This window comes from Nocardioides cremeus, from assembly GCF_030518195.1.
Taxonomy (GTDB): Bacteria; Actinomycetota; Actinomycetes; order Propionibacteriales; family Nocardioidaceae; genus Nocardioides; species Nocardioides cremeus.
In genome coordinates this window covers 56732-112794 of sequence record NZ_JAULSC010000008.1, presented here as the reverse complement: position 1 = coordinate 112794, position 56063 = coordinate 56732, and the positions used below count along the sequence as shown (strand labels likewise).

General features: G+C 72.6%; 56 protein-coding genes (1 of these 56 cut by a window edge). 18 read left to right on the top strand and 38 right to left on the bottom strand.

The window, feature by feature from the left end; genetic code table 11:
* Positions 1-660: the final stretch of a cytochrome bc1 complex cytochrome b subunit gene (qcrB, locus tag QWJ41_RS10410; protein ID WP_302707962.1), read on the top strand. Its footprint begins 1083 nt before the window's first position; only the last 660 of its 1743 coding nucleotides appear in the window; its start codon lies beyond the left edge, outside the window; it ends in the stop codon at positions 658-660.
* A 77-nt stretch (positions 661-737) separates the two neighbouring features.
* On the opposite strand, the gene QWJ41_RS10405 is transcribed toward qcrB, so the two are convergent.
* The 4 genes from QWJ41_RS10405 to ctaC form a co-directional block, all read right to left on the bottom strand.
* Positions 738-1712 carry a L,D-transpeptidase gene (locus tag QWJ41_RS10405; protein ID WP_302707960.1) on the bottom strand — a complete coding sequence of 325 codons (975 nt, stop codon included), beginning with the start codon at positions 1710-1712 and terminating at the stop codon, positions 738-740.
* A 292-nt stretch (positions 1713-2004) separates the two neighbouring features.
* Positions 2005-2421 carry a cytochrome c oxidase subunit 4 gene (locus tag QWJ41_RS10400; RefSeq protein ID WP_193670441.1) on the bottom strand — a complete coding sequence of 139 codons (417 nt, stop codon included), beginning with the start codon at positions 2419-2421 and terminating at the stop codon, positions 2005-2007.
* Positions 2421-4190, bottom strand: coding sequence for an aa3-type cytochrome oxidase subunit I (ctaD, locus tag QWJ41_RS10395; protein ID WP_439117316.1), 1770 nt, complete (start codon positions 4188-4190; stop codon positions 2421-2423). Before ctaD ends, QWJ41_RS10400 begins: the two co-directional genes overlap by 1 nt.
* Positions 4187-5134 (bottom strand): aa3-type cytochrome oxidase subunit II, encoded by a 948-nt coding sequence (ctaC, locus tag QWJ41_RS10390; protein ID WP_302707956.1) that lies wholly within the window; start codon positions 5132-5134, stop codon positions 4187-4189. The genes ctaD and ctaC overlap by 4 nt, the downstream gene beginning before the upstream one ends.
* 93 nt (positions 5135-5227) lie before the next feature.
* Here ctaC and QWJ41_RS10385 point away from each other — a divergent pair, with 93 nt between their 5' ends.
* Both QWJ41_RS10385 and QWJ41_RS10380 read left to right on the top strand, forming a co-directional pair.
* Positions 5228-6367, top strand: a complete 1140-nt coding sequence (locus tag QWJ41_RS10385) for a cysteine desulfurase family protein (RefSeq protein WP_193670442.1) — start codon at positions 5228-5230, stop codon at positions 6365-6367.
* On the top strand, positions 6364-6615 hold the full coding sequence (locus QWJ41_RS10380) for a sulfurtransferase TusA family protein (RefSeq protein WP_193670443.1): 252 nt from the start codon (positions 6364-6366) through the stop codon (positions 6613-6615). Before QWJ41_RS10385 ends, QWJ41_RS10380 begins: the two co-directional genes overlap by 4 nt.
* Here the strand turns inward: QWJ41_RS10380 and QWJ41_RS10375 are convergent.
* Positions 6612-7562, bottom strand: coding sequence for a carbohydrate kinase family protein (locus QWJ41_RS10375; RefSeq protein WP_302708051.1), 951 nt, complete (start codon positions 7560-7562; stop codon positions 6612-6614). The genes QWJ41_RS10380 and QWJ41_RS10375 overlap by 4 nt on opposite strands.
* A 174-nt stretch (positions 7563-7736) precedes the next feature.
* Here QWJ41_RS10375 and QWJ41_RS10370 point away from each other — a divergent pair, with 174 nt between their 5' ends.
* Positions 7737-8027: a hypothetical protein gene (locus QWJ41_RS10370; RefSeq protein ID WP_302707953.1), complete on the top strand. Its 291-nt coding sequence runs from the start codon at positions 7737-7739 to the stop codon at positions 8025-8027.
* 197 nt (positions 8028-8224) lie between these two features.
* Here the strand turns inward: QWJ41_RS10370 and erpA are convergent, their stop codons facing one another.
* Both erpA and QWJ41_RS10360 read right to left on the bottom strand, forming a co-directional pair.
* Entirely contained in the window at positions 8225-8587 is a 363-nt protein-coding gene (erpA, locus tag QWJ41_RS10365; RefSeq protein ID WP_302707951.1) for an iron-sulfur cluster insertion protein ErpA, read from the bottom strand.
* A 102-nt stretch (positions 8588-8689) separates the two neighbouring features.
* Positions 8690-9781, bottom strand: a complete 1092-nt coding sequence (locus tag QWJ41_RS10360; RefSeq protein WP_302707949.1) for a glycerate kinase family protein — start codon at positions 9779-9781, stop codon at positions 8690-8692.
* A 60-nt stretch (positions 9782-9841) separates the two neighbouring features.
* Between QWJ41_RS10360 and QWJ41_RS10355 the strand changes: the two genes are divergently transcribed.
* Positions 9842-10735, top strand: coding sequence for a GNAT family N-acetyltransferase (locus tag QWJ41_RS10355; RefSeq protein WP_302707947.1), 894 nt, complete (start codon positions 9842-9844; stop codon positions 10733-10735).
* A gap of 22 nt (positions 10736-10757) precedes the next feature.
* Entirely contained in the window at positions 10758-11942 is a 1185-nt protein-coding gene (gene nadA / locus QWJ41_RS10350; protein ID WP_302707945.1) for a quinolinate synthase NadA, read from the top strand.
* Between the two features lie 23 nt (positions 11943-11965).
* Here the strand turns inward: nadA and QWJ41_RS10345 are convergent, their stop codons facing one another.
* The 5 genes from QWJ41_RS10345 to QWJ41_RS10325 all read right to left on the bottom strand — a co-directional run bounded on the left by QWJ41_RS10345 (position 11966) and on the right by QWJ41_RS10325 (position 16017).
* Complete coding sequence (locus QWJ41_RS10345; protein WP_302707943.1) at positions 11966-13201, bottom strand: sensor histidine kinase; 1236 nt, start codon at positions 13199-13201, stop codon at positions 11966-11968.
* 153 nt (positions 13202-13354) lie between these two features.
* Positions 13355-13933, bottom strand: coding sequence for a PspA-associated protein PspAB (pspAB, locus tag QWJ41_RS10340; protein WP_302707941.1), 579 nt, complete (start codon positions 13931-13933; stop codon positions 13355-13357).
* An 11-nt stretch (positions 13934-13944) separates the two neighbouring features.
* On the bottom strand, positions 13945-14871 hold the full coding sequence (gene htpX / locus QWJ41_RS10335) for a zinc metalloprotease HtpX (protein WP_302707940.1): 927 nt from the start codon (positions 14869-14871) through the stop codon (positions 13945-13947).
* 88 nt (positions 14872-14959) lie between these two features.
* Positions 14960-15238, bottom strand: coding sequence for a PspA-associated protein PspAA (pspAA, locus tag QWJ41_RS10330; RefSeq protein WP_302707939.1), 279 nt, complete (start codon positions 15236-15238; stop codon positions 14960-14962).
* Positions 15235-16017 (bottom strand): PspA/IM30 family protein, encoded by a 783-nt coding sequence (locus QWJ41_RS10325; RefSeq protein WP_302707938.1) that lies wholly within the window; start codon positions 16015-16017, stop codon positions 15235-15237. Before QWJ41_RS10325 ends, pspAA begins: the two co-directional genes overlap by 4 nt.
* Before the next feature lie 173 nt (positions 16018-16190).
* On the opposite strand from QWJ41_RS10325, the gene QWJ41_RS10320 reads away from it, so the two are divergent.
* Both QWJ41_RS10320 and QWJ41_RS10315 read left to right on the top strand, forming a co-directional pair.
* On the top strand, positions 16191-16802 hold the full coding sequence (locus tag QWJ41_RS10320; RefSeq protein WP_302707936.1) for a DUF3043 domain-containing protein: 612 nt from the start codon (positions 16191-16193) through the stop codon (positions 16800-16802).
* A 7-nt stretch (positions 16803-16809) separates the two neighbouring features.
* Positions 16810-17673 (top strand): hypothetical protein, encoded by an 864-nt coding sequence (locus tag QWJ41_RS10315; RefSeq protein ID WP_302707934.1) that lies wholly within the window; start codon positions 16810-16812, stop codon positions 17671-17673.
* Here QWJ41_RS10315 and QWJ41_RS10310 read toward each other — a convergent pair.
* Positions 17647-18654, bottom strand: a complete 1008-nt coding sequence (locus QWJ41_RS10310; protein WP_302707932.1) for an aldo/keto reductase family protein — start codon at positions 18652-18654, stop codon at positions 17647-17649. The genes QWJ41_RS10315 and QWJ41_RS10310 overlap by 27 nt on opposite strands.
* A 61-nt stretch (positions 18655-18715) precedes the next feature.
* Here QWJ41_RS10310 and QWJ41_RS10305 point away from each other — a divergent pair, with 61 nt between their 5' ends.
* From QWJ41_RS10305 to QWJ41_RS10290, 4 genes are all read left to right on the top strand, one after another.
* Positions 18716-19270 carry a GNAT family N-acetyltransferase gene (locus tag QWJ41_RS10305; RefSeq protein WP_302707931.1) on the top strand — a complete coding sequence of 185 codons (555 nt, stop codon included), beginning with the start codon at positions 18716-18718 and terminating at the stop codon, positions 19268-19270.
* A 136-nt stretch (positions 19271-19406) separates the two neighbouring features.
* The gene (locus tag QWJ41_RS10300) at positions 19407-19646 is read left to right on the top strand and encodes a hypothetical protein (protein ID WP_302707929.1); all 240 of its coding nucleotides are present in this window, start codon (positions 19407-19409) and stop codon (positions 19644-19646) included.
* 44 nt (positions 19647-19690) lie between these two features.
* The gene (locus tag QWJ41_RS10295; protein ID WP_302707927.1) at positions 19691-20398 is read left to right on the top strand and encodes an AzlC family ABC transporter permease; all 708 of its coding nucleotides are present in this window, start codon (positions 19691-19693) and stop codon (positions 20396-20398) included.
* A complete protein-coding gene (locus QWJ41_RS10290) occupies positions 20395-20706 on the top strand; it encodes an AzlD domain-containing protein (RefSeq protein WP_302707925.1) in 312 nt (103 codons plus the stop codon). Before QWJ41_RS10295 ends, QWJ41_RS10290 begins: the two co-directional genes overlap by 4 nt.
* Before the next feature lie 86 nt (positions 20707-20792).
* Here QWJ41_RS10290 and QWJ41_RS10285 read toward each other — a convergent pair whose 3' ends face one another.
* Positions 20793-22457 (bottom strand): M4 family metallopeptidase, encoded by a 1665-nt coding sequence (locus tag QWJ41_RS10285; protein WP_302707923.1) that lies wholly within the window; start codon positions 22455-22457, stop codon positions 20793-20795.
* A gap of 166 nt (positions 22458-22623) precedes the next feature.
* A complete protein-coding gene (gene dapB, locus QWJ41_RS10280; protein WP_302707922.1) occupies positions 22624-23373 on the bottom strand; it encodes a 4-hydroxy-tetrahydrodipicolinate reductase in 750 nt (249 codons plus the stop codon).
* A 157-nt stretch (positions 23374-23530) separates the two neighbouring features.
* On the opposite strand from dapB, the gene QWJ41_RS10275 reads away from it, so the two are divergent.
* Positions 23531-24052 carry a class I SAM-dependent methyltransferase gene (locus QWJ41_RS10275; protein WP_336623287.1) on the top strand — a complete coding sequence of 174 codons (522 nt, stop codon included), beginning with the start codon at positions 23531-23533 and terminating at the stop codon, positions 24050-24052.
* 89 nt (positions 24053-24141) lie between these two features.
* Positions 24142-24867, top strand: a complete 726-nt coding sequence (locus QWJ41_RS10270; RefSeq protein WP_302707919.1) for an NADPH-dependent F420 reductase — start codon at positions 24142-24144, stop codon at positions 24865-24867.
* Positions 24868-24892: 25 nt separating this feature from the next.
* Here the strand turns inward: QWJ41_RS10270 and QWJ41_RS10265 are convergent, their stop codons facing one another.
* From QWJ41_RS10265 to rimP, 12 genes are all read right to left on the bottom strand, one after another.
* Complete coding sequence (locus QWJ41_RS10265) at positions 24893-26200, bottom strand: M16 family metallopeptidase (RefSeq protein WP_336623286.1); 1308 nt, start codon at positions 26198-26200, stop codon at positions 24893-24895.
* A gap of 84 nt (positions 26201-26284) precedes the next feature.
* Positions 26285-28531: a polyribonucleotide nucleotidyltransferase gene (locus QWJ41_RS10260; RefSeq protein ID WP_302707917.1), complete on the bottom strand. Its 2247-nt coding sequence runs from the start codon at positions 28529-28531 to the stop codon at positions 26285-26287.
* 289 nt (positions 28532-28820) lie between these two features.
* Positions 28821-29096 carry a 30S ribosomal protein S15 gene (gene rpsO / locus QWJ41_RS10255; RefSeq protein ID WP_193670462.1) on the bottom strand — a complete coding sequence of 92 codons (276 nt, stop codon included), beginning with the start codon at positions 29094-29096 and terminating at the stop codon, positions 28821-28823.
* A 201-nt stretch (positions 29097-29297) separates the two neighbouring features.
* A complete protein-coding gene (locus tag QWJ41_RS10250) occupies positions 29298-29537 on the bottom strand; it encodes a DUF6458 family protein (RefSeq protein WP_302707912.1) in 240 nt (79 codons plus the stop codon).
* 81 nt (positions 29538-29618) lie between these two features.
* Positions 29619-30692 carry a hypothetical protein gene (locus QWJ41_RS10245; RefSeq protein WP_302707910.1) on the bottom strand — a complete coding sequence of 358 codons (1074 nt, stop codon included), beginning with the start codon at positions 30690-30692 and terminating at the stop codon, positions 29619-29621.
* Between the two features lie 4 nt (positions 30693-30696).
* Positions 30697-31644: a bifunctional riboflavin kinase/FAD synthetase gene (locus QWJ41_RS10240; RefSeq protein WP_302707909.1), complete on the bottom strand. Its 948-nt coding sequence runs from the start codon at positions 31642-31644 to the stop codon at positions 30697-30699.
* 21 nt (positions 31645-31665) lie between these two features.
* The gene (gene truB / locus QWJ41_RS10235) at positions 31666-32562 is read right to left on the bottom strand and encodes a tRNA pseudouridine(55) synthase TruB (protein WP_302707907.1); all 897 of its coding nucleotides are present in this window, start codon (positions 32560-32562) and stop codon (positions 31666-31668) included.
* A complete protein-coding gene (rbfA, locus tag QWJ41_RS10230; protein ID WP_302707906.1) occupies positions 32559-33053 on the bottom strand; it encodes a 30S ribosome-binding factor RbfA in 495 nt (164 codons plus the stop codon). The genes truB and rbfA overlap by 4 nt, the downstream gene beginning before the upstream one ends.
* Before the next feature lie 113 nt (positions 33054-33166).
* Complete coding sequence (gene infB / locus QWJ41_RS10225) at positions 33167-36013, bottom strand: translation initiation factor IF-2 (RefSeq protein WP_302707904.1); 2847 nt, start codon at positions 36011-36013, stop codon at positions 33167-33169.
* A gap of 128 nt (positions 36014-36141) precedes the next feature.
* Positions 36142-36453, bottom strand: a complete 312-nt coding sequence (locus QWJ41_RS10220; protein ID WP_302708048.1) for a DUF448 domain-containing protein — start codon at positions 36451-36453, stop codon at positions 36142-36144.
* Positions 36454-36570: 117 nt separating this feature from the next.
* Positions 36571-37569: a transcription termination factor NusA gene (nusA, locus tag QWJ41_RS10215; protein ID WP_302707902.1), complete on the bottom strand. Its 999-nt coding sequence runs from the start codon at positions 37567-37569 to the stop codon at positions 36571-36573.
* A complete protein-coding gene (rimP, locus tag QWJ41_RS10210; protein WP_302707901.1) occupies positions 37569-38135 on the bottom strand; it encodes a ribosome maturation factor RimP in 567 nt (188 codons plus the stop codon). Before rimP ends, nusA begins: the two co-directional genes overlap by 1 nt.
* A 105-nt stretch (positions 38136-38240) precedes the next feature.
* Between rimP and QWJ41_RS10205 the strand changes: the two genes are divergently transcribed.
* Together QWJ41_RS10205 and QWJ41_RS10200 are read left to right on the top strand one after the other, a co-directional pair.
* The gene (locus tag QWJ41_RS10205; RefSeq protein WP_302707899.1) at positions 38241-38765 is read left to right on the top strand and encodes a hypothetical protein; all 525 of its coding nucleotides are present in this window, start codon (positions 38241-38243) and stop codon (positions 38763-38765) included.
* Positions 38765-39193 (top strand): ferritin-like domain-containing protein, encoded by a 429-nt coding sequence (locus tag QWJ41_RS10200; protein WP_302707897.1) that lies wholly within the window; start codon positions 38765-38767, stop codon positions 39191-39193. Before QWJ41_RS10205 ends, QWJ41_RS10200 begins: the two co-directional genes overlap by 1 nt.
* Before the next feature lie 198 nt (positions 39194-39391).
* On the opposite strand, the gene QWJ41_RS10195 is transcribed toward QWJ41_RS10200, so the two are convergent.
* The gene (locus QWJ41_RS10195; protein WP_302707895.1) at positions 39392-40150 is read right to left on the bottom strand and encodes an HAD family hydrolase; all 759 of its coding nucleotides are present in this window, start codon (positions 40148-40150) and stop codon (positions 39392-39394) included.
* Positions 40147-41946 carry a proline--tRNA ligase gene (locus QWJ41_RS10190; RefSeq protein ID WP_302707893.1) on the bottom strand — a complete coding sequence of 600 codons (1800 nt, stop codon included), beginning with the start codon at positions 41944-41946 and terminating at the stop codon, positions 40147-40149. The genes QWJ41_RS10195 and QWJ41_RS10190 overlap by 4 nt, the downstream gene beginning before the upstream one ends.
* 146 nt (positions 41947-42092) lie before the next feature.
* Here QWJ41_RS10190 and QWJ41_RS10185 point away from each other — a divergent pair, with 146 nt between their 5' ends.
* On the top strand, positions 42093-43079 hold the full coding sequence (locus tag QWJ41_RS10185) for a WD40 repeat domain-containing protein (protein WP_302707891.1): 987 nt from the start codon (positions 42093-42095) through the stop codon (positions 43077-43079).
* Between the two features lie 7 nt (positions 43080-43086).
* Here the strand turns inward: QWJ41_RS10185 and QWJ41_RS10180 are convergent, their stop codons facing one another.
* The 7 genes from QWJ41_RS10180 to gabT all read right to left on the bottom strand — a co-directional run bounded on the left by QWJ41_RS10180 (position 43087) and on the right by gabT (position 51472).
* Complete coding sequence (locus QWJ41_RS10180) at positions 43087-43932, bottom strand: GNAT family N-acetyltransferase (protein ID WP_302707889.1); 846 nt, start codon at positions 43930-43932, stop codon at positions 43087-43089.
* A 29-nt stretch (positions 43933-43961) separates the two neighbouring features.
* A complete protein-coding gene (gene ispG, locus QWJ41_RS10175; protein WP_302707888.1) occupies positions 43962-45113 on the bottom strand; it encodes a flavodoxin-dependent (E)-4-hydroxy-3-methylbut-2-enyl-diphosphate synthase in 1152 nt (383 codons plus the stop codon).
* Between the two features lie 112 nt (positions 45114-45225).
* The gene (locus QWJ41_RS10170; RefSeq protein WP_302707887.1) at positions 45226-46389 is read right to left on the bottom strand and encodes a helix-turn-helix domain-containing protein; all 1164 of its coding nucleotides are present in this window, start codon (positions 46387-46389) and stop codon (positions 45226-45228) included.
* A gap of 138 nt (positions 46390-46527) precedes the next feature.
* Positions 46528-47466, bottom strand: a complete 939-nt coding sequence (locus QWJ41_RS10165; RefSeq protein ID WP_302707886.1) for a DUF559 domain-containing protein — start codon at positions 47464-47466, stop codon at positions 46528-46530.
* Between the two features lie 177 nt (positions 47467-47643).
* Entirely contained in the window at positions 47644-49005 is a 1362-nt protein-coding gene (locus QWJ41_RS10160) for a M50 family metallopeptidase (protein WP_302707884.1), read from the bottom strand.
* Positions 49002-50105 carry a 1-deoxy-D-xylulose-5-phosphate reductoisomerase gene (gene dxr / locus QWJ41_RS10155; protein ID WP_302707882.1) on the bottom strand — a complete coding sequence of 368 codons (1104 nt, stop codon included), beginning with the start codon at positions 50103-50105 and terminating at the stop codon, positions 49002-49004. Before dxr ends, QWJ41_RS10160 begins: the two co-directional genes overlap by 4 nt.
* Before the next feature lie 20 nt (positions 50106-50125).
* Positions 50126-51472 (bottom strand): 4-aminobutyrate--2-oxoglutarate transaminase, encoded by a 1347-nt coding sequence (gene gabT, locus QWJ41_RS10150; RefSeq protein ID WP_302707880.1) that lies wholly within the window; start codon positions 51470-51472, stop codon positions 50126-50128.
* 63 nt (positions 51473-51535) lie between these two features.
* Here gabT and QWJ41_RS10145 point away from each other — a divergent pair, with 63 nt between their 5' ends.
* Positions 51536-53392 (top strand): N-acyl-D-amino-acid deacylase family protein, encoded by a 1857-nt coding sequence (locus tag QWJ41_RS10145; RefSeq protein ID WP_302707878.1) that lies wholly within the window; start codon positions 51536-51538, stop codon positions 53390-53392.
* Here the strand turns inward: QWJ41_RS10145 and QWJ41_RS10140 are convergent.
* On the bottom strand, positions 53379-54614 hold the full coding sequence (locus QWJ41_RS10140) for a saccharopine dehydrogenase family protein (RefSeq protein WP_302707876.1): 1236 nt from the start codon (positions 54612-54614) through the stop codon (positions 53379-53381). The genes QWJ41_RS10145 and QWJ41_RS10140 overlap by 14 nt on opposite strands.
* Entirely contained in the window at positions 54611-56053 is a 1443-nt protein-coding gene (locus QWJ41_RS10135; RefSeq protein ID WP_302707874.1) for a gamma-aminobutyraldehyde dehydrogenase, read from the bottom strand. The genes QWJ41_RS10140 and QWJ41_RS10135 overlap by 4 nt, the downstream gene beginning before the upstream one ends.
* Positions 56054-56063 lie beyond the last annotated feature (10 nt).

Sequence of the window (56063 nt, the reverse complement as noted above, 5' to 3'; positions counted from 1 at the left end):
CCGTTCATCGAGTCCTGGATCACCGGGGACAAGCGCGACCACCACCTGCTGGAGCGCCCGCGCAACGCCCCGACCCGGACCGCCATCATGGTCGCGCTGATGACGTTCTACGGCCTGATGTGGGCTGCGGGCGGCAACGACATCATCGCGATCAAGCTCAACCTGAGCATCAACCAGATCACCTACTTCCTGCGGGTAGCGGTCTTCCTGGGTCCGGTGATCGCCTTCATGATCACCAAGCGCTGGTGCATCTCGTTGCAGCGCCACGACCAGGAGAAGCTGCTGCACGGCTACGAGACGGGCGTGATCATGCGCTCCCCCGAGGGTGGCTACAGCGAGCGGCACCTGCCGATCGCCCCGGCCTCGGCCTACACCCTCACCGCGCGCGACCGCGACGAGATGTGGACGCCCGAGGCGGAGACCGACGAGAACGGCGTACGTCGTCCCGGCGGTCGACTCAGCGGCCTGCGGGCCAGGCTCAACAAGGCCTGGTACGCCGACAACGTGCAGAAGCCGACCGCGGCCGAGCTCGAGGAGGCGCACCACCACGCCGAGCACGAGCACGAGCTGCAGGCGCCCCTGGAGGGCCACTCGGCCGACGGCCACCAGTTCGACGGCCACCACGCCGTCGAGGGCGAGACGTTGCGCGGCAGCCACTGAGGCACCGGCACGACACGAAGGCCCCCACCCGATCCGTCGGGTGGGGGCCTTCGTCGTACTCGTCGTGCTGGGGCGGCTCAGCCCAGGGCGGAGCCGGCCCGGTACTCCGCCCAGCCGAGGTTCCAGTCGCCGAAGCCGTTGTCGAGGGTCATCGCCCGGTCGGTGCCGGTGTACTCCACGACGTCGCCGCGCCGGGTCATCGAGTAGAGCCAGGCGGCCTGCTCGGTGCTCAGACCGGTGCAGCCGTGCGAGACGTTGGCGCTGCCCTGGCTGCCGACCGACCAGGGCGCGGCGTGGATGAACTCCCCCGAGCTGGTCAGCCGCATCGCCCACTGCACGTCGGCGATGTCGTAGGCCTCGTCGCCGCCGATGCCGACGGTCTCGGAGTCCATCCGCTTCGACTCGTACTTCTCCATCACCACCTTGGTGCCGGAGCGGGTGGTGAACCCGGCCTTGCCGGTGGTGATCGGGATGGTGCGCAGCAACCGGCCCTCGGAGAAGACCTCCATGGTGTGGCGCTGCGCGTCGATGCGGTAGACGTGGGCCTCCCCCACGGTGAAGGCGACCTCGCGGCTCTCCTGGCCGTAGATCCCTCCCCCGGCGTCGACGCCATTGATGTCGAGGTCGACCACCACCTCGCTGCCGGCCTGCCAGTACTCCTTGGGGCGGTAGTGCGCCTCGGTGTCGCTGAGCCAGTGCCAGGAGCCGGCCTGGCGCGGCGTGGACTCGACGGCCATCTCGGGCTCCATCGCAGCCCGGTCGGTGACCGGAAGGTCGAACTGCACCACGACCGGCATCCCGACCCCGACCGTCTCCCCGGCGGTGCGGAAGCGGCGCTCGCGCACGACCGGCCCGTCGGCGCCGCGCACCCGCGCGCGCACGACGTACGCCGTGCCGGGCTCGAGCCGCTCGGTGGCCCGCCAGGAGCCGTGCTGGCGGCGGCCGGGCACCCCGCCCGCGGGGGAGGTGACCCGCACCCCCAGCAGGTCGCCGCCGGCGGCGTCGACCTCGAGCAGCGTGTCGACCGACACGTCCTGCGCGCGCTTGCGCACGTTGCTGCGCAGCCCGACCGGGGCCGGCCCGGCACCCGTTGGGGCCCGTCCGCACTACGGGTGGCCGGCCCGGTGTGCAGGTGGTCCGCAACCTCGGAGGCACTTTCGTAGGCGCCCAGGACGCTGAGGGAAACCGCCAGCGCGGCCAGGCTGCCGTACGTCGCCGTCGACGGGGCGAGCGCGAGGCACCGGGAGCTCGGAGGTCATGTTGCCGGTTGGTCGACGAGGAGGACACGACGACTCCGCGGCCCGAGGGCGGCGGAGTCGTCGTGGTGGTGCGTCGGGAGGGCGCTCAGTGCGCGTGCTCACCGCGGTAGTACTCGTAGACCAGCCCGGAGGTGGCCACGGCACCCAGAACGGCTCCGATGATGGCCAGCCACCATGCTGTCATCGCAACTCCGAAGACGATCGTGCCGAGGGTCAGCGCGGCCCACAGCGGCCACCAGGAGTACGGCGGGAAGAAGCCCAGCTCTCCGGCGCCGTCGGCGATCTCGGCGTCCTTGCGGTCCTCCGGACGCGGCTCCATCTTCTTGGCGTGGAAGCCGAGGTAGAAGGTGACCATCAGGGTGAGCAGCGTGGTCATCGTCAGGGCGGAGGTGCCCGTCCAGTCGCCACCGGTGTCGCCGGCACTGGTGATGAACCAGTACGCCGGGGTGATCAGCACCAGGAACACGGTGCAGATCGCGAAGATCAAGGCCTCGGCCCTCATCAGCTGTCCTTCCCGTCGTCGGACCGAGTGCCGGTGGACCGACGCTCACCCACGGTCTCTCCGCGCCCGGCCATGTCGGGGGCGTCGGCGAAGCGACCCTCGCGCGCCGCCTCGTTCTGGTCGAGCTCGATGGCCGCGATCTCCGGGTGGTGCAGGTCGAAGGCCGGCGACTCCGAGCGGATGCGCGGGATGGTCACGAAGTTGTGGCGCGGCGGCGGGCACGAGGTGGCCCACTCCAGCGAGCGACCCCAGCCCCACGGGTCATCGACCTCGACCAGCGGTGCCTTGCGCGAGATCCACACGTTGTAGAAGAACGGCAGCATCGACAGGCTCAGCAGGAACGCACCCACGGTGGAGATCTGGTTGAGCAGGGTGAACCCGTCGTCGGGCAGGTAGTCGGCGTAGCGGCGCGGCATGCCCTCGACACCGAGCCAGTGCTGGACCAGGAAGGTCAGGTGGAAGCCGATGAACAGGATCCAGAAGTGCAGCTTGCCCAGCCGCTCGTCGAGCATCCGACCCGTGAACTTGGGCCACCAGAAGTAGAAGCCCGCGAACATCGCGAAGACCACGGTGCCGAAGACGACGTAGTGGAAGTGCGCGACCACGAAGTAGGAGTCCGAGACCTGGAAGTCGAGCGGCGGGCTGGCCAGGATGATGCCGGTCAGACCACCGAACAGGAACGTGGTCAGGAAGCCGATCGACCACAGCATCGGGGTGTCGAAGGACAGCGACCCGCCCCACATCGTGCCGATCCAGTTGAAGAACTTCACGCCGGTCGGCACCGCGATCAGGAACGTCATGCCGGAGAAGAACGGCAGGTTGACCGCGCCTGTGACGAACATGTGGTGCGCCCAGACCGCGACCGAGAGGATCGCGATGCCCAGGGTCGCGCCCACCAGGCCGACGTAGCCGAACAGCGGCTTGCGGCTGAAGACCGGGAAGATCTCGGTCACGATGCCGAAGAACGGCAGCGCGATGATGTAGACCTCCGGGTGGCCGAAGAACCAGAACAGGTGCTGCCACAGGATCGCGCCGCCGTGGGCGGTGTCGAAGACGTTAGCCCCCAGGATGCGGTCCGCTTCGAGCATCAGCAGCGCGCCGGCGAGCACCGGGAAGGCGATGAGCACCAGCAGGCTGGTGATCAAGGTGTTCCACACGAACAACGGCATCCGGAACATGGTCATGCCGGGGGCGCGCATGCAGATGATCGTGGTGATGAAGTTGACCGCGCCCAGGATGGAGCCGAGTCCGGCCATCCACAGACCCATGATCCACAGGTCACCGCCCACGCTGGGGCTGTTGACGGCGTTGGACAGCGGGGTGTATGCGAACCACCCGAAGGAGGCTGCGCCCTCAGGGGTCAGGAAGCCCGATGCGGCGATCAGGCCGCCGAAGAGGAACAGCCAGTAGCTGAACATGTTCAACCGCGGGAACGCGACGTCGGGTGAGCCGATCTGGATCGGCATGATCACGTTGGCGAAGCCGAAGAACAGCGGCGTCGCGAAGAGCAGCAGCATGATCGTGCCGTGCATGGTGAAGAGCTGGTTGTAGAGCTCCTCGTTGACCACCTGCTGGCCCGGGAAAGCCAGCTCGGAGCGGATCACCAAGGCCATCAGGCCACCGATGAGGAACCACGCGAACGAGGTGATCAGGTACATCTTGCCGATCAGCTTGTGATCGGTCGTCGTCATCATCCGCACGGCCAGCTGGCCGAGCGGCTTGCGGGGCTCGCCGGGTGCGGTCGGCCTCTGGGCGGTGGCGGCGCTCACTGGCCCTCTCCTCCGGATCGGGTGGATGCGAGGCCCACCTGGGTGCGGGCGTCCTCGCCTCCGAGGATGGGCAGCTCGGCCTGGACGCCCGTGCTGGCGAGGTTGGAGTCGGCCAGGTCCGCCACGTAGGCGTCGTACTCCTCAGCGCTGACGACCTCGACGTTGAAGAGCATCCGCGAGTGGTAGGCACCGCAGAGCTCGTAGCACTTGCCCTTGAAGGTGCCCTCGGTCGTGGGAGTGACCTCGAAGGAGTTCACGCGACCCGGGATGACGTCCATCTTGATCAGGAACGCCGGTACACCGAAGTCGTGGATCACGTCGGGCGAGTGCAGGTTGAAACGCGTGGTCTCACCGACCGGCAGCACCAACGTGGGGATGTCGGTGAGAGTGCCCGCGAGGTAGGCGTAGCCCTCGTAGGGGAACTCGTCGTCCTCGTTGTCCTCGTCAGCTGCCACGTCGACGGCGCCGATGCCGTGGTTGAAGGTCCACGACCACTTCTGGGCGGTCACCTCGACGATGTTGTCGGGGGCTGGGGACTCCTCGAGCACGATGTCCTGGACCCGGATGGTCTGGGCGAAGAACACCACGACCATCATGATCGGCGCGACCGTGTAGAAGATCTCCAGCGGCAGGTTGTAGCGCGTCTGGACCGGGACCTCGTCGTCGCTTCGCCGGCGGTAGGCGACCACCACCCAGGCGATGAGGCCCCACACGACGACACCGGTGATCAGAGCCGCGATCCACGCGCCCTGCCACAGCGCGAGGGTCGACTCGCCCTGCTCGGTGATGGGCTCTGGCATGGCCAGGCGCTCCCACTCACCGCGGGACTCCGACGAACAACCGGCGAGCAGCACGAGGCCGAGGCCGAGCGTGGCGCCCAGGCCCGCACGACGGGCCGAGGCCCGCCGACGTCCTGGTGCCATCTGGGGGAGCTGCAGACTCACGAACGAGCCTTCCTCTCAAGCGATCAGAAGTTGGCGTCAGAGTACCCCGCCCACCAGCCGTCCGGCTGCACAGGGTGGCCTACCGTGGCGGTTGTGACGAATGCCGCGCCGGTCGACCTCGACGCGGCCTCGGGCGAGCCGCTGCACCCCGCGGCGAGCGAGGTCCTGGCCGCGGCGCACGAGCGTGGCTGGGGCGACCCGCGGCGCCTGCACCGGGCCGGCCGCGACGCCCGGCTGCTGCTCGACAACGCCCGCGAGGTGGTGGCCGGGGCGCTGGGGGTGCGCCGCGACGAGGTCTCCTTCACCTCCTCGGGCACCGAGGCCGTGCACCGGGGCCTGCTCGGGCTCCTCGAGGGCCGTGCCGACGGCCGCGACGCCACGCTGCTCAGCGCCGTCGAGCACAGCGCCGTGGGCCACGCCGCCGACTGGTGGGCCCGGCGCAGCGGCGTGCCGGGCGCCGTGGTGCCGGTCGACCGGCACGGGCGGGTCTCCCCCGACGACGTCGTCGACCTAGTCGCGCCCGGCACCGGGGTGGTGGCCCTCCAGGCCGCCAACCACGAGGTCGGCACCGTCCAGCCCGTCGCGGAGGTCGCGGCGCGCCTCGACGGGCGGGTCCCGCTCTTCGTCGACGCCTGCGCCGCCGCCGGGCGACGGGCGCTGCCCCGCGGCTGGGACGCCGCGGCCGCGTCCGCGCACAAGTGGGGCGGCCCGCCCGGGGTGGGGGTGCTGCTGGTGCGCAAGGGCGCCCGCTGGGCCTCCCCCTTCCCCGGTGACGACCGCGTCGACGAGCGCACCTCGGGCTTCGAGAACGTGCCGGCGGCCCTGGCGGCAGCAGCGGCGCTGCAGGCGGTCGTGACCGAGCGAGACGAGGTGGCGACCCGCCAGCACGCCCTGGTCGCCCGACTGCGCGAGGGCGTCACGGTGATCCCCGACGTCGACGTGGTGGGCGACCCCGACGACCGGCTGCCCCACCTGGTGACCTTCTCGTTCCTCTACGTCGACGGCGAGGCGCTGGTCCACGAGCTCGAGAGGCACGGCTTCGGGGTCGCCAGCGGCTCGGCGTGCACGTCGTCGACCTTCGAGCCCAGCCACGTGCTGGCCGCGATGGGCGCCCTGACCCACGGCAACGCCCGGGTCTCCCTGCACCGCGACACCGGCGCCGACGACGTCGAGCGGCTGCTCGCGGTGCTGCCCGGCGTCGTCGCCGACCTGCGCGCGCGGGTGGGCATGTGAGCACCCCCGAGCCCGGCGCGGACCTGCGCGAGCTCGACTGCCGCGGCCGGCTGTGCCCGCTGCCGGTGATCGACCTGGCGCGGGCGCTGCCCGAGGTGGCGGTCGGCGACGTCGTGGGCGTCGTCGCCGACGACGCGGCTGCGCGGGTCGACGTACCGGCCTGGTGCCGGATGCGCGGCCAGGAGTACCTGGGCGAGGACGCCGCCGACGACGGGGTCCCCCGCTACCTGGTGCGGCGGCTGACCTAGCGCGCCTGGTGCGCTGCGGCCAGGTGCGGCGCCACGTCGGCGGCCGCCTCGGCGCCGTAGGACTCCTCGAGCCGGGCCAGGAACTGCTCGGCGGTGAAGCTGTACTCCTGGGTGCCGACGGTCTCCACCACGTACGCCGCCAGGACGCACCCGACCTGCGCGCTGCGGGTCAGGTCGAGGCCCCACGCGGTCGCGGCGAGGTAGCCGGCACGGAAGGCGTCGCCGACGCCGGTCGGCTCGACCGCGGTGACGTTCTTGGCGGCGGGCACGACGATGTCGTCCTCGCCGGCGCGCAGCACCCGCACGCCGTCGGCGCCCAGGGTGGTGACCTGCACGCCCACCCGGGCCAGCACCTCGTCGGCCGACCAGCCGGTCTTCTGCTGGATCAGGTGCGACTCGTACTCGTTGCTGAAGAGGATCGCGGCGCCCTCGACCAGCGGGCGGATCAGGTCGCCCTCGCCGAAGGCGAGCTGCTGGCTGGGGTCGGCGATGAAGGGGTAGCCGCGCTGGCGGCACTCCTCGGTGTGGCGCAGCATCCCGTCGGGGTCGTCGGCGCCGATCAGCACGAACGACGGCGCGCCCACCCTGGCCACGATGGGGGCCAGCTCGATGAGCCGGGCCTCCTTCATCGCACCGGGGTAGAACGAGGCGAACTGCGCCATCGTGGTGTCGGTGGTGCACACGAAGCGGGCGGTGTGCAGCGACTCCGAGATCCGCACGTGGTCGCAGTCGACGCCGTGGCGCTCCAGCCAGGAGCGGTAGTCGGCGAAGTCCTCGCCCGCCGAGCCCACCAGCACCGGCCGCAGGCCCAGGCGCGCCATCCCGAAGCACATGTTGGGAGCCACCCCGCCGCGGCGGATCTCGAGGTCGTCGACCAGGAACGAGACCGACAGCTTGTGCAGCTGCTCGACGACCAGGGAGTCCTCGAACTTGCCGGCGAAGCTCATCAGGTGGTCGGTCGCGATCGACCCGGCGACCAGGAGCGGGCCACCGGTCGGGACCACCGCCTGGGCGTCGGCCGGGGGGTCGGTCAGGGGCGTCGAGGAGGTGTCGGGCACGGCGCGAACACTACCTGCGGGTACTGCTGGGAGTACCCCCCAGTAGCCCCTAGCGTCGCGACCATGACCTCCTCGACGCCCTCCCCCGGGCCCCTCGGGCCAGCCGCACGGCTCCCCTACGATGACCTGGCCCGCATCAGCGACATGGGTGCCGACTGCGAGGCCGCCGGCCGCGCACTGCGCCTGCCCGTGGGCCGCGAGGCCACCGCTGCCGCCGCCGTCGCGCGCGCCGCCACCCGCCCCGCCCCCAGCATCCACTTCGCCGACTTCCCCCGCGAGGTGCACAAGCGCGACATCGAGGTCGGCGAGGCCGCCCAGCGGCTCGCCAACGCGTTGTCGTTGTACCTGGACTGACGCAGGGGCTCACCGGCTGAGCACACGACGAAGCCCCCGGACCTGGTCGGTCCGGGGGCTTCGGTGTGTCTCAGTGCTGGTGCTGGGCGGTGCTGTGACCCATCAGCAACTGGGTCTCGACACGGCGGTCACGGCTTCGCAGGCTCAGCCGTGCGCCTTGCTCGACCACCATCATCGGGCCCGCTTCGCGGTCCCGATCAGTGGAAGCTGTCGCCGCAGGCGCAGGAGCCGGTGGCGTTGGGGTTGTCGATGGTGAAGCCCTGCTTCTCGATGCTGTCGACGAAGTCGATCATCGCGCCGTTGAGGTAGGGCACGCTCATCCGGTCGACGACGACGCTGACGCCGTCGAAGTCGGTGACGACGTCGCCGTCGAGGGTGCGCTCGTCGAAGAAGAGCTGGTAGCGCAGGCCCGAGCAGCCACCGGGCTGCACGGAGATGCGCAGCGCGAGGTCGTCGCGGCCCTCCTGCTCCAGCAGGCTCTGCACCTTGGCTGCGGCCACCGGGCTCAGGTTGATGCTGTCGGTGCGGCGATCAGGAGTGGTCTCCACCTGCTCGGTCATGTCTGTGCTCCCAACATGGGTTGCGTGCTGCGTGGTCTGGTGCGGGCCGCCGGCACGTCGTCGACTGCAGCGGTCTCCGGGTCAAGGGTAGGCCACGCGGGGTTATTCCCTCGACCACGTCCGGGCGACCCGTCGCCCCAGCGCCTCGAGGCTGCCCACGGGGTCCTCGAAGGCCTGCTGCTCACCGACGAGGTCGACCAGCGCGTACGCCGACTCCACGCCCAGCGCGCGCATCTCCCGCGACCCGACCAGCACCTGCCCGGCGAGCGCCACGCAGGGCCGCAACGCCTCGGCGGCGACCTCGGCGACGCCGTACGGCACCTTGCCCGAGCGGCTGGAGAAGTCGAAGGCGCCCTCGCCGGTCACCACCAGGTCCGCGGCACGGGCCCGCTCGGCCAGGCCCACGGCCTCGGCGACCAGGGCGATGCCGGGCTCGCGCACCGCGCCCAGGCACAGCAGCGCGTGCCCCAGGCCCCCGGCCGCCCCGGCCCCCTTCTGCAGCGAGGTACGCCGGTCGGTGGCGGCGGCCAGGCGCTCGAGCCAGCCGTCCACCTCGAGGTGGCGCTCCTCGGCGATGCCCTTCTGCGGGCCGTAGGTCTTGGTGGCGCCGAAGAGCCCGGTCAGCGGGTTGTCGACGTCGCTGGCGGCCACCAGCCGCACCTGGCCGATGCGCTCGCGCGCCGGCGCCAGGTCGACGGCGCCGAGGTCACCGAAGCCGGCCGGGCCGGCGTCGAGGCGACCGGCGTCGGCGGTGGCCCCCAGGGCGTGCAGCAGCCCAGCTCCCCCGTCGTTGGTGCCACTGCCCCCGAGGCCGACCACGACGGTGGTGGCGCCGGTCGCCAGCGCCGCCAGCAGCAGCTGCCCGACCCCGACCGTGGTGGCCAGCTCGGGGTCGCCCTCGGCAGCCAGGTGCCGACCGCAGGCCTGCGCGCTCTCGACGTAGGCCGTCTCCCCCGCGACCAGCACCGTGGCCGGCACGTCCTCGCCGTGCGGGCCGCTGACCGTCGAGACCAGCAGCTCGCCGCCCAGGGTGGCGTGCAGCACGTCGACGAAGCCGGGGCCGCCGTCCGACATCGGCGCCAGGTCGAGCTCGTCGCCGGGCGCGTGGCGCCGCCAGCCGGCGGCGATCGCCTCGGCGGCCTCGACGGCGGTGAGGGTGCCGGCGAACTTGTCAGGGGCCACCAGGACTCGCATGCACGCATCCTCGCAGCCGCGGGCGAGCCCGACCACGGCGCTGCCGCCTACGGTGGGCGGGTGCCGAGCCCGACCGCCGCCATCCGCCCGATGCGCCCCGACGACGTCGCCGAGGCCGAGCAGGTCAGCTCGGAGAGCTTCCACGCGCTCGACCGCCTCACGCTCCCCCGCGCCTGGCCCGAGCCGCAGCCGCGGCAGGAGGGCCGCAGCCGGTCGTGGCAGGCACGCACCGAGCACCTGCTGCGCACCGACCCGGGCGGCTGCTGGGTCGCCGAGGAGCACGGCGCCATGGTCGGGGTCGTCACCTCGCTGGTGCGCGAGGGCACCTGGATCCTCGCGACGTACGCCGTGCGGCCGGGGCACCAGGGCCGCGGTGTCGGCAAGCCGCTCCTGGCGGCCGCGCTGCACCACGGGCGCGGCGCCCTGCGCGGCATGCTGTCGAGCTCGGCCGACCCCCGCGCCGTGCGGGTCTACCGCCAGGCGGGGCTCTCGCTGCACCCGCAGATGGTGCTGCGCGGCACCCTCGACCGCACGTCCATCCCGATCGGCACCGGCGAGAAGGTGCGCGAGGGCAGCGCCGGCGACCAGGACCTGCTCGACTCGGTCGACCGGCAGGCCCGCGGCAGCGCGCACGGCCCCGACCACCCCCTGCTGATGGCGCAGTCGCGGCTGCTGGTCTCCGAGAGCACCACGGGGTCGGGCTACGCCTACGCGAACCCGGACGGCCGGGTGACGCTGCTGGCCGCCACGAACCGGCGCACGGCCGGGCGGCTGCTGTGGTCGGCGCTGGCCGACGGAGCGGAGCAGACCGAGATCGCCCACGTCACCGCCGCCAACGAGTGGGCGCTCGACATCGGCCTCGCCGCCCGGCTCGAGGTCTGGACGGTGGGCTACCTGGCGCTGCGCGCGATGCGTGCGCCGTCGCCGTACCTGCACCACGGCTCGTTGTTGTGAGGTCGGCGCCTACGATGGACCCATGACGACCGTCGACCTCCCGCTGCTGCCGCTGGGCCGTGGCGTCGACCTGCAGTCCGAGCGTGGGGTCGAGTGCCCCGGTGACCTGCCGGCCGCGTCCGACCCCGACCTGGTCGCGCGTGCGCGCGCGGCGAAGGAGGCCCTCGGCGAGCGCGTCTTCGTGCTGGGCCACCACTACCAGCGCGACGAGGTCATCCAGTTCGCCGACGTCACCGGCGACTCCTTCAAGCTGGCCCGCGAGGCCGCGGCCCGCCCCGACGCCGAGTTCATCGTCTTCTGCGGCGTGCACTTCATGGCCGAGTCGGCCGACATCCTGACCTCCCCCGACCAGCAGGTCGTGCTGCCCGACCTCGCGGCCGGCTGCTCGATGGCCGACATGGCCCGGCTGCAGCAGGTCGAGACCGCCTGGGACGCGATGGCCGAGGCGGGCATCCAGGACGCCGTGGTGCCGGTGACCTACATGAACTCCAGCGCCGACATCAAGGCGTTCTGCGGACGCAACGGCGGCGTGGTGTGCACCTCCAGCAACGCCGAGGTCGCGCTCGAGTGGGCCTACGACCAGAAGCCCGACGTCGAGGGCGGCGCGAAGGTCCTGTTCCTGCCCGACCAGCACCTGGGCCGCAACACCGCGGTGCTGCAGATGGGGCTCACGCTCGACGACTGCGTGGTCTGGGACCCGCACCGTCCCAGCGGCGGGCTGAGCCCCGAGCAGCTGCGCGACGCCAAGATGATCCTGTGGAAGGGCCACTGCTCGGTGCACGGCCGCTTCTCCCCCGACGTCGTCGACGACCTGCGCGCCAAGGACCCCGAGATCCAGATCCTGGTGCACCCCGAGTGCCGCCACGAGGTGGTGCTCAAGGCCGACCTGGTCGGCTCGACCGAGTTCATCATCCAGACGATCGAGGCCGCGCCGGCCGGCTCGTCGTGGGCGATCGGCACCGAGCTCAACCTCGTCAAGCGCCTGGCCGACGGCCACCCCGACAAGTCCATCGCCTTCCTCGACCGCACGGTCTGCTACTGCTCGACGATGAACCGCATCGACCTCCCGCACCTGGTCTGGGCGCTGGAGTCGCTCGCGGCCGGCACCGTGGTCAACCGCATCGAGGTCGACGCCGACACCGAGCGCGAGGCGCTGGTCGCCCTCGAGCGGATGCTGGCCCTGCCCGGGCGCACCGCCAAGGACTGACGCACGAGCAGTCGCGCGCGTGACTACTCGTCGCGTGCCGGCAGCTCGAACCACACGGTGGTGCCGCCGCCGGGGGTCTCCCCGATCCCGATCGTCCCCCCGTGCGCGTCGACCACCCGCCGCACGGTCGCCAGGCCGATGCCCGAGCCGGGTACGTCGTCGTGGGTGCGGGTGAACGGCTCGAAGACGCGCTCGCGGTCCTCGGGCGCGATGCCGAGCCCGTGGTCGACGACCTCGACGCGCCAGCCGCCGGCGACCCGCGACGCGTCCACACGCACGCGGGCGCTCTCGCCGGCCGGCACGAACTTCGCGGCGTTGGCCACCAGGTTCTGCAGCACTGCCCGCAGCTGCACCGGGTCACCGGTGACCACCGGCAGCTCACCGACCTCGAGGCTGGCCCCGCTCAGCGCCTCGGCCAGGTCGTCGCGCACCTCCTGCACCACCGCGGCGAGGTCGACGGGCTTGCTGGCGATCTGCCCGCCGAGGCGGGCGTAGGCGAGCAGGTCGTCGATGAGGGCCTGCATCCGCCCGGTGCCCTTCTCGGCCCGACCCACCAGGTACTCGGCCGTCGCCGGGTCGAGCTCGCCGGCCTCGACCTCCTCGGCCAGGATCGACAGCGACATCCGCACCGTGGTGAGCGGGTTGCGCAGGTCGTGGCTGACCTGGCCCGCGAAGGCCGTCAGCTGGCTGTTGGAGCGCTGCAGCTCGTCGCGCACCCGCTCGAGCTCGGAGACCGAGGAGGCCAGCTCACGGGTGCGCAGCTCGAGCTCGAGCAGGTCGACGACCCGCTCGGCGAGCTCGACCAGCGCGCGCTCCTGGTCGGCGGTGATCTCGCGGGGCACGGTGTCGAAGACGCACAGGGTCCCGATCACCACTCCGTGCGGGGTGATGAGCTGGTGGGTGGCGTAGAAGCGCACGTCACCGATCTCGCCGGTGACGAACGGGTTGTCGGCGAAGCGGGGGTCCTGGGAGGCGTCCGGGACCACCACGGGCGCACCCTCGTGCAGCACCACGTTGCACATCGAGTCCTCGCGCGCGCACACCGAGGCGTCGAAGCCCTTGGTGGCGATCTGGTGCTGGGCGACGTCGGTGATCAGGTTGATGGTCGCCAGCGGCACGTCGGCGACCTGGGCGGCGATGTCGACGAGGGCGACGAGGTCGCTGCGCGGCGGGTCGAGCAGCACCTGGTAGCGGTCGATCTCCAGGACCCGGCGCCGGTCCTGCACGACGGGTGCGTGGTCCGTCAGCTGCTCCAGCACGCGTTCCTCCAGACGTCCGGTCGTGGCGGGGCAGGAGGGAGTGGTGCCACGGCGGGGACGCCGCTCAGTCTAGGGAGACCTCCTGAGGCCCCGCAGTCGAACGCCGGGGAGCGTCCTGCAAAGAATGGGGCGCGAGCCGGGGCGCCGGTCGCCCTAGAGGCCCGGTGCACCCCACAGCGCGAGCCAGCGCGAGGTCTGCTGCTCGACCGGCAGCTCTCCGCTCAACGTCTCGCGCAGGTTGATCTCGAGCAGGCTGTCGCGCTGCCGTGTGCCGCCGGGCTGGGGGGCGAAGGGGTAGAAGGTGCCCTGCTTGTAGAGGTAGACCAGCCCGACGCGGCGTCCGGCGGCGTCCTCGAAGGGCACCAGCGAGCACAGCAGCCCCGGGCCGAAGCCCTGCGACTCCAAGGTGGTGTTGACCGCGTGCAGGTCGGTGACCAGGCCCCCGACGTCGTCGGGGTCGTCGTCGACGACCAGCCACGTGTAGCCGAACTCGTCGTGGGAGGTGCTGATCTCCGGGGCGTCGTCGGCGTTGCGCAGCAGGGTCAGGATCTCGGCCTCGGTCTCGGCGAAGGCCGCGCCGCCGGCCGCTCGGTAGCAGACCGAGCCGAGACCGGTGGGCCGCAGGCCCAGCGAGGCCTGCAGGGTGATCGCGGCGCTCGGCACCCCGAAGAGCGCGTCGAGGTCGGCCTGCTTGGGCCGGGTGCGGCCCAGGATCGAGTCGAGGAATCCCATCGCGGGGCGCCTCAGCCGGTCGGACGGCCGAGCTCGGCCTGGATCTTGGCCAGCTGCTCGAGCCGCTGCTCGAGGCTGGGGTGGGTCGAGGTCAGCGTCTTCAACGACACGCCCTTGATCGCCGGGGCGATGAAGAAGGCGTTCATCGACTTGCTGGCCCGCAGGTCGCGGTCGGGGATGGTGTTGATCTCGCCGGTGATCTTCTGCAGCGCCGAGGCGAGCGCCTGCGGCTTCATGGTCAGGTAGGCGCCCGCCCGGTCGGCGGAGAGCTCGCGGTAGCGCGAGAGCACCTTGAGCAGCAGGAAGCTGATCGCGTAGGTGACCAGGCTGACCAGGAGCACCAGCAGCCAGACCGGCAGCGCGTTGTTGCCGTCGCGGCGGTTGCCGCCGAAGAACATGCCGTAGCGCGAGCCCTGGGCGAGCATGCCGGCCAGGATGCCGGCCGAGGAGGCCACGGTCATCACCAGGACGTCGCGGTGCGCCACGTGGGACAGCTCGTGGGCCAGCACGCCCTCGAGCTCCTCGGCGTCGAGCGTGCGCAGGATGCCCGTGGTGACCACGACGATGGCGCGGTCGGGCGAGCGGCCGGTGGCGAAGGCGTTGGGCACGTGGCTGTCGGAGACGCCGACGCGCGGCTTGGGCATGTCGGCCATCGCGCAGAGCCGGTCGATCATCCCGTGCAGCTCGGGAGCCTGCTCGGGGCTCACCTCGCGGGCACCCATCGCCCGCATCGCGACCTTGTCGGAGGAGTACCACTGCCACCACACCACGCCGAGGCCGCCGACGCCGATGAGCAGCGCGATGCCGGGGCTGCCGCTCTGCGCGAAGACCCCCATCAGCACCGCCACCAGCCCCACGAACAGGGCGCCGAGCAGGAACATGACCAGCGTCATCCGGGCGGTCAGCCCGGCGTCGCCGACGAAACGGGTGCGTGCCATGCCCTCATCCTCCCCCGTTGGTCCAAGCGGTCCGGGCGGCGGGGGGGGGCCCGGCCAGCGATCGATCAACCATCGATCAGATGGAGAGTCAGCCCGGGATCAGCCCGTCGCCGCTGAGCATCTGCGCCACCTCGGCCATCGTGGCGTCGGCCGGGGGCAGGATCAGGTCGGACTCGTCGAGGCTGTCGAGCTGGTGCGGCGACGCCTCGGCCCGCACCGCCTCCAGCAGCGCGGCCAGGGCCGTGGTGAAGGCGGCCTCGTCGCCGGCCTCGACGGCCGTCTCGACCTCGGCGTCCAGCGTGTTCAGCCGCTCCAAGGCCTCGTCGGGGACGTCGAGCTGTCCCTCGCCGAGGATCCGGACGATCATGCCCGGTCCTCGGGACGCTCGACCTTCTCGCTCTCCTGCTGCGAGTCGAGGATGTCGCCGCCGGCCTCGATCTGGCCCGGCTGCGCGGAGCCCTTGAGGCGGGCCAGCTCGGCCTCGACGTCGGAGTGGCTGCTCATCGCGTCGAGCTCGCGGGAGATGTCGTCGCCGCGGTTCAGCGAGCTGGCGTCGTCGAGCGCCCCGGAGGCGATCAGCTCGTCGATGGCGCCGGCGCGGGCCTGCATGTTCGCCGTCTTGTCCTCGGCGCGCTGGATGGCCATGCCGACGTCGCCCATCTCCTCGCCGATGCCCGACATCGCCTCGTTGATGCGGGTCTGGGCCTCGGCGGCGGTGTAGGTCGCCTTGATCGTCTCCTTGCGGGTGCGGAAGGACTCGACCTTGGCCTGCAGCCGCTGCTGGGCCAGGGTGAGCTTCTCCTCCTCGCCCTGCAGCTGCGCGTGCTGGGCGCGCAGGTCGTCGATCTGCTGGGTCAGCGCCGACTTGCGGGTCAGCGCCTCGCGGGCCAGGTCCTCGCGCTCGACCGAGATGGCCTTCTGCGCCTGGGCCTGGAGCTTGTCGGACTGCTGCTGCAGCTGGTTCATCTGCAGCTCCACCCGCTTGCGCGAGGTGGCGACGTCGGCGACGCCGCGACGTACCTTGGAGAGCAGGTCCAGCTGGCGCTGGTAGCTGTAGTCGAGGGTCTGACGCGGGTCCTCCGCGCGGTCGAGAGCCGTGTTGGCCTTCGAGCGGAAGATCAAGGTCATGCGCTTCCAGAGGCTCATGGTGGTGCGGTCCCTCTTCCGGTCGGTCGCGTGTGGTGCTGCGGGTCACCTCACCTTACGGCGCGACGGCAAGGTGCCGCGAGGGGGTCGAGGCCACCCGCCGGTAGGCTGGAGGGCCGCAGCCGTCCCACCCCCGGTCGCCCGCGAGGCGTCCCCCACCAGAAGGTCCAGCGTTGTTCCGTCGCAGCAAGAGCGAGCCCGTCCCGGACAGCACCACGTCCGCCGCCCCCGACGCCGGCTCCACGACCGAGCGGCCCAGCACCAAGGGCCGGCCCACCCCGACGCGCAAGGAGGCCGAGGCGATGGCCCGGGCCCGGGCCAAGCCGCCGCGCACCCGCCGCGAGATGGCCCAGGCCCAGCGCTCCGCGCGCGGTGAGTCGACCGCCCGGGTCAAGGCCGGCATGAAGGCCGGCGAGGAGCGCTACCTGATGGCCCGCGACAAGGGTCCGGTGCGCCGCTTCACCCGCGACTTCGTCGACGCCCGCTTCTCCTTCGTCGAGCTGATGATCCCGATCCTGCTGGTCACGATGGTCCTCAGCTACTCCGGCAACGCCGGGCTGGCCAGCTTCGGCAGCTCCGTGCTGCTGCTGGCGATGCTCCTCGTGGTCATGGACATGGTGCTGCTGCGCTTCCGCCTGCGCCGCGAGCTGGTCCGGCGCTTCCCGGACGAGTCGTTCAAGGGCACCACCTACTACGCCATCACCCGCGCCATGCAGATGCGCTTCATGCGACTGCCCAAGACGCAGGTCAAGATCGGGCAGAGCCTGCCCGAGCAGTACCGCTAGGCCGACCGTGGGGCCGCTGGAGCTCGGGGGCCTGGGCGCGGGCCTGCTGGGCGCCGTGCTCTTCGGCTGCGGCGCGGTCGCCCAGGCCCACGGCGTACGCCGCCACCCGGTGCCGCCGAGCCACCTCGTCGGCTTCGTCGCGCGCTCGGTGCGCGACCCGTGGACGTGGCTGGTGCTCACCGCCTACCTCGGCGGCTTCCTGCTGCACGTCGTGGCCATCTGGTGGCTGCCCCTCTACCTGGCCCAGGCCACGGTGGCCATGGCGCTGCCGGTCGCCGCGCTGGCCCAGCGTCGCGTGGAGGAGCCGCTGGGACGCGCACACTGGACCTCGGTCGCGCTGGTGGTGCTCGGCCTGGTGCTGCTGGCCGCGGGCTCGGGCAGCGCCGGCGCGACCCGGGCCGACCCGGTGCTGGCGCTGGCGCTGGCCCTCGGCGCGGCCGCCCTCGCGCTGGCCAGCGTGCTGCGCCACCACCTCGGCGCCGCCGGCCTGGGCGCGCTCGCCGGGCTCGGCTACGCCGGCTCGGCGGTGGCCGTGCGCGGCGTGCAGCTGCCGGTGAGCGGGCCGGTGCTGGTCTGCGCCCTGGCGGTGCCGTCCTTCAGCCTGGTGGCCTTCTGGCTCTACTCGCTGGGCATGGACCGGGCCGCCGTGTCGTCGGCCACGGCCCCGATGAACGTGGGCCAGACCTTCGTGCCGGCGGCGGTAGGGGTGGCGCTGCTGGGCGACACCGTGCGCGCCGGCTGGGCTCCGGTGGTGCTGGTGGGACTGGTCGTCTCGACGTGGGGAGCGGTGCGGCTGGGCCGGGCCGCCGACCTGGCCCGGCCGCACCGCGCCACGGGAGACAGCTCAGCCGAACTCGCGGCGAGCGGGTGAGGTCGTCTTCGCCGGGTCGCGCTCGACGACCGGCGCGACGGCCTCGTCGATCGCGGCCATCAGGTCGTCGTCGAGGCGGACCCCGGCGGCCTTGACGTTGTCGCTGACCTGCTCGGGCCGGCTGGCGCCGATGATCGCCGACGACACGTTGGGGTTCTGCAGCACCCAGGCGACGGCCAGCTGCGCCATCGACAGCCCGGCCTGCTCGGCCAGCGGCTCGAGCTTCTCGACCCGCTGCAGCACGTCGTCCTGCAGCCAGCGGCTGATCATCTTGTCGCCGCCCTTCTCGTCGGTCGCGCGCGATCCCGCCGGGTGGTCCTGGCCGACCCGGTACTTGCCGGTGAGCACGCCCTGCGCGATCGGCGACCAGACGACCTGGCCGATGCCGAGCTCCTCGCAGGTGGGCACCACCTCGGACTCGATGACGCGCCACAGCAGGTTGTACTGCGGCTGGTTGGAGACCAGCGGGATGCGCAGCTCGCGGGCCAGGGCGTGCGCGGCCCGGATCTCCTCGGCGCGCCACTCCGAGACGCCGATGTAGTGCGCCTTGCCGGCGTGGACCACATCGGCGAAGGCCTCCATCGTCTCCTCCAGCGGCGTCTCGTGGTCGTAGCGGTGCGCCTGGTAGAGGTCGACGTGGTCGGTCTGCAGCCGGCGCAGCGAGGCGTCGATCGACTCCATGATGTGCTTGCGCGAGAGGCCGTGGTCGTTGTGCGCGCCGGGGCCGGTGGGCCAGTAGACCTTCGTGAAGATCTCCAGTCCTTCGCGCCGCTCGCCGGCCAGCGCCTTGCCCAGCACCGTCTCGGCCGCGGTGTTCGCGTAGACGTCGGCGGTGTCGAAGGTGGTGATGCCCTCGTCGAGGGCGCGGCGCACGCACGAGAGCGCGGCGTCCTCCTCGACCTGCGAGCCGTGGGTGAGCCAGTTGCCGTACGAGATGGCCGAGACCTTCAGGCCACTCTTTCCGAGGTTGCGGATCTCCATGCCGGCGACACTACCCACGCCGCCTCGTCGCCCGGCCCACCCTCCTGAGAGGATCGGTGCCATGAGCAGCCCCACCGCCGACGTGTCCGTGCGCGTGGCCTGGGCGGAGGACGCCGCGGCCGTCGCGGCCCTGCAGCTGCGCGCCTGGCCGGTGATGTACGACGGCCTGGTGCCGGCCGAGTCGCTGCCCTCGGGCGCCGAGGCCCTCGAGGGGGTCACCGCCGTGTGGACCCAGGCGCTGTCCCGCCCGGCCGATGCTCGGCACCGCACGCTGGTGGCGCTGGAGCGCAACCGCGTGGTCGGCTTCGCCATCACCACGCCGGCCACCGACCCCGACTGCGACCCGGTCTCCGACGGGGAGCTCACCGAGCTGGTCCTCGACCCCGACGAGCGCCGCAAGGGGCACGGCTCGCGCCTGCAGCAGGCGGCCGTCGACACGCTGCGCGCCGACCGGTTCAGCCGCGCGGTGACGTGGGTGGTGGCCTCCGACGACGTCACCCGGGCGTTCCTGGTCAGCGCCGGATGGGACAGCGACGGCGCGCACCGCGAGCTCGACCTCGACGGCACCGGCGCGGTCACGCTCAAGCAGGTGCGCCTGCACACCGCCCTCGTCTGAGGCCCCTCGGAACCGGTCAGCGGGGCCGGGCGCACCGCTGCCACCCGATCGGGCGAGGTTGCCGAACGCGCCTGAGGGTAAAGAGAAGGGTGGATGGACGCGGCCACCGTGGTCGCACCGGATCGAAGGACCTCTCATGCTCGGACCGCTCCCCCGGTTGCACCGCTCGGTGCTCGTCGCGCTGCTGCTGGTCCTCGGCGCCCTGAGCGGCCTCTTCGTGGCCGTCGACACCCCTGCGCTGCCGGTGAGCCTCGGCATGCTCGCCGGTGCCGGCGCGGGGGCCCTGCTGGCGCTCGCGCTCGACGGCACCGAGCCCGACGTGCAGTCCGGCGTCCAGCCGGCGCACGTGCTGCGCCACCCCCGCTGGCGGCACTGACCCGGTCGCGCCGAGCCGGGCGCCGGGCACCTAGAGTCCCGGGCGTGAGCGGCGCGATCCCCCCTTCCCACAGCGACGCCGTGGTCGCCGCTCGCCGCGGTGTGGTCCGCGACGGTCTCGGCGTGGCCCTGGCCACCGGCACCTACGGCATCTCGTTCGGAGCGGTCTCGGTGGCCTCGGGGCTCTCGGTGACCCAGACCTGCGTGCTGTCGCTGCTCATGTTCACCGGCGCCTCGCAGTTCGCGCTGGTGGGCGTCGTCGCCTCCGGCGGGGCCCCCGTGTCGGCCGCCGCCACCGCGTGGCTGCTGGGCACCCGCAACACCCTCTACGGCCTGCGGCTGGGCCCGCTGCTGGGCTGGCGTGGCCGGCGCCGGGTGCTGGCCGCCCACCTGGTCATCGACGAGTCCACGGCGATGTCGGTGACCCGTCCCGACAACGACCTGGCCCGGCTCGGCTTCCTGGTCACCGGCGGCGGCGTCTTCGTGCTCTGGAACCTCTTCACCCTGCTCGGCGCCGTCGGCGGCACGGTGCTCGGCGACCCGCGCACCTACGGCCTCGACGCCGCGGTCGGCGCCGCGTTCCTGGCGCTGCTGTGGCCCCGGCTGGCCGACCCGCTGCACCGGCTGGCGGCGGTGCTCGCCGCAGCGGTCGCGCTCGGGCTGGTGCCCGTCACCGCCGCAGGAGTGCCCGTGCTGGCCGCGGGCGGCGTCGCCCTGCTCATGGGACTGCTGGCGCGCCGGGAGGCGCCGTGAGCGGGCTGTGGCTCGCGGTGCTGGCCGGCGGTGTCGGCTGCTACCTGCTCAAGCTCGCGGGACTCGCGGTGCCGCCGGCGGTGCTCGACCGCGGCTGGGTGCGGCGCACGGCCGACCTGGTGCCCGTGGCGCTGCTGGCCGCGCTGGTCGCGGTCCAGGTGGCCAGCGACGGCCCGCGGTTGGTCCTCGACGCCCGGGTCGCCGGTCTCGCGGCCGCTGTGGTGCTGCTGGTGCTGCGCGCCCCCTTCCTGCTCGTGGTCGCCGGCGCAGCGGCGAGCGCCGCGCTTCTGCGGCTGCTCGCCGGCTGAGCCCGAGTCGACCCGAGCCAGGACGTGACGGGAGCCGGCGCCCGCCCCCTCGGGCGCACGCCGGCCCCCTCACGGCGGAGACGGTGTCAGGACACCGAGACCGCACTCCAGGCGGCCGCGACGGCCGCCGCCTGGGTGCTGCCCGCGCCGTACAGGTCGCGGGCCGCGTCGATGGTGGCGGTGCGGGCCTGGGCGTAGGTGGTGCCCGAGGTCATGTAGACGTTGAGCGCCCGGAACCAGATGTCGGCGGCCGCCTCGCGCCCGATGCCGGTGATGGTCGAGCCGTCGCAGGTGGTCGAGCTGTGCGCGACCCCGCCGAACGTCTTGGAGCCCGACCCCTCGGCCAGCAGGTAGAAGAAGTGGTTGCCCACGCCCGAGGAGTAGTGCACGTCGAGGTTCTTGGTGTTGCTCGACCAGCAGTTGGGCGACTTGCCGTCGGCGATCGGGTCGTCCATGCGCCGGAAGCCGCGCCCGTCGCGCAGGTCGAACTCCTCGCCCACCAGGTAGTCGCCGGGGTCCTCGCTGTTGGCGGCGTGGAACTCGACCATCGTGCCGAAGATGTCGGAGGTGGCCTCGTTGAGACCGCCCGACTCCCCCGAGTAGGTCAGGTCGGCGGTGTTCTGGGTGATGCCGTGGGTCATCTCGTGCCCGGCCACGTCGAGCGAGACCAGCGGGCCGTAGTTGACGCCGTCGCCGTCGCCGTACGTCATCTTCTGGCCGTCCCAGAACGCGTTGACGTAGTCGCGGCCGTAGTGCACCCGGTTGTAGGAGCCCGAGCCGTCGCCGAAGATCCCGTCGCGCCCGTGCTCGCCCTTGAAGTAGTCCCACGTCACGGCGGTGCCGTACTGGGCGTCGACGGCGGCGGTGTCGGGGTCGGCGTTGGTGCCGTCGCCGAACATGGTGCTCGGGCTGGTCACGATGGTGCCGGTCTTGCATCCCCAGCCGAAGGCCGAGCAGGCGAACCCGTCGGTGGCACCGGCCATGTCGGTGGTGTGGTTGCCGCCGCGGGTGGCGTCGCGCAGCTCGTACGACGAGCCCTTCTGCGTCACCTGCAGCGCCACGGTGCCGCTGTAGAGCGACTCGCCCTGCCCGTCGGCGGTGTGGATCTGCTCCTCGCGGCGCAGCACCCGGCCCGTGCGGGCGTCGACGTAGCTGGCCAGGCGGCTGGGGGTGCCGTCCTCGCGCACACCCGTGGTCACGACCTCCCAGGCCAGCGTCGGCTCGGCGCCGTGCGCGTCGACCACCAGGGTGGGGCGACCCGAGCGCTCCAGCTGCGCGACCTCGCGCAGCTCCTTGGTGGGCGCGAGCGCGCGCCGGCCGGCCGCGCCGGCGTCCAGCGCCGGGGTGGTGCTCAGGTCCAGCGGCGCGGCCAGGGTCTGGGAGACGCCCTCCCAGGCGTCGCGGCCGGCTCCCTGGTGGACGACGAGGTCGCCGCCCAGGACGCGCAGGCCGCGGAAGGTGCGGTGCATCCGCACGTGGGTGCTGCCGTCGGGGTCGACGACGGTGTCGGTGACCTCGACGTCCTGGCCCTGCGCGGCGCGGGCGGCCCGCGGGTGGGCCCGCAGCGCCTCGACGGCCGCGGCGGCCACCCGGTCGTCGTCGGCGCGCTCGAGCCCGGCGCTCGTCGCGGGGCTGCTGCTGGTGGTGGTGGTCGGTGCGGTCGGTGCGGCCTGGCTGGTCGCCGCGGTGGCGACGCCGAGGCTGCCGGCGGCGAGGACGGCGGCGGTGGCCAGCCCCATGGTGGTCTTCATCCGGTTCCCTTCTCCCGCGACACCTCCGAGCGGGCGCCGCGGCACCGACCCTGTCGCACGACCGGGACCGGAGGAACCGTGCGGGCGCCTCAGGTTCTCGCGCTGCAGGAACCTGAGGCGGCCCTGGGCAGTCCTGGGCAGTCCTGGGCAGTCCTGGGCAGCCGGGTCAGACGTCGAGGTCGAGCAGGTGCTCGAGACCGACCGTCAGGCCGGGACGCTGCGCGATGCCTCGGAGCCCCGTCAGGACCCCCGGGGTGAAGGAGGCACGGTCGAGCGAGTCGTGGCGGATGGTGAGGGTCTCCCCCACCCCACCGAGGACGACCTCCTGGTGGGCCACCAGGCCGCGGATGCGCAGCCCGTGCACCCGGATGCCCTCGACGTCGGCGCCCCGGGCGCCGTCGAGGGCGGTCGAGGTCGCGTCGGGCACGGGCGCGCAGCCGGCCTCGCGCCGCGCCGCGGCGACCAGCTCGGCGGTGCGCCGGGCCGTCCCCGACGGCGCGTCGGCCTTGTCGGGGTGGTGCAGCTCGACGATCTCGACCGACTCGTAGAAGGGCGCCGCCGCCGCGGCGAAGCGCATCATCAGCACGGCCCCGATCGAGAAGTTGGGTGCGATGAGCACGCCGGTGCCCGGGGAGTCGGCCAGCCACCCGCGCAGGGTGGCCAGGCGGGACTCGTCGAAGCCGGTCGTGCCCACCACGGCGTGGATGCCGTGGCCGATGCAGAACTCGAGGTTGTCCATCACGACGTCGGGGTGGGTGAAGTCGACGACCGCCCGTGCACCCGCGTCGACGAGCGTCTGGAGGTCGTCGTCGGCGTCGACCTCGGCGACCAGCCGGGTGTCCTCCGCGGCCTCGACGGCCCGGCAGACCTCGCTGCCGACCTTGCCCCGCGCGCCCAGCACGCCGACGTCGAGCACGCCCTCGACGGTGCTCCCGTCCGTGCCCGCGCCGCCCTGTCCTCGCCCCTGGTCCGTCACGGTCACCCAGCCTCCCACACGTGCTGCGCGACACGCGGGGAGCGTCCAGGGGGGACCTCCGCGACACGCGAGCGGGAGTTTCTGGCAGGCTGCTGCCATGGCACTGCAGACGATTCCGGCACGGATCCGGTGGGCGGTCGACATCATGGACCTCCAGCCGAACGACCACGTGCTCGAGATCGGCTGTGGCCCGGGCGCCGGGGCCGAGCTGATCTGCAGCCGGGTGAGTGCCGGCAAGGTCTTCGCCATCGACCGCTCCGAGTCGGGCGTCGACCGCACCAAGCGGCGCTGCGCGCAGTACGTCGAGGCCGGGCGGCTCACCGTGCGCCAGATCGACCTCGCGACGCTGCGGGTGCCGGTCAAGCGCCTGACCAAGGTCTACGCGTTCAACGTCAACCTCTTCTGGGTCCGCGACTGCGCCGACGAGATCGCCCTGCTCCACGAGCGGGTGCTCCCGGGGGGCGCGGTCTACCTGTTCTTCGAGGCGACCCGGCCCGAGCAGGTGCCCATGATCGTCGAGAAGGCCTCCGGCGCCCTGGCGCAGGGCGGCTTCCGGGTCTCGGTGGTCCAGCGCAAGGCCCCCGCCGTGGTCGGCATCATCGGCAAGCGCCTGGGCTGAGCCGGCCCCGCACTCCGCCCTTCCCGGGCCGGACGACGTCCGCCTCCGACGCACGGGAATCAGCGGGGCCTTGGCGACGCTCTCCCCCCATGACAACCCTCGCACTCATCGGCAGCGGCAACATCGGCAGCGGCGTGGCCCGCCTGGCCGTCGCCGCCGGCCACGACGTCGTCCTCAGCAACTCCCGCGGTCCCGAGACCCTGACCGACCTGGTGGCCGAGCTGGGCCCCCGGGCCCGCGCCGCCACCGCCGAGGAGGCGGCCGGGGCCGGCGAAGTCGTCGTCGTGACGGTGCCCCTCAAGGCGGTGCCCTCGCTGCCGGCGCCGGCCCTCGCCGGGCGCCTGGTCCTCGACACCAGCAACTACTACCCGCAGCGCGACGGCAACGTCGCCGCGCTCGACGACCGCAGCACCACCACCAGCGCCTGGGTCCAGCAGCACCTGCCCGGCGCGCGCGTCGTGAAGGTCTTCAACAACATCTTCTACGGCCACCTGCCCGAGCTGGCGCGCCCCTCGGGCTCCCCCGAGCGCTCCGCGCTGCCGATCGCCGCTGACGACGAGGCCGCGCTGCGCGAGGCCACCGCCTTCCTCGACACGCTGGGCTACGACACGGTCGTGGCCGGCGACCTCGCCGAGAGCTGGCGCTTCGAGCCGGGCACCCCGGCCTACGGCGCGGTCTACTTCGACCCCGACGCGGACGCCTCGGGCGCCAAGCCGGGCCAGGCGGCGGGGATGCCGCCCTCGTCGCCCACCCCCGCCGACGACGTACGCCGCGTGCTCGCCGCCGCGCGCAACGAGGGCCCGGTCGGCGGCTGACCCGCCGCGCACGGTCGGCCCGGCCTCAGGCCGGGCCGACCACCGCGAGCACCTCGGGTCGCGCGAAGACGTCGGCGGCCACCTCGCGCACCTGCTCGAGCGTGACGGCGTCGATGCGGCGCAGCACCTCCTCGATGCCCAGCAGCTCGGTGTGCACCAGCTCGGCCTTGCCGATGCGGGCCATCCGTGAGCCGGAGTCCTCCAGGCCCAGCACCAGGCCCCCGCGCAGCTGGCCCTGGCCGCGGACCAGCTCCTCGTCGCTGATGCCCTCGGCCGCGACCTTGGCCAGCTCGGCGCGCACGACCTCGAGCACGGCGTCGAGCTTGCCGGGCAGGCAGCCGACCCCGACGCCCACCAGCCCGGAGTCGGCGTGGTGGCCGGCGAAGGAGTAGACCGAGTAGGCCAGGCCGCGCACCTCGCGCACCTCCTGGAACAGCCGGCTCGAGGTGCCCCCGCCCAGGGCGGTGTTGAGCACGCCGAGCGCGAAGCGCCGCGGGTCGTCGCGGCGCAGCCCCTCCATGCCCAGCACCACGTTGACCTGCTCGAAGGGACGCTTCTCGCTGGAGCGCCCCGGCGTCACCGGCACGACGGCGCCGGTGCCGGTCACCGGCGCCGGCTCCTCGACCACGTCGAGGAACCCGCCGCGACCGAAGGCCTCCTCGACCAGGCGCACCACCTCGTCGTGCTCGACGTTGCCGGCCGCCGAGACCACCATGGTGGCCGGGCGGTAGTGCCGGCGGTAGAACGCGTGCACCTGCTCGCGGGTCAGCGCGCGGATGCTGGCCTCGGTGCCCGCGATGGAGCGACCCAGGTCGGAGGTGGCGCCGTAGGCCTGCTCGGCGAAGAGCTGGTGCACCACGTCGTCGGGGTCGTCGTCGTGCATTGCGATCTCGTCGAGGATGACCTCGCGCTCGGCCTCCACGTCGTGGGCCTCGAGCAGGCTGTCGGTCATCATGTCGCCGAGCACGTCCACGGCCAGCGGCAGGTCCTCGTCGAGGACCCGCGCGTGGAAGCAGGTGTACTCCTTGGCGGTGAAGGCGTTGAACTCGCCGCCCACCGTGTCGAGCGCGATCGAGATGTCGAGCGCCGAGCGGGACCCGGTGCCCTTGAAGAGCAGGTGCTCGAGGAAGTGCGAGCAGCCGTGCAGGGTGTCGTCCTCGTCGACCGAACCGACCCCGACCCACACGCCGACGGCCGCGGAGCGCACGCCGGGCATGTGCTCGGTGACCACCCGCAGGCCCGAGGGCAGCACGCTGCGGCGTACGCCGGGTGCCTCGGCGAGGTCCTCGGTGCGGGTCGGGGGTGCGGTGCTGATGTGCTGGGTGTGGCTCACGGGATCCTCCTGGGAAAAGCGGCCGACCCGCCCGAGAGGTCGTCTCGGGCGGGTCGGCCGGTGCAGCTGGTCAGGCGCGGGAGGTCACTCCTGCTCGGTGCTCTCGTCCACGACCTCGTCGGCGCCCTCGGCGCCCTCCTCGAGCACGGGCACGAGGGAGAGCTTGCCGCGGTCGTCGATCTCGCCGATCTCGACCTGGAGCTTCTGGCCGACGGAGACGACGTCCTCGACGGAGTCGACCCGCTTGCCGCCGGCGAGGCCGCGCAGCTTGCTGATGTGCAGCAGCCCGTCCTTGCCCGGCATCAGCGAGACGAACGCACCGAAGTTCGTCGTCTTGACCACGGTGCCGAGGTAGCGCTCGCCGACCTCGGGCATCGTGGGGTTGGCGATCGCGTTGACGGCCGAGCGGGCCGCCTCGGCCGCCTCACCGTTGGTGGCACCGATGTAGACGGTGCCGTCGTCCTCGATCGACAGCGTGGCGCCGGTGTCGTCCTGGATCTGGTTGATCACCTTGCCCTTGGGGCCGATGACCTCGCCGATCTTGTCGACGGGCACCTTGACGGTGATGATGCGCGGCGCGTGCAGCGACATCTCCTCGGGGGCGTCGATGGCCTCGGCCATCACGTCGAGGATCGCCAGGCGCGCGTCGCGGGCCTGGGTCAGCGCGGCGGCCAGCACCTCGGCGGGGATGCCGTCGAGCTTGGTGTCGAGCTGCAGCGCGGTGACGAACTCGCGGGTGCCGGCGACCTTGAAGTCCATGTCGCCGAACGCGTCCTCGGCGCCGAGGATGTCGGTCAGCGCGACGTACTGGGTCTTGCCGTCGACCTCACCGGAGATGAGGCCCATCGCGATGCCGGCGACGGCGGCGCGCAGCGGGACACCCGCGTGCAGCAGCGACATCGTGGAGGCGCAGACCGAGCCCATCGAGGTGGAGCCGTTGGAGCCCATGGCCTCGGAGAGCTGGCGGATCGCGTAGGGGAACTCCTCGCGGCTGGGCAGCACCGGCAGCAGCGCGCGGCGCGCCAGGGCGCCGTGGCCGACCTCGCGGCGCTTGGGCGAGCCCACGCGACCGGTCTCGCCGGTGGAGAACGGCGGGAAGACGTACTTGTGCATGTAGCGGCGCGACTTCTCCGGGGAGAGCGTGTCGAGCTGCTGCTCCATCTTGAGCATGTTCAGCGTGGTGACACCCAGGATCTGGGTCTCGCCGCGCTCGAACAGCGCCGAGCCGTGCACGCGCGGGATCAGGCCGACCTCGGAGTGCAGCGGGCGGATGTCGGCCAGGCCTCGGCCGTCGATGCGGACCTTGTCGCGCAGGACGCGCTCGCGCACGACCTCCTTGTTGAGGCCGCGGAACGCTGCGCCGACCTCCTTCTCGCGACCCTCGAACTGGCCGGCCAGCTTCTCGAGCAGCCCGGCCTTGAGCTCGTCGGTGCGCGCCTCGCGCTCCTGCTTGTCACCGATGGTCATCGCGGTGGTCAGGTCGTCCTTGACCGTCTTGACGACGGCCTCGTAGACGTCGTCCTCGAAGTCGAGGAAGACCGGGAAGTCCTGGACCGGCTTGGCGGCCACGTTGGCCAGCTCGGCCTGCGCGTCGCACAGCTGCTTGATGAAGGGCTTCGCGGCGTCGAGGCCGCTGGCCACGACCTCCTCGGTCGGCGCCTGCACGCCGCCCTGGATCAGGGTCCAGGCCTGCTCGGTGGCCTCGGCCTCGACCATCATGATGGCCACGTCGCCGGTGTCGGTGACCCGGCCGGCCACGACCATGTCGAAGACGGCGTCCTCGAGCTGGGTGTGGGTCGGGAAGGCGACCCACTGGCCCTCGATGAGCGCCACGCGCACGCCGCCGACGGGGCCGGAGAACGGCAGGCCGGAGAGCTGGGTGGAGATCGAGGCCGCGTTGATCGCGAGCACGTCGTAGGGCTGGTCGGGGTTCAGCGCCATCACCGTGATGACGACCTGGACCTCGTTGCGCAGGCCCTTCTTGAAGGTCGGGCGCAGCGGCCGGTCGATGAGGCGGCAGGTGAGGATGGCGTCCTCGCCCGGGCGACCCTCGCTGCGGAAGAACGAGCCGGGGATCTGGCCCGCGGCGTACATCCGCTCCTCGACGTCGATCGTGAGGGGGAAGAAGTCGAAGTGGTCCTTGGGGTGCTTGCCGGCGGTGGTCGCCGAGAGCAGCATCGTGTCGTCGTCGAGGTAGGCGGTCACCGAGCCGGCGGCCTGGCGGGCCAGCAGCCCGGTCTCGAACTTGATCGTGCGGGTGCCGAACTTGCCGTTGTCGAGGACGGTCTCGACAGCGGAGATGACGGGCTCAGCCGTGTTGTTCTCAGTCAAAAGGGATCCTTGTCCTTCTCACGGAGCGATCCGCCGCGTCCCGCTTGCTGCGGCGGGGGGCGATGCCAGGGCCCGCCGGTGGTGCGGGGGCCGGTCTTCGATCGAGGCCCGCAGACCGCTCGCTCGCGGTGCTGAGGGCCACTACCGAGGACCGGGCCGGTGCGCGCGGGTCGCTCCTGGTGTGGGTTCTTCAGTTGTGCAGGCCCGAGCCTAGTGCTCCGGGCCCGGAATGCGACGAAGCGGCTGCCCCTGTCGGGCAGCCGCTCCGCCCATCACGAGTGGTGCGTGGTCAGCGACGCAGACCGAGGCGCTCGATGATCGAGCGGTACCGGCTGATGTCGGACTTGTTCAGGTAGTTCAGCAGCCGGCGGCGCTGACCCACGAGGAGCAGCAGGCCACGACGGCTGTGGTGGTCGTGCTTGTGGGTCTTCAGGTGCTCGGTCAGGTGGCTGATGCGGTGGCTCAGCAGCGCGATCTGCACCTCGGGCGAGCCGGTGTCGCCCTCGGCGACGGCGTACTCGGCGATGATCTTCTTCTTGGTCTCCGCGTCGGTTCCGATCGACATGCGGGCTCCCTTCTCGCCCCAGCTGGGGCTCTCGCTGCGCGGCGCGCCGGGGCCTGTTCACCCGGGCACTCTTGGTCCGCGGCCGTTCTACGGCAACCGGGCAACAATAGCGACGAGCGGCGCCCAACCCGAAATCCCGGGTCGGACGCCGCTCGTGGGCCGCCAGCAAGTGTGCCTGCGCGGCGCGGCTGCGGGAGCAGCTCAGACGTCGTGCTCGGTGCGGCGCTCGCTGACCGAGCCGTCGGAGTGGGTCGTGGTCTGCGTGGTGCCCTTGCGGCGGTTGGAGTTGAGCGTGACCGCGGTCAGGATCAGCACGCCGAGGCCGACGATGGTGAGGATCCAGCCGACCATCTGCAGGTCGACACCCTCGATGGCGTCCTGCACGGCGAGCGCGAGGATGAGCCCGAGGGCGATCAGGAAGGCTCCGAGTCCGTAACCCATGGTGTGTCCTTTCGTCGGTGGCGCCCCGGTCAGGGGAGGGCGAGGGGCGCCTCGGAGCATGGTGTCCACCAAGGGCGCCGGCTAAACCCCTGGACTAGACGGGGACTGGACGGGGCCCTCGGTGTCGCGCTGCGCGCGCAGGGCGAGGTAGACCGCACGCACCCCGACCGCGCGCTCGAGCTCGCGGGTGACCCGGCCGAAGAACTGCTCGCGGTAGGTGTCGTCGGTGACGGTCGAGACCGCCAGGTAGAGCAGCGAGAAGGCCGCCAGGAACAGCGAGACCTTGCCCAGCGGCACCGAGACCTGCACCAGGTAGGGCAGCTTGGTGATCTCGTCGCGCTCCAGCCCGGTCCAGGCCGACTGCACGTCGACGCCCATGGTCAGGGCTCCGAACAGCAGGAAGAAGACGAGGACGCCACCGGCCATCAGCAGCACCTGGGCGGCCTGGATGACGACCATGAACGCCACCAGGTTGGCGCGCTCGAAGCCGGTCACCGTCGCGTACGACGCCGGGTCGGCGTCGGGGTCGGCCACCAGGCGGGCGCACTCGTCCTCCAGCGGGGTGCCCGCGCAGGCGCGCACCAGGAAGGCGTCGTCGACCTCGTCGTCGACCTTGTCGACCTCCTCGGGCAGCCGCACGGCCAGGAACGCCACCGCGAGCACCGCGAAGAGCAGGACGACCAGCCACAGCGCGCCGGTCTCGAGCTCGGCGGCGAGCTGCCAGACCTCGGCGTTGATGAACAGGAACGTGACGAAGACCAGCAGCAGCGGCAGCGCCCGGGTCGCCAGCGGCAGCAGCGAGCGCAGCCCGGCCACGGTGCGGGCCAGCGCCCAGGTCACGATCGGTCGGGCGTGCAGCACGGTGAGCGCGTAGACCACCGTGGCGACGATGACCAGCGAGAGCACGACCGCGGGAGCGGCGCTGAACTGCCCGGTCACCCAGGCGAGAGCTCCCCCGGCGGCCGCAGCGACCAGCGCGACCAGCAGCAGCCGCGGCACGGTGCGCCGCGGGGAGAGCGCCGCCCGGGCCTCGGTGCGCTTCTCGGGCACGAAGTAGGACAGCCCGTTGGCCAGGAACCAGGCGTCGGTGCGCTCGAGCGGGTCGTCGCCGCGACCGTGCCGTCCGCGCAGGGGCAGCGAGGGACGCGACGGCACCGGCTCAGGCCCCCCGGGTCTCGCGCAGCAGCTCGCGCGCGCCCGCCACGTCGTCGGCCATCTGCTCGAGCAGCTCGTCGACGGAGTCGAAGGCGGCCATCCCGCGCAGCCGCTCGACGAAGCCGACCTCGACCTCGACGCCGTAGAGCTCGAGGTCGGTGCGGTCCAGGACGTAGGTCTCGACCCGTCGCTCGCGCTCGCCGGCGAAGGTGGGGTTGGTGCCGACGCTGATCGCCCCCGGGTGGGTCTCCCCCGTGTCGAGGCGCCGCAGCCACCCGGCGTAGACCCCGTCGGCGGGCGCGGCGGTGCGCGCGTCGATCGGCACGTTGGCGGTCGGGTAGCCCAGGTCGCGCCCGCGCTGGTCGCCGCGCACCACCTCGCCACGCACGGCGTACGGCCGCCCCAGCGCCTCGGCCGCGCCGGCGACGTCGCCGGCAGCCAGGCAGGTGCGCACGTAGGTGGAGGACCACACCTGCGGTCCCCCGTCGAGCTCGATGCCCTCGGCGCTCAGGTCACGCTCGGCGCCCAGCTCGACCAACGCGGCGACGTCGCCGCTGGCGCGGTGGCCGAAGCGGAAGTTGGCACCGACCACGACCGCGGCGGCCCCGAGCCCGTCGACCAGGACCCGGTCGACGAACTCCACGGGCGACCAGGAGGCCACGTCGCGGTCGAAGGGCAGCGCCAGCACCGCGTCGGCGCCGGCCTCGGCGAGCAGCTCGGCGCGGGCCTCGAGCGAGGTGAGCGCGCTGGGCGCGTGCTCGGGGCGCAGCACCGCCATGGGGTGCGGGTCGAAGGTCACGACCACGAGCACCAGGCCGCGGTCGTCGGCGACGCGGCGGGCTCGCGCCAGCACCTGGCGGTGGCCCAGGTGCACGCCGTCGAAGTTGCCGATGGTGACGGCGGTGCGGGCCAGGTCGGCGGGCACGTCGTCCAGGGAACGCCAGAGCTGCACGGGCACGACCCTATCCCCGGCTCAACCCTGCACGAACACCGCGACCGGGCGGGCCCGGCCCTCGCGCGGCTCGTAGAGGGCCAGGAACTCCCCGTCGGGGTCGAAGACGCCGGTCAGGGTGTCGAGGGGCAGGTCGAGCGGCCGCCCGACGCGCACGTCGCGCGCCTGCTGCGCGTCGAGGTCGGCGGCGGGGAAGGCAGCGCGTGCGGCCACCGCCAGCGGCAGCACCGCGAACTCCTCGGCCAGGTCGTCGAGGGTGCGGGCGACGGCGAGGTCGTAGGGGCCCACGGCGGTGCGGCGCAGCGCGGTGAGGTGGCCGCCGGTGCCCAGCAGCGCGCCGGCGTCGCGGGCGACCGCGCGCACGTAGGTGCCCGACGAGCAGCGCATGGTGATGTCGGCGTCGAGCACCTCGAGGCCCTCGACGCTGCTGCGGCGCACGTCGTGGACGACGAGCTCGTGGATCGTCACGGGTCGCGCCTCCAGCTCGACCTGCTCACCGTCGCGCACCCGCTGGTAGGCGCGCTTGCCGTCGACCTTGATCGCCGACACCGCGGTCGGGACCTGCTCGATGTCGCCGACGAATCCGGTCAGCGCGTCGCGGACCTGCTGCTCGTCGACGCCCGCGGCGCCGGGGGTGGCGCTGACCTCGCCCTCGGCGTCGTCGGTGCCCGTCGAGACCCCCAGCCGCACCGTGGCGGTGTACGCCTTCTCGGTGAGCATCAGGTGGCCCAGCAGGCGGGTGGCGCGGTCGACCCCGAGCACCAGCACGCCCGTGGCCATCGGGTCGAGGGTGCCGGCGTGCCCGACCTTGCGGGTGCCGGCCAGGCGCCGCACCCGGGCGACGACGTCGTGGGAGGTGATCCCCGCGGGCTTGTCGACCACGACCAGCCCCGGGGTCACCGGCGCGGAGGGCCTCACGCCTCCGGCTCGTCCTCGTCCGCGGCCGCGTCGTCGTCCTCGGCGGACTCCTCGCGGGGCTTCTTGTAGGGGTCGGCCTCGCCGGCGTACGCCGCGCCGCGCTGGGCGGCGACGGCCTCGTCCTGCGCCCGGGCCCGGGCCAGCACCTCGTCGAGCTGGCGAGCGGTCTCGGGCAGCGCGTCGTGGATGAACTCCAGCGTGGGCGCCAGGCGCATGCCGAGCTGCTTGGCGACCTCGGAGCGCAGCAGCCCCTTGGCCGACTCCAGCGCGGCCGCGGTGGCGGCCAGCTGGGCCTCCTCGTCGTCGGTGGCACCGGGCCCGCCGGCGCCGAGCACGGTGTAGAAGACGCTGGCGTGCTGGGTGTCACCGGTGACACGCACGTCGGTGACGGTCACGAAGCCCAGACGCGGGTCCTTGACCCGACGCTCGAGCATCTCGGCGACGATCACCTGGATCCGGTCGGCGATCTTGCGCACCCGGGGGTTGGTCATGTTCCTACCTTACGAACGTGGCGGTGTGAGTCGAGCGGGCGCCCGCCCCCACCGAGGTGGGGACGGGCGCCCGGGTGTCGCGTGCTGCGCTCAGGCAGCGGGTCGTGCTGGGCTCAGCCGCGCGGGATCTCCTTCATCTCGAAGGCCTCCACGACGTCGCCCTCCTTGATGTCCTGGAAGTTCTTGAGCACCAGACCGCACTCGAAGCCCTCGCGGACCTCGGAGGCGTCGTCCTTCTCCCGCTTCAGCGAGGCCAGGTCGAGGTTGTCGGCCACGACGTTGCCGTCGCGGATGACCCGCACCTTCGCGTTGCGCCGGATCAGGCCGCTGGTGACCATGCAGCCCGCGATGTTGCCGATCTTGGAGGAGCGGAAGATCGCGCGGATCTCCGCCTGACCCAGGGTCGACTCCTCGTAGATGGGCTTGAGCATGCCCTTGAGGGCCGCCTCGATCTCCTCGATCGCCTGGTAGATGACCGAGTAGTAGCGGATCTCGACACCCTCCTTGTCGGCCATCTCGGTCGCCTTGCCCTGGGGCCGGACGTTGAAGCCGATGATGATCGCGTCGGAGGCGGCCGCGAGGTCGACGTTGGTCTCGGTGATCGCACCGACGCCGCGGTCGATGACCCGCAGGCTGACCTCGTCGCCGACGTCGAGGGCGGACAGGGCGTCCTCGAGCGCCTCGACCGAACCGGACACGTCGCCCTTGAGGATCAGGTTGAGCTCCTGGCTCTCGCCCTTCTCCATGGAGGCCATGAAGTCCTCGAGCGTGCGGCGGACGCGACGCTTGGCCTGCATGGCCGCACGCTCGCGCGCCTCGCGCTTCTCGGCGATCTGGCGGGCCATCCGGTCGTCGTCGACGACCAGGAAGTTCTGGCCCGCACCCGGGGTGGCCGTGAGGCCCAGCACCATCGCGGGACGCGACGGGTCGGCCTCGGTGATCGACTCGCCGTGCTCGTCGAGCATGGCGCGCACCCGGCCGTACGCCGGGCCCGCCACGATCGAGTCGCCCACGCGCAGCGTGCCGCGCTGGACCAGGATCGTGGCGACCGGACCGCGACCGCGGTCGAGGTGCGCCTCGATGACCAGGCCCTGCGCGTCCTGCTCGGGGTTGGCCCGCAGGTCGAGCGAGGCGTCGGCGGTCAGCACGACGGCCTCGAGCAGCTTGTCGAGGTTGAGCTCGGACTTGGCCGAGACGTCGACGAACATCGCGTCGCCGCCGTACTCCTCGGGCACCAGGCCGTACTCGGAGAGCTGGCCACGGACCTTGGTCGGGTCGGCGCTCTCCTTGTCGATCTTGTTGACCGCGACCACGATCGGCACACCGGCCGCCTTGGCGTGGTTGAGCGCCTCGATGGTCTGGGGCATCACGCCGTCGTCGGCCGCGACCACGAGGATCGCGATGTCGGTGGCCTGCGCACCACGGGCACGCATCGAGGTGAACGCCTCGTGGCCCGGGGTGTCGATGAAGGTGATGCGTCGCTCGTTGCCGTCGACGTCGGTGGTGACCTGGTAGGCACCGATGTGCTGGGTGATGCCACCGGCCTCCTTGTCGACGACGTTGGCGCTGCGCAGCGCGTCGAGGAGCTTGGTCTTGCCGTGGTCGACGTGACCCATGACGGTGACGACCGGGGGCCGCACCATCAGGTCGGACTCGTCGCCCTCGTCCTCGCCGAACTCCAGGTCGAAGGACTCGAGCAGCTCGCGGTCCTCGTCCTCGGGCGAGACGACCTGCACGGTGTAGTTGAGCTCCTCACCGAGCAGCTCGAGCGTCGCGTCGTTGACCGACTCGGTCGCGGTGACCATCTCACCGAGGTGGAAGAGCATCTGCACCAGCTGGGCGGCGTCGACGCCGACCTTCTCGGCGAAGTCGGTCAGCGAGGCGCCGCGCGCCAAGCGCACGATCTCGCCGTTGCCCTTGCGGACACGCATGCCGCCCAGGGTCGGGGCCTCCATGGCCTCGAACTCCTGACGACGCGCCCGCTTCGACTTGCGACCGCGACGCGACGGCCCGCCGGGGCGACCGAACGCACCCTGGGTCTGGCCGCGCTGGCCGGGACGACCGCCACCGGGACGGCCACCGCCGCCGGGACGACCGGCGAAGCCGCCGGGAGCGCCACCGGGACGACCGGGAGCACCGGCGCCACCGCGACCCGGAGCACCGGGACGGCCGCCGGGGCCGGGACGGCCGGCGCCGGGAGCGGGACGACCGCCGGGGCCCGAGCCGAAGGCGGCCGGGGACTTGGGCATCATCGCCGGGTTGGGGCGCGGCATGCCGGAGCGCCCGGGGGCGCCACCGTCACGGCCGGCCGGCGGACGCGGCGGGCGCTGGTCGCCGGCGCCGGGCGCCGACGGGCCACGCTCGCCACCGGGGGCCGGGGAGGGCTTGCGGCCCATGCCCTGGCTCGAGGAGAACGGGTTGTTGCCCGGACGCGGGGTGCCGGGGCGACCGACCGGACGCGGGGCCGGCTTGCCGGCACCCTCGCCACCGTCGGACTTGGCGGCAGGCGCCTGGGGCTCGTCCTTGGCCGGGGCCTGCTTGGCCGCGGGACGCGGGGCCGGCTTGGGGCCGGGACGCGGTGCGCTCGGGGCCGCGGGGGCCTCGGCGGCGGGGGTCTCGGGGGCGGCGGGCGCCTCGGGAGCCGCAGCGGCGGGTGCCTGCTCGGCGGCGGGCGCCTCGGGGGCCTCCGGGGTCTCCGGGGCGGCGGCCGGCTTGGGCGCCTTGGGGCCCGGCTTGGGGCCGGGTCGGGCGGAGGAGGCCGGGCTGGCCGGGGCGGGGCTGGCAGGCGTCTCGGCCTTCAGCTTGTCGCCGTACTCCTTGCGGAAACGCATCTCCGCCGGCAGCTCCACGGTGGAGCTCGCCGACTTGACGAACTCCCCCATCTCCTTGAACTTCTCGAGAACGAACTTGCTCTCGACGCCGAACTCCTTGGCGAGCTCGTGTACGCGGGTCTTGGCCACAATTCTCCTTCTGGCCCCAGACCCGGGTCACGGGCGTCCTGGGGACCGTTAGTGGTGGTGCAAACTCATCGGGAAGAACTCATCGAGTGCTCATGAGCTGCTGCTCCAGTTCCTGGTCGTCCGGGCGGTCATCGGACCGCCTCGCTGTCTTCGGTGCTGTTGCTGGTCGTGCTGGTCTGGCTGGTCGTGCTGGTGCTGGCCGCGAGGTGCTCGGCCACCGGTGTGCTGGAGAGTCCCGGCCCGCCGCTGACGCGCAGCGCCCGGGCGAAGGCCCTCCTCCGCACCGCGAGGTCGAGGCACGCGGTCGTCGGGTGCAGGTGCGCCCCACGACCGGCCGCGCCGCCCCCGGGATCGGGCACGACGGCCGGGTGGCCGTGCGGGTCCGAGCCGACGACGAGACGCAACAACTCGTCCTTGGCGGCCCGCTCCCGACATCCCACGCAGGTCCGGACGGGCCCGCTGGAGGCGGGATCGGCCGTGGGCGCAGGGACAACGTCTGGAGGGACCACCAGCGACAACCTTAGCGGGTCGGACCCCCAGGGACCGAACCGGGAGGCTCAGGAGGGAGGCGCCACGACCTCGGTCTCGCGGGGTGCCTCGTCGCTGCGGATGTCGATGCGCCACCCGGTCAGCCGCGCGGCCAGGCGGGCGTTCTGGCCCTCCTTGCCGATGGCCAGCGAGAGCTGGAAGTCGGGCACGACCACGCGCGCCGAGCGTGCCGCGGCGTCGACGATCTCGACGGAGGTGACGCGCGCCGGGGACAGGGCGGAGGCGACCAGCGTGGCGGGGTCCTCCGCCCAGTCCACGATGTCGATCTTCTCGCCGTTGAGCTCGGCCATCACGCTGCGCACCCGCTGGCCCATCGGGCCGATGCAGGCACCCTTGGGGTTGACTCCGGACGCGCTGCTGGTGACCGCCATCTTGGTGCGGTGCCCGGCCTCGCGGGCCACCGCCGCGATCTCGACGGTGCCGTCGGCGATCTCGGGGACCTCGAGGGCGAAGAGCCGCTTGACCAGGTTGGGGTGCGAGCGCGAGAGCGTGATCTGCGGGCCGCGCATGCCCTTGCGCACCGAGACCACCAGGCACTTGATGCGGGTGCCATGGCTGTAGTCCTCGCCGGGGACCCGCTCGCTGACCGGCAGCAGCGCCTCGAGCTTGCCGAGGTCGACCATCACGTCGTCGGGGTTGCGACCCTGCTGGATCACCCCCGAGACGATGTCGCCCTCCTTGCCGGCGAACTCGCCGAAGCGCAGGTCGTCCTCGGCGTCGCGCAGGCGCTGCAGCATGATCTGCTTGGCAGTCGTGGCCGCGATCCGCCCGAAGCCCTGAGGGGTGTCCTCGAACTCGCCGATCTTCTTGCCGTCGTCGTCGAGCTCGGCGGCCAGCACGGTGACGTGGCCGGTCTTGCGGTCGAGCTCGACCCGCGCCTCCTCGTAGGCACCCGTGGTCTTCTGGTAGGCCATCAGCAGCGCCTGCTCGATCGCCTCGACCAGGACCTCGAAGGAGATCTCCTTCTCGCGCTCCAGCATCCGCAGGATGCTCATGTCGATGTCCATCAGGCGTCCTCCCCCGACTCGTCGGTGTTCTCGTCGGTGATGTCGTCCTCGACGTCGTCGTCGTCGGGCTCGTCGGGCTCCCCGGCAGCGGCGGCGGCCGGGCGGTTGAACTCGACCTGCACCAGCGCCTTGGTGACCTCGGCGTAGTGCACCTCGTGCTCGGCGCCGTCGACCTCGACCGTGGCGGCGTCCGCACCCGCGGCGAGGATCCGCCCGGTCAGGGTGGTGCCGTCGGCGGTCGTCAGCTTGACCAGCCGGCCGGCGTTGCGGCGCCAGTGCCGCTCGAGCGTCAACGGGCGGTCCACGCCGCGCGAGGTGACCTCGAGGGTGTAGGGCTGCTCGCCCATCACGTCGGACTCGTCGAGGACCCGGTTGACCTCGCGGGTGGCCGCGGCCACGTCGTCGAGCGTCACGCCGCCGTCCTTGTCCACGGCCACGCGCAGCACCCGGCGCTTGCCGGCCGGAGTGATCTCCACCGCCTCGACGTCGAGCTCGAGGGCCAGCAGCGGCGCGACGAGCTCCGCCTCGATCCGGTCCCTGGTGGTGTCCTGGTTGGGCTGGGTCACGGGTCGGAGACCTCCGGTGTTCTCTTGTGCTGGTGCGGGCGTAGCGGTGCGGCCACGATAGCCCCTGTCCGGCCCGGGGCGCGCTTCGGCCGATAGGGTCGGGCGGTGCCCCACGAGCCCTCCGCGACCCGACGTACGGCGCTGCGCGCCCTGGTCCTGGGGGCCCCGGTGCCGCTGCTGCTCGCTGCCTGCAGCGACGCGCCCGCGACCGATCTCACACCCGGCGCCGGCGTCGAGGACGCCGAGTCCGAGCCCGACTCGGCGGTCGTCGCCGGGGTGCTGGGCGAGGTCGGTGCCCTGGTCGCGCTGCTCGAGGCGACCCGGGACCGCCACCGTGCGCTGCGCGGCCCGCTGGCGCCGGCCCTGCGTGCGCACCGCGCCCAGCTCGAGGCGGTGCTGGCCACCGGCGCCGACGACCCGGGACCGCGTGGGCGGGCCCGGGTGCCGGGGCGGCCGGCCGCTGCGCTCCAGGCGGTGCGCGAGCGCGAGGAGACCGCCCGGCGACGGCTCGTCGGCCTCGCGGTCGACGCCGAGAGCGGCGCGCTGGCCCGCCTGGTCGCGGCGGTCTGCGCCGGCGTGTCCCAGCAGCAGGTGCTTCTCGCCGACGTCACCCCCGCCGGAGGTGCCTGATGAGCACCGTCGAGGCCCTCCAGCAGACGCTGGCCGCCGAGCACGCGGTCGTCCACGTCTACGGCACCCTCGGCGCGGCCACCTCGCTCTCGGCCACGCCCGAGCTCTACGAGCGGATCTCGCTGGCCTGGGCGGCCCACCGCGACCGCCGCGACGCGCTCGAGGTCGAGCTGCGCGATCTCGGCGAGGAGCCGGTGGGCACCCGCGTGGCGTACGACGCCCCCGGCCCGCTCGGCACCCCCGAGCAGGTCTCCGCCACCGCGGCGCTCCTCGAGCAGCGCTGCGCCACGACGTACGCCGCCCTCGTCGCGGCCACGTCGGGTCCGCGCCGACGCGCGGCCGTCGAGCTGCTCACCGATGCCGCGGTGGCCGTGCTGGGCTTCGGAGGTGCGGCCGAGCCGCTGCCCGGGCTGGACCAGCAGGCCTGAGCCCGGCGGCCCCCGCCGGCCGCCTGCGAGGGAGTCCCGAGATCTCCCCCGCAGGGCCGGCGTCAGGAGCGCCCTGCTGGGGGGCCCGGCGCTCCTGACACCTCGATCATGCCCTGCGCCGAGGGCCTCCACCCACCACTCGGCTCCTCACAAACCTGCATTGCAACAACCTGCAGCGAACGGCGCGGGCGCCCGCGGCTAGCGCCAGCCGGCGACGATCGCGTGCACGTCGGCGAGGCGGTGCGCCACGGCGTCGGGCACGCCCTCGGTGTGGCCCACCTGGCCGGCGGGGATGCGGCTGTGCGGCACGTGCACCGCGCGCATGCCGGCCTGCTGGGCGCCCCACACGTCGTCGTAGAGCCGGTCGCCGACGTACACGCAGCGGGCCGGGTCGTCGACGCCCACGGCGCGCATCGCGGCGGCGAAGGCGTGCGACGAGGGCTTGGTCCACTCGATCTCGCTGGAGTAGACGTCGCCGTCGACGAGGTCGTAGACCCCGTCGCGCTCGAGGAAGCCGACGTGCCACTCACGTGGCCACAGCGTGTTGGAGAGGATGCCGACCTTCAGCCCGTCGGCGCGCAGCGCCTCGAGCAGCGGGCGCACCTCGGGATCGGTGGCGGTGTGCGGCTCCCAGAACTCCCGGAAGGCCGCGAGCAGGTCGGGGTCGTGGTCGAGGCCGGCCTCCACGAAGAGGTCGGCGATCGTGGCGCTGCGCTGGTGGTCGCGGCTGCGACCCCAGACGACCTCGCCGGCCGAGAGCAGCCGGGCGGCGTGCTCGCCACCGTCGTCGAGCAGGGCGTCGTCGGTGGTGGTGGGGGTGCGGCGCACGGCCGCGGCCAGCGCCAGCGACTCCGCGTGGAAGTCGACGTCGTGCCAGCGGGTCAGGGTGCCGCCCCAGTCGAAGATGACGGCGTCCACGCCCGGCACGCCCGTCTCCCCCGGCACCCCGGCGCTCACCGGCGCACGAGGTCGACCAGGTGCGCCACGACGTGGTCGGCGGCGACCGCGGTCTTCTCGCCCGTGGCGCGGTCCTTGACCTCGACCTCGCCGGTCTCGGCCAGGCCGCGGCCCACCACGACGATGGTCGGCACCCCGATCAGCTCGGCGTCCTTGAACTTCACGCCGGGGCTGACCTTGCCGACGCGGTCGTCGTAGAGCACCTCGACGCCGGCCTCGGCCAGCTCGTGGGCGATCCGCTCGGCGGCCGCGATGATCGACTCGTCCTTGCCGGCGGCGACCAGGTGGATGTCGGCCGGCGCGACGTTGCGCGGCCAGCACAGCCCGATGTCGTCGAGGGTGCCCTCGGCCACCGCGGCGACCGCCCGGGTCACACCGATGCCGTAGGAGCCCATCGTGACGGTGACCAGCTTGCCGTTCTCGTCGAGGACCCGCAGGTCGAGCGCCTCGGCGTACTTGCGGCCGAGCTGGAAGATGTGGCCCATCTCGATGCCTCGCGAGGTGCGCAGGGTGCCCTCGTCGCAGCGCGGGCAGGCGTCGCCCTCGCGCACGTCGGCGGCCTCGATGGTGCCGTCGGGGGTGAAGTCGCGCCCGGCGACGAGGTCGAGCACGTGGCTGCCGTCGACGTTCGCGCCGGTGACCCAGCGGGTGCCCTCGACCACGCGCGGGTCGACGAGGTAGCGGATGCCCGAGGCGCTCTCCTCGCCCAGCACGCCGGGGCCGATGTAGCCCTTGACCAGCGCGGGGTGCTCCTTGAGCGCGGCCTCGTCCATCGGCTCGACCTCGATCGGCTCGAGCTGGCCCTCGAGGCGCTTGAGGTCGACGTCGCGGTCGCCGGGCACGCCGATGGCCAGCGGCTCGCGCTCCCCGGTGGGGTGGCGCAGCTGCACGAGCACGTTCTTGAGCGTGTCGGCGGCCGTCCAGGCCCGGTCGCCGCGGGGGTGCTCGGCGTTGAGGTGGTCGACCAGCGTCTCGATGGTCGGCGTCGCGGGCGTCTGCTCGGCGTGGGCGGCCGGCGCGTCGTCGTACGGCACCGGCGCGGGGGCGCGCACCTCGACGGCCTCGACGTTGGCGGCGTAGTCGCAGGTCGTGCAGCTGACGTAGGTGTCCTCGCCGACCTCGGCCTTGGCCAGGAACTCCTCCGAGCGCGAGCCGCCCATCGCGCCCGAGGTCGCCTTGACCACGACGTACTCGAAGCCGAGGCGGTCGAAGATGCGCACGTAGGCGTCGCGGTGCTGCTGGTAGCTCTCGTCGAGCCCCGCGTCGTCGACGTCGAAGGAGTAGGAGTCCTTCATCGTGAACTCGCGCCCGCGCAGCAGGCCCGCGCGGGGGCGCGCCTCGTCGCGGTACTTCGTCTGGATCTGGTAGATCGAGAGCGGCAGGTCCTTGTAGGAGGAGTACAGGTCCTTGACGACGAGGGTGAACATCTCCTCGTGGGTGGGGCCCAGCAGGTAGTCGGCGTCCTTGCGGTCCTTGAGCCGGAAGATGCCGTCGCCGTACTCGGTCCAGCGGCCGCTGGCGTCGTAGGGCTCGCGGGGCAGCAGCGCCGGGAAGCTCAGCTCCTGGGCGCCGATGGCGTCCATCTCCTCGCGGACGATGGCCTCGATGTTGCGCAGCACCCGCAGGCCCAGCGGCAGCCAGGTGTAGATGCCCGGGGCGGCGCGGCGGATGTAGCCGGCGCGCACCAGGAGGCGGTGGCTGGGGACCTCGGCGTCGGCCGGGTCCTCGCGCAGCGTCCGCACGAACAGCTGGGACATCCGCAGGATCCGGGCAGAGCTCCGCGTCGAGGCAGTCATGGGCGCAAGGGTACGGCGGGCGGGACCGGCGCTGCGCACCGGTTTCCGGCTGGCTCCCGGAGCACGGCAACCTTTCGGTGCCGGGCTGCGTCTCTTTGGCACTGGGCCCTCCACCGGCGAGCGCCCCTCCCCCTCGGAGGACCACCATGAACCGTCTGTCCACCGCTCTCGCAGTCCTGGGCCTGGGCGCCCTGGGCACGGGCCTGCTGCCCGGGGCCGTCGCCGCCGAGCCGAGCATCGAGCCGCGCCCCACCACGATCCGGCTCGAGCGGCTCGAGCGCGGCGCCGACGCGGGAGCGCCGTACGTCGAGGGCCGCCGCATCGTCGACGGCCCGCGCAGCACCCGGGTGCGCGGCCAACAGCTGCGCCTGCTCGGCACCCGCCCCGACGGGCGCTACGTCGTGGTCGTGCACCGCGACGGGCGCGCGCAGGTGCGCGCGGTGACCCCCGGGAAGGGGTCGCGCAAGATCCTGCCGGTCTACGAGCAGGAGACGGCGACGCTCTCCGGTGACGGCACCACGCTGGTGACCGCGCTGTACCGGTACCGCATGGGACACACCGTCCTGCGCGCCTACGACAGCACCGGTGGGGAGCGGCTCGGGCTCCGCAAGCGAAAGGGCTACGAGGTCGTGCTCGACGCCGACCCGACCACCGTCGTGCACTCCGGTGACAGGGGGCCCGTGGTCGCCTGGGACCTGACCACCGACTCAGGACGCCGCATCAGCGCCCGCCCCGGCTACGCAGCGGATCTCGCGAACGACCGGCTCGGGGTCCTCACCAAGGACCCCTACGAGGGCGGGTGCTCCGTGGTGAGCCCGATCTCCGACCCGGCCACCACGCTGTGGCGCTCCTGCGAGGAACGGGTGGTGCGGTTCTCCCCGGACGGCAGCCACCTCGCGACCGTCCACCTCCTCAACGACGGCCTCGGCCCCTCGGAGGTGTGGGTGCGCACCGTCGGCGGTGAGCTGACCGGTCGCTACCGGGTCCGCTCCGGCTACTTCACGCAGATCTTCTTCGAGGACGCCGACACCCTCCTGCTCGACACTTCCACCGAGGAGGCCACGGCCGCGGTGCGCTGCACCGACGGCGACTGCGAGCTCGCTTCGGACCTCGGGCCCGGCGAGCAGCCCTGAGGGCTGCTCAGAACATGACGGTGGAGAACCGCGCGGTCTCCACGAAGCCGACGGTGCGGTAGGCCCGACGGGCCGCGGTGTTCCAGTCGTTGACGTAGAGGGAGACGGTCGGGGCGACCTCGCGGCGCACGATCTCGGCGACCGCGGCCATCCCCCCGATCGCCAGGCCCTCGCCGCGCCGGTCGGGCGCGACCCACACGCCCTGGATCTGGGCGGCGCGCGGGGAGGTGCAGGCGACCTCGGCCTTGAAGACCAGGCGGCCGTCGTCGAAGCGGGCGAAGGACCAGCCGCGGCTGACGAGCTGGGCGACGCGGGCGCGGTAGAGGTCGGCCCCTCCCCCGGCCTCCGGCGAGAGCCCGACCTCCTCGGTGTACATCGCCACGCAGGCGGGGTAGAGCAGGTCCATGTCCTCGCGGGTCGTACGCCGCACCCGGGGGTCGGCCGCGACCGCGGCGGGGCCCGAGAGCTCGAGGTGCGGCTGGCGCCACCGGGTCTCGCGCGGCGGCCCCCAGGAGCCCGAGACCACCTCCCAGAAGGCCTTGACCGCGTCGTGGGGCCCCACGATCGTCGAGACCGACCGGCTGCGCGACAGGGCGCGCTCGGCGAAGGCACGGGCGTCGTCGGGGGTCGCGTTGACCGGGACCAGGTTGGCGCCCACGTGGCAGGCCGCCACCAGGCGCCCGTCGGCGTACCGGCCCCAGACCTCGCCGCCGAGCCAGCGCGGCTCGAGGTTGGTGCTGCGCGCGCGGTGGTCGACGAAGACGTTGACCACGGGGTCGCGGTCGCTGAGCGCGAGGAAGTCCGCCAGGTCGGCGGCTCCGAGGACTCGGACGCCGTGGCGGGTGGTCAGCACCTGACCGAGCCTACGTGTCGCGGGGGTGCTCAGCCGACGGAGATCTCGGCCGACGAGCCGTCGACGCTCTCCATGCCCTCGGCGATGCGCATGGCCTCCTCGATCAGGGTCTCCACGATCTTCGACTCGGGCACGGTCTTGATGACCTCGCCCTTGACGAAGATCTGGCCCTTGCCGTTGCCGGAGGCGACGCCCAGGTCGGCCTCGCGGGCCTCGCCGGGGCCGTTGACGACGCAGCCCATCACGGCCACCCGCAGCGGCACCTCGAGGCCCTCCAGGCCGGCGGTCACCTCGTCGGCGAGCTTGTAGACGTCGACCTGCGCGCGCCCGCACGAGGGGCACGAGACGATCTCGAGGCGGCGCGGCTTGAGGTTGAGCGACTCGAGGATCTGCAGGCCGACCTTGACCTCCTCGACCGGCGGGGCGCTCAGGCTGACCCGGATGGTGTCGCCGATGCCCTGGGCCAGCAGGTGGCCGAAGGCCACCGACGACTTGATGGTGCCCTGGAAGGCGGGGCCCGCCTCGGTGACGCCGAGGTGCAGCGGCCAGTCCCCCTCGGCGGCGAGCATCTCGTAGGCGCGCACCATCACGACCGGGTCGTTGTGCTTGACCGAGATCTTGAAGTCGCGGAACCCGTGCTCCTCGAAGAGCCCGGCCTCCCACTTCGCCGACTCCACCAGCGCCTCGGGGGTGGCCTTGCCGTACTTCTCCATCAGCCGCTTGTCGAGGCTGCCGGCGTTGACGCCGATGCGGATCGAGGTACCGCGGTCCTGTGCGGCCCGGGCGATCTCCTTGACCTGGTCGTCGAACTTGCGGATGTTGCCCGGGTTCACGCGCACGGCGGCACACCCGGCGTCGATGGCCGCGAAGACGTACTTGGGCTGGAAGTGGATGTCGGCGATGACCGGGATCTGCGACTTCTGCGCGATCGCCGGCAGCGCGTCGGCGTCGTCCTGGCTGGGGCACGCCACGCGCACGATGTCGCAGCCGCTCGCGGTCAGCTCGGCGATCTGCTGCAGCGTCGAGTTGATGTCGGAGGTCAGCGTGGTGGTCATCGACTGCACCGAGACCGGGTGGTCGCTGCCCACCCCCACCTTGCCGACCTGGATCTGACGGGTCTGGCGGCGCGGGGCCAGCACCGGCGGGGGTGCTGCGGGCATGCCCAGGTTGATCTCGGTCATGGCGCCAGGCTACTCACCGGGCCCTCGCCGGACGTCATACGGGCGGGAGGTCCCCTCGTGCTGTCGTGTCTGGGGACATCGCTGACACATATGTCTCAAGACTTCGCTGACACTACTGGCTGCGCTGGTAGCGGCGGCTGCGATCGATGATGAGGTCGCGGGTGAGCTGGTCGTCGACGAAGACCGCGACGTAGTCGCCGGTGCGGAAGGCGAGTGCGGACTTGTGGGCGTGGGCTCGACCTAGGCCGATCAGGGTGCCGTCCAGTCCGATCGAGCCGGTCGTGGTCACGGTGTGGTGGGTCAAGGCGGTGCGTACCGGTGGGAGGTCGGTGAGGGTGGCTACGGGTCCCAGGTCGAAGCGCTGGCGCGGGGTGAGCTTGTTCAGCACCTGGTTGCGGCGATCGTTGTAGGTGCTGCGGTAGTCATCGAGGAGCCGCTGCAGGGCGGCTAGGTCGGCGGCGGCGGGACGCCTGCTGAGCCACTTCAGGACGCGCTGGTGGGCCCGCTCGTTCTTGCCGCAGGTCTGCGGATGGCTGACGCGGGCCTGGATGGGTTCAACGCCCAGGGCGTAGAGATGCTGCTCGAAGTCGCTTACCCAGCCCCGTCGCCGTCCGGAGAATCCGCTGCCGTTGTCGGTGAGGACCTGAGTGGGCAGACCGTAGCGCTCCACGCCCAGGCAGAAGGTCGTCCAGATGTCGCGACCGTTCTCCGAGCAGGCTGCCTGGAGGGCCACATCGAGTCGGGAGCAGTCGTCGCTCAGGTGCAGGACCATGACCTTGATGCCGGTACCCAATCGGTACTCGAACCCATCGAACTGCCACAAGGCGTTGACGTGGTCGCGTTGGAAGCGGTGCCCGCCGCGGCGACGCGGCTTGCGCTGAGGGACCTTCACCAACTGGCCCCGGGCCTCGAAGACCCGATTCACGGTGGCACGCGAAGGCAGCGGCTGGCCGGGCGGCCAGGTGCTCGGGTCATCCTTGACCCTCTCCTCCAACCTGAGCAGGACCGCGTCGGCGCCGTAGTCCCAGCCGGTGTCGGCCTCATGCTTGCGGATCGCGATCAGCAGCTCCTCGAGCTCACCCGGGAACCGGCTCGGACTGCGGCGTGGCCGACGGCTATCGGGATAGAACCCTTCGACCCCGATCGCATGAAACCGACGTACGTACTTGTAGAACGTCTGCCGGCTGATGCCCAGATCACGACACAGCCCCGCGACGTTCTGTTTGCGCGGCGCCGCCACGTAGGCGGCCACCGCAGCGGCGAGCTTCGCATCCACCGCAACTCCATCTCTGGCCATGCCAAATCCTGGCGACGACCGGGTCAGGTGTCAGCGATGTCCTGAGACTTCCACTGTCAGCGAAGTCCTGAGACTTCACAGGAGGTCCCCTCGTGCCAGGCGTATGACGTCCCCGCTTCACGCCGCCCGGGCCGACCAACCGGCCGCGACCAGCGCCGCCCGGACCTGGGCGAAGAACTGGTCGGGCTCGAGCCGGTAGCCCAGCAGCGGCAGTCGCAGCACGGTGTCGCCCTGCAGCGACAGCGCGTTCTGGCGCAGCGCGTCGCCCACCACGTTCTCGGCCCAGGAGTGGTGGATGCCGTCGATCTCGAGGACGACCCGGAAGTGCGGCCAGCTGAGGTCGAGGTAGTACCGGCCACGGTGGTCGCGACGCAGCACCTGCTTCTCGGGGCGCGGCAGCCCGCGCCGCTCGAGCTCGCGCACCACGTCGAGCTCCCCCAGCGAACGGGCACCGTCGAGCAGGTCGTTGACGACGGCGTGCAGGAGCGCCCGCCGCCGGTCGCGACGGATGCGCAGGATCTCGGCACCCAGTGCCGTCGGGGAGACCAGGCCCTGCTGCACCGCAGCCGTCAGGAGGTACGTCGCCTCGCGGTCGGTGCGCGCCCACAGGGCACCGCGCACCGCAGCGACGGCCGGCCGGGTGCGCGGGATGCCCGAGGGCGCCACGTCGTCGCGCTGCCAGCGTCGGCTCTGCCGGATGTCGTAGCGCGGGTTGCGCCGGATCCGGGCTCCGCGCGGCACCGTGACCCGCACCCGCGCCACCGTGAAGCGCTGCAGACCTGCGGCGAGCAGGGCCGATGCGCCGTCCAGCTGGGCGCGAGGCCCGCCCTGGAGCACCGCCGCCCACCAGTGCCCCTCCTCCACGACCGGCCCGTTGTGCACGCAGACCGCCTGGTCGCCCAGGCGCTGCCAGCGGCCCACCCGCAGCTCGCGCGCGACCAGCCAGCGCGGCACACCGGCCTCGTAGAGCTGAGGGCACGAGACCACGCCGCCCTGGTCCTGGCCCAGGGCACGGGCCTTGGCGAGCAGCTGTTCCTGGTCGTGGCGGGGGTCCATGAGCAAGACCCTCGTGCCCCGAGGCCACTGGCGCCTCGCGCCGAGCGCTGGCTGTGGACGTCCGCGCGGGAACGCCCGCCTGTGCTCACCCGCCGGCCATCCCGGGACGTCATACGCCCCGCACGGACGGACCTCCCGCCCGTATGACGTCCCGCGGGGGCCACGCAGCCGGCGGGGCTACTGCAGGCCCAGGTCCATCGGGACGACCAGGTCGGCGACGATCAGGACCACGCCCATCACCAGCAGGGCGGAGGCGACGACGTAGGCGACGGGGAGCAGCTTGGCGGCGTCGACGTAGCCGGGGTCGGGGCGGCGTCGCAGGCGGGCCCAGCCGCGGCGGATCCACTCCCAGGCGGCGCTGGCGATGTGGCCGCCGTCGAGCGGGAGCAGCGGCACGAAGTTGAAGACGCCGATGAAGAAGTTGAAGCCCGCGATCAGGGAGAGCAGGAAGACCGACTTCTCCACAAGAGGGAACGACTCGGCGGAGGTCACCTCGCCGGCGATCCGGCCGCCCCCGACGATCGAGATCGGGCTGTCGGCGGCGCGCTCCTGCACCCCGACCACGGCCAGCGCGACGTCCCACACCTTGACCGGCAGGGTGGCCAGCGCCACGACGGTGTCCTTGGCCATCCCGCCCATCTCCTGCAGCGTGAACAGCGGGCCGCCGCGCACGACCTCGAGGTGCGAGGTGGGGGTGACGCCCAGGAAGCCGACCTGGGTCAGGGTCACGTCGGTGTCGGAGGTCGGGCGGGCCTGCACCGTGGTCGAGGTGGTGCCGGTGCGGGCCTCGCCATCGCGCTCGTAGCCGATGACGGCCTCGCCGCCGGCGTTGTCACGGATCAGCGAGCGCAGCTGGTCCCAGCCGGTGACGCTGACGCCGTTGAACGAGGTGACGGTGTCGCCCGGGCGCAGCCCCGCCTCGTACGCCGGGCTCGGCGGGTCGCTGGCCCGGCACTCGCGCACGCCGTCCTCGTAGGGGATCACGCAGGTGGAGACGGACTCGATGACCGGGGGGCCGGCGTCGGGCTCGACGCTGCGCTGGCCGTAGGTGGAGAAGATGCCCAGGAAGATCAGGAAGGCGATCAGGATGTTGACCGACGGCCCGCCGGCCATCACCACGATCTTCTTCCACGAGGCCATCTTGTAGAAGAGCCGGTCCTCGTCCTCGTGGCGCACCAGCTCCCACTCGGCGGCGCGCGCGTCGGAGATGAGCTGGGTGAACATGCCGGTGTTCGACTTGCGCACCCGGGTGACGGTGTTGCCCTCGGCGTCGAGGGTCGTCTCGCCCAGCTGCTCGGCGCCCGGCGGCAGCATCCCGACGATCTTGACGTAGCCGCCGAGCGGGATCGCCTTGACGCCGTACTCGGTCTCGCCGACCTGCTTGCTCCACACGGTCGGGCCGAAGCCGATGAAGTACTGCGTCACCTTCCCGCCGAACTTCTTGGCCGGGATCATGTGGCCCAGCTCGTGCAGCCCGATCGAGACCAGGATGGCGAGCACGAAGAGCACCACGCCGAGGAGGTAGAGCAGGGCGGTCATGCGGGGCTTCCTTGCCGGATCAGGTCGGCGGCCGCCTCGCGTGCCCAGGCATCGGCCGCGAGCACGTCGTCGAGAGTGAGGTGCTGCGTCGAGCCTACGTCGTGGGACCGCACCACCGCCTGCACCACCTCGACGATCCGCACGAACGGCAGCCGGCCGTCGCGGAAGGCCTGCACGCACGCCTCGTTGGCGGCGTTGTAGACGCAGGGTGCGGTGCCGCCGCGCTCCCCGGCCTCGCGGGCCAGCGCGACGGCGGGGAACGCCTCGTCGTCGAGGGGGTGGAACTCCCAGGTCTCAGGGCGGGTCCAGTCGACGGCCGGCGCGGCGTCGGGCACCCGGTCGGGCCAGGCGAGGCCGAGCGCGATCGGGATGTGCATCGTCGGCGGGCTGGCCTGCACCAGGGTCGAGCCGTCGACGAACTCGACCATCGAGTGCACGACGCTGGTGGGGTGCACGACGACGTCGATGCGGTCGAAGCCGATGCCGAAGAGCAGGTGCGCCTCGATCACCTCGAGCCCCTTGTTGACCAGGGTGGCGGAGTTGATGGTCACGACCGGCCCCATCGACCAGGTCGGGTGCGCCAGCGCGTCCTCGACGCGTACGTCGCCCAGCTGGTCACGGCTGCGCCCGCGGAACGGTCCGCCGCTGGCGGTCAGCACCAGCCGGCGCACCTCGTCGGGCGAGCCGCCGCGCAGGCACTGGGCGATCGCGGAGTGCTCGGAGTCGACCGGCACGACCTGGCCCGGCCGGGCGCGCTCGAGCACCAGCGGGCCGGCCATGATCAGCGACTCCTTGTTGGCCAGCGCCAGCGTCGTGCCGGCCTCGAGCGCGGCGAGCGTGGGCCGCAGCCCGACGGCGCCGGTGATGCCGTTGAGCACCACGTCGCACTCCATCGAGGCCGCCTCGACCGACGCCTGCTCCCCCAGCCCCGAGAAGGCCGGGGCGAGCTCGGCGACCTGCTGGTCGAACAGGTCGGGCTGCGACCCGCCGGCGCTCAGCCCGACCACCCGGAACCGGTCGGGGTTGGCCCGCACGATGTCGAGGGCCTGGGTGCCGATCGACCCGGTCGAGCCCAGGATGACTACGTCTCGTCGCTGCACCGGGCCAGTCTCGCAGCCTCTCAGGCGGTGGCGGCGAACGCCTCGGCGACCACGTCGAAGGCCTCCTCGAGCAGCTCGTCGGAGATCGTCAGCGGCGGCAGGAACCGGAAGACGTTGCCCCAGGTGCCGCAGGTCAGGGTGACCACCCCGTGCGCGTGGCAGTACGCCGCCGCTGCCGCGGCGCGAGCGGCGTCGGGGGTGGTGGTGCCCGGCTCGCACAGCTCGATCGCCATCATCGCGCCGCGCCCGCGGACCTCGGCCACGACCGGGTGCTCGGCGGCCAGCGCCTCGAGCCGGCGGCGTACGAGGGCCTCGATCTCGCGGGCCCGCGCCGCGAGGTCACCGCTCTCCATCTCCTCGATCGCGCCGAGCGCGGCCGCGCAGGCGATCGGGTTGCCGCCGTAGGTGCCGCCCAGGCCGCCGGCGTGCACGGCGTCCATCAGCTCGGCCCGGCCGGTGACCGCGGCGAGCGGGAGCCCGCCGGCGATGCCCTTGGCGCTGGTGACCAGGTCGGGCACGACGCCCTCGTCGTCGCAGGCGAACCAGTCGCCGGTGCGGCAGAAGCCCGACTGGATCTCGTCGGCGACCAGCAGCACGTCGTTGGCCGCGCACCACTCGGCCAGCGCGGGCAGGAAGCCCGGCGCGGGCACGACGAAGCCGCCCTCGCCCAGCACCGGCTCGATCACCACGCAGGACAGGTTGGTCGCGCCCACCTGCTTCTCGACGACGTCGATGGCGCGGGCGGCGGCCTCGGGGCCGGAGAGCCCGTCGCGCAGCGGGTAGGAGACCGGCGCCCGGTAGACCTCGCCCGCGAACGGGCCGAAGCCGTGCTTGTAGGGCATGTTCTTGGCCGTCATCGCCATCGTGAGGTTGGTGCGGCCGTGGTAGGCGTGGTCGAAGACGACCACCGCGTCCTTACCGGTGGCGACCCGGGCGATCTTGACGGCGTTCTCGACCGCCTCGGCGCCGGAGTTGAACAGCGCCGACTTCTTGGCGTGCTCGCCGGGCGTGAGCCGGGCCAGCGCCTCGCAGACGTCGACGTACCCCTCGTAGGGGGTGACCATGAAGCAGGTGTGGGTGAAGGCGTCGACCTGTGCGTGCACGTTGCGCACCACCGCGGGCGCGGCGTTGCCGACCGAGGTGACCGCGATGCCCGAGCCGAGGTCGATCAGCGAGTTGCCGTCGACGTCGACGAGCACTCCCCCGCCGGCCGCGGCCACGAAGACCGGGAGCGTGGTGCCAACACCGTCAGCGACGAAGGACTTCTTGCGCTCGAGGTGCTTGACGGAAAGAGGTCCGGGGATCTCGGTCACCAGACGGCGGACCTGCGGCAGCGAGGGTCCTCCGGCGGACGGGGTGCTGTTCATGGGGACACCCTAGGAGACCGGGCACCCGTTGACGAGCGGCGACGCGGCCCCGACCATTCAGACATGACGCACTTCCCGATGTATGACGCCATCGTCCGCGGCGGCCGCTGGTTCGACGGCACCGGCGCCCCCTCCGCGGTGCGCCACCTCGGCATCCGCGACGGCGTGGTGGTCGAGGTCAGCGAGGAGCCGCTCGACGAGACCGGCTGCCCCGAGGTCGTCGACGCCGCGGGCCACTGGGTGCTGCCGGGCATGGTCGACATCCACACGCACTACGACGTCGAGGTGCTCGACGACCCGCACCTGCCCGAGTCGCTGCGCCACGGCGTCACCACCATCCTCATCGGCTCGTGCTCGCTCTCCACCGTGCACGTCGACCCGGTCGACGCCGGCGACCTCTTCGGGCGGGTCGAGGCGATCCCCCGCCGCCACGTGATCCGCTCGGTCGGCGCCGCCAAGGACTGGTCGTGTGCCGAGGAGTACGTCGCCGCCCTCGAGGCCCGCCCCCTGGGGCCCAACCTCGCCGCCTTCATCGGCCACTCCGACATCCGCACCGCCACCATGGGCCTCGACCGGGCCACCCGGCCCGAGGTGCGCCCCACGCGCCTCGAGCAGGGCCGGATGGAGCGGATGCTCGACGAGGCGCTCGACGCCGGCTTCGTCGGGATGTCGGCCCAGCAGCTGCTCTTCGACAAGCTCGACGGCGACACCTGCCGCTCGCGCACCCTGCCGTCGACGTACGCGAAGGGCCGCGAGATGCGCGGGCTGCGCGAGGTCCTGCGCCGGCGTGGCCGCGCCCTGCAGGCCGGGCCCGACGCCTCGCACCCGCACACCATCCTGCTGCAGGCGCTGCACTCGATCGGCTGGGGCCGTGGCGGCCGCGGCCGGGCGCCGCTCAGGACCAGCCTGCTCTCGGCCGCCGACATCAAGGCGATCCCCTTCATCATCCACCTGATGCGCGGGCTGTCCGGGGCGGTCAACCGCGCCGGCGCCGACTTCCGCTGGCAGCACCTGCCGGTGCCGTTCGAGGTCTACGCCGACGGCATCGACCTGGTGATCTTCGAGGAGTTCGGCTCCGGCGCGGCCGCGCTGCACCTGGCCGAGGAGGTCGCGCGCAACGAGCTGCTGCGCGACGAGGACTACCGCCGGCGCTTCCGCAAGGACTACGACTCCAAGTACGGCCCGCGGGTCTGGCACCGCGACTTCTTCGACGCCGAGATCGTGGCTTGCCCCGACGCCTCGGTGGTCGGCAAGTCGTTCGGCCAGGTCGGCGTCGAGCGCGGCGGCGTGCACCCCGTCGACGCCTTCCTCGACCTCGTGCTCGAGCACGGCACCTCGATCCGCTGGCGCACCACCATCTCCAACCACCGCCCGAAGGTGCTGCGCAGGATGGCGCAGTCGCCGGGGGTGCAGATGGGCTTCTCCGACGCCGGCGCGCACCTGCGCAACATGGCCTTCTACAACTTCGGGCTGCGGCTGCTCAAGCACGTGCGCGACGCCGACCGGGCCGGGCGGCCGTTCCTGACCCCCGAGCAGGCCGTGCACCGGCTGACCGGCGAGCTGGCCGACTGGTACGACCTCGACGCCGGCCACCTGCGCGTGGGCGACCGGGCCGACCTGCTGGTGCTCGACCCCACGCGCCTCGACGACTCGCTGGAGGACTACGCCGAGGCGCCCGTCGAGCAGTACGACGGCCTCTCGCGGATGGTCAACCGCAACGACGCGACCGTCCCGCTGGTGATGGTCGGCGGGCGGGTGGTCTTCCGCGAGGGCGCGCCGACCGACGTGCTCCAGCGCGAGCGCACCGGCCGGTTCCTGCGCGCCGGACGCACCGACCGGGCACCGCTCCCGACCGACGCCCCCCAGACGCCGGTCGGGAGCCGCTCGGGCGAGCGCTCCTCAGCACTCACAGCTCCTTGATCCCCCACGGGCTGCCGTAGGCGACCAGCAGGTCGAGGAAGGGCACCGCGTCGAAGGCCTCGGGCCCGAGCACGCCGGCGCCCTTCCAGACCCCGGTGGCCAGCAGCTCGAGGGCGACCACGGGGTTGATCGCGGTCTGCCAGACCACGCACTGGTGGCCGTACTCGCGCATCGTCCACTCGTTGTCGACCACGTGGTAGAGGTACGTCGAGCGCGGCTCGCCGTCGGTGCCGCGCCCGGTCACCCACACCCCCGCGCAGGTCCTGCCGCTCATCCGCGGCCCGATGCTCGCGGGGTCGGGCAGCACGGCGGCCACGACGTCGCGCGGGCTCACCTCGCAGTGCCCGCCGGAGGCGGCCCTGACGCGCACGGGCTCGGTGGAGTCCAGCCCCAGCTGGTGCAGCACCTTGAGGATGCCGATCATCTCCTCGCCCAGGCCGTACTTGAACGTCGCGCGCCGGCAGTCGACCCAGCGCGGCATCAGCAGCACCTCCTCGTGCTCGACGTTGACGCACTCGACCGGGCCGATGCCCTCGGGGAAGTCGAAGACCTCGGGCTCGCTGAAGGGCGCGGTGGTGTGCCAGGCGCCGTCCTCCCACACCACCGGTGGGTTGAGGCACTCCTCGATCGTGGTCCACATCGAGAACGACGGCGCGAACACCTCGTTGCCGTCGTCGTCGGTGACCACCAGGTCGGCGCCGTCGCGGGTGCCGAGCTCGTCGATCTCGCTGAAGAGGTGGTCGGCGGCGTACCTGGCGAAGACGTCGGAGAGCCCGGGCTCGACCCCGATGCCGACCAGGGCCAGGCGGCCCGCGTCCTCCCAGTGACCGGCGACCGCGAACTGCTCGTCGCCCAGCTTCACGCCCGTCTTCTCGTACGGCGACTCCGGGTGCGGCCGCGAGAGCGACATCGCCATGTCGAGGTAGTCGGCACCCGCCGCGAACGCCCCCTCGAAGACCGGCATGTCGAAGACCGGGTCGACGGCGTTCATCACGTGGGTGATCGCGTGCTCGCGGCACAGCGCGGCGACGGCCTCGGCCGAGGAGGCGTCGAGCTGCGCGGCGGCGTACCGCTCGTCGGTCGCGGCGGCCCGCTCGGCGCGCTCGAGGGAGTAGTCGCTGACGACGACGGTCTCGAAGAAGTCGCGGCGCGCGGCGATCGCGCAGAAGGCTGAGCCGACGCCGCCAGCCCCGACCAGCAGGATCCGCATCGCGTGGCTCACCCGTCCTCGCCGATGTAGGACATCACGTGCTTGATGCGCGTGTAGTCCTCGAGGCCGTACATCGACAGGTCCTTGCCGTAGCCGGAGTGCTTGAACCCGCCGTGCGGCATCTCGGAGACGAAGGGGATGTGGGTGTTGATCCACACCGCGCCGAAGTCGAGGCGCCGCGAGACGCGCATGGCCCGGGCGTGGTCGGCGGTCCAGACGCTGGAGGCCAGGCCGTACTGCACGCCGTTGGCCCAGCGCAGCGCCTCGGCCTCGTCGCTGAACCTCTGCACCGTCATCACGGGGCCGAAGATCTCGGTCTGCACCTGCTCGTCGTCCTGGCGCAGCCCGGAGACGACGGTGGGCTCGTAGAAGTAGCCGCGGCTGCCCTGGCGGGTGCCGCCGGTGTCGATCCGGGCATGGTCGGGCAGCCGCTCGACCATCCCGCTGACGTGGGCCAGCTGGTTCGCGTTGTTGAGCGGGCCGTAGTAGACGCCCTCGGCGTCGGGCATCCCGGTGGGCATGCCCTGCGCCGCCTCGGCGAGCGCGGCGACGAACTCGTCGTGGATGCCGGGGGCGACCAGCACGCGGGTCGCGGCGGTGCAGTCCTGGCCGGCGTTGAAGAGCCCCGCGCCGGCGATGCCCTCGGCGGCCTTGGCGATGTCGGCGTCGTCGAAGACGATCACCGGCGCCTTGCCGCCCAGCTCGAGGTGCACCTTCTTCAGGTCGGTGGCCGCGGTGCCGGCGACCTCCATGCCGGCGCGCACCGAGCCGGTGATGGCCACCATCTGCGGGGTCGGGTGCGCCACCAGCGCGCGACCGGTGTCGCGGTCGCCGCAGACGACGTTGAGCACGCCCGGCGGCAGGTGCTCCTGGCAGATCTCGGCCAGCAGGCTCGAGGAGGCCGGGGTGGTGTCGCTGGGCTTGAGCACCACGGTGTTGCCCGCGGCCAGCGCCGGGGCGATCTTCCAGATCATCATCAGCAGCGGGTAGTTCCACGGCGTCACCTGGCCCACGACCCCGATCGGCTCGCGGCGCACCCACGAGGTGTGCTCGGCCATGTACTCCCCCGCCGAGCGGCCCTCGAGCACCCGCGCGGCCCCCGCGAAGAAGCGGAAGTGGTCGCTGGCGTAGGGCATCTCCTCGTCCATCGTCAGCCCCAGCGGCTTGCCGGTGTCGCGGCACTCGACGGCGTTGATCTCCTCGACCCGCTCCTCGATCGAGTCGGCGATGCGCAGCAGCGCCCGGGCCCGGTCCTGCGGGGTGCTGCCCCAGCCCCACCCCTCGAAGGCCGCGTCGGCGGCGGCGTACGCGCGGTCGACGTCCTCCTGGCCCGAGGCCGGGGCCTGCGCGTAGACCTCGCCGGTCGTGGGGTCGATGACGTCGTACGTCGCCCCCGACGCGCTGTCGACGAGCCGGCCGTTGATCACGTTCTGGAAGGTGGTGTCCGCCATGGTCGGACTG

Bases quoted from the DNA above. Each gene is read 5' to 3' on its own strand.
- QWJ41_RS10400 (WP_193670441.1), bottom strand. From the start codon at position 2,421: ATGAGGGCCGAGGCCTTGATCTTCGCGATCTGCACCGTGTTCCTGGTG.
- QWJ41_RS10375 (WP_302708051.1), bottom strand. From the start codon at position 7,562: ATGAGCTTCGCCGGCAAGTTCGAGGACTCCCTGGTCGTCGAGCAGCTG.
- QWJ41_RS10370 (WP_302707953.1), top strand. From the start codon at position 7,737: ATGACCTCCTCGACGCCCTCCCCCGGGCCCCTCGGGCCAGCCGCACGG.
- erpA (WP_302707951.1), bottom strand. From the start codon at position 8,587: ATGACCGAGCAGGTGGAGACCACTCCTGATCGCCGCACCGACAGCATC.
- QWJ41_RS10360 (WP_302707949.1), bottom strand. From the start codon at position 9,781: ATGCGAGTCCTGGTGGCCCCTGACAAGTTCGCCGGCACCCTCACCGCC.
- nadA (WP_302707945.1), top strand. From the start codon at position 10,758: ATGACGACCGTCGACCTCCCGCTGCTGCCGCTGGGCCGTGGCGTCGAC.
- pspAB (WP_302707941.1), bottom strand. From the start codon at position 13,933: ATGGGATTCCTCGACTCGATCCTGGGCCGCACCCGGCCCAAGCAGGCC.
- htpX (WP_302707940.1), bottom strand. From the start codon at position 14,871: ATGGCACGCACCCGTTTCGTCGGCGACGCCGGGCTGACCGCCCGGATG.
- pspAA (WP_302707939.1), bottom strand. From the start codon at position 15,238: ATGATCGTCCGGATCCTCGGCGAGGGACAGCTCGACGTCCCCGACGAG.
- QWJ41_RS10325 (WP_302707938.1), bottom strand. From the start codon at position 16,017: ATGAGCCTCTGGAAGCGCATGACCTTGATCTTCCGCTCGAAGGCCAAC.
- QWJ41_RS10310 (WP_302707932.1), bottom strand. From the start codon at position 18,654: ATGGAGATCCGCAACCTCGGAAAGAGTGGCCTGAAGGTCTCGGCCATC.
- QWJ41_RS10305 (WP_302707931.1), top strand. From the start codon at position 18,716: ATGAGCAGCCCCACCGCCGACGTGTCCGTGCGCGTGGCCTGGGCGGAG.
- QWJ41_RS10300 (WP_302707929.1), top strand. From the start codon at position 19,407: ATGCTCGGACCGCTCCCCCGGTTGCACCGCTCGGTGCTCGTCGCGCTG.
- QWJ41_RS10285 (WP_302707923.1), bottom strand. From the start codon at position 22,457: ATGAAGACCACCATGGGGCTGGCCACCGCCGCCGTCCTCGCCGCCGGC.
- QWJ41_RS10275 (WP_336623287.1), top strand. From the start codon at position 23,531: ATGGCACTGCAGACGATTCCGGCACGGATCCGGTGGGCGGTCGACATC.
- QWJ41_RS10270 (WP_302707919.1), top strand. From the start codon at position 24,142: ATGACAACCCTCGCACTCATCGGCAGCGGCAACATCGGCAGCGGCGTG.
- rpsO (WP_193670462.1), bottom strand. From the start codon at position 29,096: ATGTCGATCGGAACCGACGCGGAGACCAAGAAGAAGATCATCGCCGAG.
- QWJ41_RS10250 (WP_302707912.1), bottom strand. From the start codon at position 29,537: ATGGGTTACGGACTCGGAGCCTTCCTGATCGCCCTCGGGCTCATCCTC.
- rbfA (WP_302707906.1), bottom strand. From the start codon at position 33,053: ATGACCAACCCCCGGGTGCGCAAGATCGCCGACCGGATCCAGGTGATC.
- nusA (WP_302707902.1), bottom strand. From the start codon at position 37,569: ATGGACATCGACATGAGCATCCTGCGGATGCTGGAGCGCGAGAAGGAG.
- QWJ41_RS10200 (WP_302707897.1), top strand. From the start codon at position 38,765: ATGAGCACCGTCGAGGCCCTCCAGCAGACGCTGGCCGCCGAGCACGCG.
- QWJ41_RS10190 (WP_302707893.1), bottom strand. From the start codon at position 41,946: ATGACTGCCTCGACGCGGAGCTCTGCCCGGATCCTGCGGATGTCCCAG.
- QWJ41_RS10185 (WP_302707891.1), top strand. From the start codon at position 42,093: ATGAACCGTCTGTCCACCGCTCTCGCAGTCCTGGGCCTGGGCGCCCTG.
- ispG (WP_302707888.1), bottom strand. From the start codon at position 45,113: ATGACCGAGATCAACCTGGGCATGCCCGCAGCACCCCCGCCGGTGCTG.
- QWJ41_RS10165 (WP_302707886.1), bottom strand. From the start codon at position 47,466: ATGGACCCCCGCCACGACCAGGAACAGCTGCTCGCCAAGGCCCGTGCC.
- QWJ41_RS10160 (WP_302707884.1), bottom strand. From the start codon at position 49,005: ATGACCGCCCTGCTCTACCTCCTCGGCGTGGTGCTCTTCGTGCTCGCC.
- gabT (WP_302707880.1), bottom strand. From the start codon at position 51,472: ATGAACAGCACCCCGTCCGCCGGAGGACCCTCGCTGCCGCAGGTCCGC.
- QWJ41_RS10145 (WP_302707878.1), top strand. From the start codon at position 51,536: ATGACGCACTTCCCGATGTATGACGCCATCGTCCGCGGCGGCCGCTGG.
- QWJ41_RS10135 (WP_302707874.1), bottom strand. From the start codon at position 56,053: ATGGCGGACACCACCTTCCAGAACGTGATCAACGGCCGGCTCGTCGAC.